The 55,608-nt window shown below is 48.3% G+C and carries 61 protein-coding genes (2 of these 61 running past the window's edge); 46 read left to right on the forward strand and 15 right to left on the reverse strand.

Annotated features, from left to right (window positions below; genetic code table 11):
* From thrS to H8D24_03955, 8 genes are all read left to right on the forward strand, one after another.
* A protein-coding gene (gene thrS / locus H8D24_03920) for a threonine--tRNA ligase (GenBank protein ID MBC8519538.1) crosses the window boundary here: on the forward strand, positions 1–1,905 show its 3' portion. 9 nt of this gene lie to the left of the window's left edge; the window shows 1,905 of its 1,914 coding nt (coding positions 10–1,914); its start codon lies off the left edge, out of view; its stop codon occupies positions 1,903–1,905.
* A gap of 84 nt (positions 1,906–1,989) precedes the next feature.
* A complete protein-coding gene (infC, locus tag H8D24_03925; GenBank protein MBC8519539.1) occupies positions 1,990–2,520 on the forward strand; it encodes a translation initiation factor IF-3 in 531 nt (176 codons plus the stop codon).
* 94 nt (positions 2,521–2,614) lie between these two features.
* Positions 2,615–2,812 carry a 50S ribosomal protein L35 gene (rpmI, locus tag H8D24_03930; GenBank protein MBC8519540.1) on the forward strand — a complete coding sequence of 66 codons (198 nt, stop codon included), beginning with the start codon at positions 2,615–2,617 and terminating at the stop codon, positions 2,810–2,812.
* Positions 2,813–2,827: 15 nt separating this feature from the next.
* On the forward strand, positions 2,828–3,181 hold the full coding sequence (gene rplT, locus H8D24_03935) for a 50S ribosomal protein L20 (protein ID MBC8519541.1): 354 nt from the start codon (positions 2,828–2,830) through the stop codon (positions 3,179–3,181).
* Between the two features lie 84 nt (positions 3,182–3,265).
* On the forward strand, positions 3,266–4,288 hold the full coding sequence (pheS, locus tag H8D24_03940; GenBank protein ID MBC8519542.1) for a phenylalanine--tRNA ligase subunit alpha: 1,023 nt from the start codon (positions 3,266–3,268) through the stop codon (positions 4,286–4,288).
* A 28-nt stretch (positions 4,289–4,316) separates the two neighbouring features.
* Positions 4,317–6,701, forward strand: coding sequence for a phenylalanine--tRNA ligase subunit beta (gene pheT, locus H8D24_03945; protein ID MBC8519543.1), 2,385 nt, complete (start codon positions 4,317–4,319; stop codon positions 6,699–6,701).
* Positions 6,702–6,920: 219 nt separating this feature from the next.
* Positions 6,921–7,223 carry an integration host factor subunit alpha gene (locus H8D24_03950; GenBank protein ID MBC8519544.1) on the forward strand — a complete coding sequence of 101 codons (303 nt, stop codon included), beginning with the start codon at positions 6,921–6,923 and terminating at the stop codon, positions 7,221–7,223.
* A 21-nt stretch (positions 7,224–7,244) separates the two neighbouring features.
* Positions 7,245–7,607 (forward strand): MerR family transcriptional regulator, encoded by a 363-nt coding sequence (locus H8D24_03955; protein ID MBC8519545.1) that lies wholly within the window; start codon positions 7,245–7,247, stop codon positions 7,605–7,607.
* Between the two features lie 2 nt (positions 7,608–7,609).
* On the opposite strand, the gene H8D24_03960 is transcribed toward H8D24_03955, so the two are convergent.
* Positions 7,610–8,020 carry an HIT family protein gene (locus H8D24_03960; GenBank protein ID MBC8519546.1) on the reverse strand — a complete coding sequence of 137 codons (411 nt, stop codon included), beginning with the start codon at positions 8,018–8,020 and terminating at the stop codon, positions 7,610–7,612.
* 292 nt (positions 8,021–8,312) lie between these two features.
* Here H8D24_03960 and H8D24_03965 point away from each other — a divergent pair, with 292 nt between their 5' ends.
* The 3 genes from H8D24_03965 to H8D24_03975 all read left to right on the forward strand — a co-directional run bounded on the left by H8D24_03965 (position 8,313) and on the right by H8D24_03975 (position 11,692).
* Complete coding sequence (locus H8D24_03965) at positions 8,313–9,530, forward strand: mechanosensitive ion channel (protein ID MBC8519547.1); 1,218 nt, start codon at positions 8,313–8,315, stop codon at positions 9,528–9,530.
* The gene (locus tag H8D24_03970) at positions 9,523–11,340 is read left to right on the forward strand and encodes an MFS transporter (protein MBC8519548.1); all 1,818 of its coding nucleotides are present in this window, start codon (positions 9,523–9,525) and stop codon (positions 11,338–11,340) included. Before H8D24_03965 ends, H8D24_03970 begins: the two co-directional genes overlap by 8 nt.
* Before the next feature lie 76 nt (positions 11,341–11,416).
* Positions 11,417–11,692: an HU family DNA-binding protein gene (locus H8D24_03975; protein MBC8519549.1), complete on the forward strand. Its 276-nt coding sequence runs from the start codon at positions 11,417–11,419 to the stop codon at positions 11,690–11,692.
* A gap of 45 nt (positions 11,693–11,737) precedes the next feature.
* Here the strand turns inward: H8D24_03975 and H8D24_03980 are convergent, their stop codons facing one another.
* Complete coding sequence (locus H8D24_03980; protein ID MBC8519550.1) at positions 11,738–13,450, reverse strand: proline--tRNA ligase; 1,713 nt, start codon at positions 13,448–13,450, stop codon at positions 11,738–11,740.
* Between the two features lie 11 nt (positions 13,451–13,461).
* Positions 13,462–13,806, reverse strand: coding sequence for a hypothetical protein (locus tag H8D24_03985; protein ID MBC8519551.1), 345 nt, complete (start codon positions 13,804–13,806; stop codon positions 13,462–13,464).
* 201 nt (positions 13,807–14,007) lie between these two features.
* Here H8D24_03985 and ilvB point away from each other — a divergent pair, with 201 nt between their 5' ends.
* The 7 genes from ilvB to rimI all read left to right on the forward strand — a co-directional run bounded on the left by ilvB (position 14,008) and on the right by rimI (position 20,796).
* Positions 14,008–15,696 (forward strand): biosynthetic-type acetolactate synthase large subunit, encoded by a 1,689-nt coding sequence (gene ilvB, locus H8D24_03990; protein ID MBC8519552.1) that lies wholly within the window; start codon positions 14,008–14,010, stop codon positions 15,694–15,696.
* Positions 15,697–15,709: 13 nt separating this feature from the next.
* Positions 15,710–16,204 carry an acetolactate synthase small subunit gene (ilvN, locus tag H8D24_03995; GenBank protein MBC8519553.1) on the forward strand — a complete coding sequence of 165 codons (495 nt, stop codon included), beginning with the start codon at positions 15,710–15,712 and terminating at the stop codon, positions 16,202–16,204.
* 103 nt (positions 16,205–16,307) lie between these two features.
* On the forward strand, positions 16,308–17,324 hold the full coding sequence (ilvC, locus tag H8D24_04000) for a ketol-acid reductoisomerase (GenBank protein MBC8519554.1): 1,017 nt from the start codon (positions 16,308–16,310) through the stop codon (positions 17,322–17,324).
* Positions 17,325–17,466: 142 nt separating this feature from the next.
* Positions 17,467–18,282 (forward strand): CDP-diacylglycerol--serine O-phosphatidyltransferase, encoded by an 816-nt coding sequence (gene pssA, locus H8D24_04005; protein MBC8519555.1) that lies wholly within the window; start codon positions 17,467–17,469, stop codon positions 18,280–18,282.
* Positions 18,272–19,813 (forward strand): 2-isopropylmalate synthase, encoded by a 1,542-nt coding sequence (locus H8D24_04010; protein MBC8519556.1) that lies wholly within the window; start codon positions 18,272–18,274, stop codon positions 19,811–19,813. The genes pssA and H8D24_04010 overlap by 11 nt, the downstream gene beginning before the upstream one ends.
* Positions 19,814–19,886: 73 nt before the next feature.
* Positions 19,887–20,345 (forward strand): DNA polymerase III subunit psi, encoded by a 459-nt coding sequence (locus tag H8D24_04015; GenBank protein ID MBC8519557.1) that lies wholly within the window; start codon positions 19,887–19,889, stop codon positions 20,343–20,345.
* Entirely contained in the window at positions 20,338–20,796 is a 459-nt protein-coding gene (gene rimI, locus H8D24_04020) for a ribosomal protein S18-alanine N-acetyltransferase (protein MBC8519558.1), read from the forward strand. The genes H8D24_04015 and rimI overlap by 8 nt, the downstream gene beginning before the upstream one ends.
* A 116-nt stretch (positions 20,797–20,912) precedes the next feature.
* Here the strand turns inward: rimI and H8D24_04025 are convergent, their stop codons facing one another.
* On the reverse strand, positions 20,913–21,710 hold the full coding sequence (locus tag H8D24_04025) for an inositol monophosphatase (protein ID MBC8519559.1): 798 nt from the start codon (positions 21,708–21,710) through the stop codon (positions 20,913–20,915).
* Positions 21,711–21,890: 180 nt separating this feature from the next.
* Between H8D24_04025 and H8D24_04030 the strand changes: the two genes are divergently transcribed.
* The 19 genes from H8D24_04030 (at position 21,891) to der (ending at position 38,722) form a co-directional block, all read left to right on the forward strand.
* Positions 21,891–22,634: an RNA methyltransferase gene (locus H8D24_04030; GenBank protein MBC8519560.1), complete on the forward strand. Its 744-nt coding sequence runs from the start codon at positions 21,891–21,893 to the stop codon at positions 22,632–22,634.
* A gap of 45 nt (positions 22,635–22,679) precedes the next feature.
* The gene (gene cysE, locus H8D24_04035) at positions 22,680–23,513 is read left to right on the forward strand and encodes a serine O-acetyltransferase (GenBank protein MBC8519561.1); all 834 of its coding nucleotides are present in this window, start codon (positions 22,680–22,682) and stop codon (positions 23,511–23,513) included.
* Positions 23,514–23,592: 79 nt separating this feature from the next.
* Positions 23,593–24,051, forward strand: coding sequence for an Rrf2 family transcriptional regulator (locus tag H8D24_04040; GenBank protein ID MBC8519562.1), 459 nt, complete (start codon positions 23,593–23,595; stop codon positions 24,049–24,051).
* 23 nt (positions 24,052–24,074) lie between these two features.
* The gene (locus H8D24_04045) at positions 24,075–25,241 is read left to right on the forward strand and encodes a cysteine desulfurase (protein MBC8519563.1); all 1,167 of its coding nucleotides are present in this window, start codon (positions 24,075–24,077) and stop codon (positions 25,239–25,241) included.
* 115 nt (positions 25,242–25,356) lie between these two features.
* Positions 25,357–26,595, forward strand: a complete 1,239-nt coding sequence (locus tag H8D24_04050) for an IscS subfamily cysteine desulfurase (protein ID MBC8519564.1) — start codon at positions 25,357–25,359, stop codon at positions 26,593–26,595.
* A 29-nt stretch (positions 26,596–26,624) separates the two neighbouring features.
* Positions 26,625–26,948: an iron-sulfur cluster assembly protein IscA gene (gene iscA / locus H8D24_04055; protein ID MBC8519565.1), complete on the forward strand. Its 324-nt coding sequence runs from the start codon at positions 26,625–26,627 to the stop codon at positions 26,946–26,948.
* Positions 26,945–27,475 (forward strand): Fe-S protein assembly co-chaperone HscB, encoded by a 531-nt coding sequence (gene hscB / locus H8D24_04060; GenBank protein ID MBC8519566.1) that lies wholly within the window; start codon positions 26,945–26,947, stop codon positions 27,473–27,475. Before iscA ends, hscB begins: the two co-directional genes overlap by 4 nt.
* Positions 27,476–27,484: 9 nt before the next feature.
* Positions 27,485–29,359 carry a Fe-S protein assembly chaperone HscA gene (gene hscA / locus H8D24_04065; GenBank protein ID MBC8519567.1) on the forward strand — a complete coding sequence of 625 codons (1,875 nt, stop codon included), beginning with the start codon at positions 27,485–27,487 and terminating at the stop codon, positions 29,357–29,359.
* Positions 29,356–29,694, forward strand: coding sequence for an ISC system 2Fe-2S type ferredoxin (gene fdx, locus H8D24_04070; protein ID MBC8519568.1), 339 nt, complete (start codon positions 29,356–29,358; stop codon positions 29,692–29,694). The genes hscA and fdx overlap by 4 nt, the downstream gene beginning before the upstream one ends.
* 110 nt (positions 29,695–29,804) lie before the next feature.
* Positions 29,805–30,005, forward strand: a complete 201-nt coding sequence (iscX, locus tag H8D24_04075) for a Fe-S cluster assembly protein IscX (protein ID MBC8519569.1) — start codon at positions 29,805–29,807, stop codon at positions 30,003–30,005.
* Between the two features lie 89 nt (positions 30,006–30,094).
* On the forward strand, positions 30,095–30,523 hold the full coding sequence (ndk, locus tag H8D24_04080) for a nucleoside-diphosphate kinase (GenBank protein MBC8519570.1): 429 nt from the start codon (positions 30,095–30,097) through the stop codon (positions 30,521–30,523).
* On the forward strand, positions 30,453–31,598 hold the full coding sequence (gene rlmN, locus H8D24_04085; GenBank protein ID MBC8519571.1) for a 23S rRNA (adenine(2503)-C(2))-methyltransferase RlmN: 1,146 nt from the start codon (positions 30,453–30,455) through the stop codon (positions 31,596–31,598). Before ndk ends, rlmN begins: the two co-directional genes overlap by 71 nt.
* A 95-nt stretch (positions 31,599–31,693) precedes the next feature.
* Entirely contained in the window at positions 31,694–32,164 is a 471-nt protein-coding gene (locus tag H8D24_04090; GenBank protein MBC8519572.1) for a tetratricopeptide repeat protein, read from the forward strand.
* Positions 32,161–33,024, forward strand: coding sequence for a helix-turn-helix domain-containing protein (locus tag H8D24_04095; GenBank protein ID MBC8519573.1), 864 nt, complete (start codon positions 32,161–32,163; stop codon positions 33,022–33,024). The genes H8D24_04090 and H8D24_04095 overlap by 4 nt, the downstream gene beginning before the upstream one ends.
* Positions 33,021–34,097 carry a flavodoxin-dependent (E)-4-hydroxy-3-methylbut-2-enyl-diphosphate synthase gene (gene ispG / locus H8D24_04100; protein ID MBC8519574.1) on the forward strand — a complete coding sequence of 359 codons (1,077 nt, stop codon included), beginning with the start codon at positions 33,021–33,023 and terminating at the stop codon, positions 34,095–34,097. Before H8D24_04095 ends, ispG begins: the two co-directional genes overlap by 4 nt.
* 14 nt (positions 34,098–34,111) lie before the next feature.
* Entirely contained in the window at positions 34,112–35,380 is a 1,269-nt protein-coding gene (gene hisS / locus H8D24_04105) for a histidine--tRNA ligase (GenBank protein MBC8519575.1), read from the forward strand.
* Positions 35,381–35,447: 67 nt separating this feature from the next.
* Entirely contained in the window at positions 35,448–36,077 is a 630-nt protein-coding gene (locus H8D24_04110; GenBank protein ID MBC8519576.1) for a tetratricopeptide repeat protein, read from the forward strand.
* Positions 36,077–37,261, forward strand: coding sequence for an outer membrane protein assembly factor BamB (bamB, locus tag H8D24_04115; GenBank protein MBC8519577.1), 1,185 nt, complete (start codon positions 36,077–36,079; stop codon positions 37,259–37,261). Before H8D24_04110 ends, bamB begins: the two co-directional genes overlap by 1 nt.
* Before the next feature lie 12 nt (positions 37,262–37,273).
* Positions 37,274–38,722, forward strand: coding sequence for a ribosome biogenesis GTPase Der (gene der / locus H8D24_04120; protein MBC8519578.1), 1,449 nt, complete (start codon positions 37,274–37,276; stop codon positions 38,720–38,722).
* Here der and epmB read toward each other — a convergent pair.
* Complete coding sequence (gene epmB, locus H8D24_04125) at positions 38,719–39,732, reverse strand: EF-P beta-lysylation protein EpmB (protein ID MBC8519579.1); 1,014 nt, start codon at positions 39,730–39,732, stop codon at positions 38,719–38,721. The two genes, der and epmB, sit on opposite strands and share 4 nt — an antisense overlap.
* Before the next feature lie 36 nt (positions 39,733–39,768).
* On the opposite strand from epmB, the gene efp reads away from it, so the two are divergent.
* A complete protein-coding gene (efp, locus tag H8D24_04130) occupies positions 39,769–40,338 on the forward strand; it encodes an elongation factor P (protein ID MBC8519580.1) in 570 nt (189 codons plus the stop codon).
* Positions 40,316–41,278 (forward strand): EF-P lysine aminoacylase GenX, encoded by a 963-nt coding sequence (genX, locus tag H8D24_04135; GenBank protein ID MBC8519581.1) that lies wholly within the window; start codon positions 40,316–40,318, stop codon positions 41,276–41,278. The genes efp and genX overlap by 23 nt, the downstream gene beginning before the upstream one ends.
* On the opposite strand, the gene psd is transcribed toward genX, so the two are convergent.
* Positions 41,266–42,156, reverse strand: coding sequence for a phosphatidylserine decarboxylase (psd, locus tag H8D24_04140; GenBank protein MBC8519582.1), 891 nt, complete (start codon positions 42,154–42,156; stop codon positions 41,266–41,268). The two genes, genX and psd, sit on opposite strands and share 13 nt — an antisense overlap.
* Positions 42,153–43,520, reverse strand: coding sequence for a transglycosylase SLT domain-containing protein (locus H8D24_04145; GenBank protein MBC8519583.1), 1,368 nt, complete (start codon positions 43,518–43,520; stop codon positions 42,153–42,155). The genes psd and H8D24_04145 overlap by 4 nt, the downstream gene beginning before the upstream one ends.
* A 205-nt stretch (positions 43,521–43,725) precedes the next feature.
* Here H8D24_04145 and H8D24_04150 point away from each other — a divergent pair, with 205 nt between their 5' ends.
* Genes H8D24_04150 through dnaQ form a run of 3 tightly spaced genes read left to right on the forward strand, consistent with a single transcriptional unit; the run spans position 43,726 to position 45,477 of the window.
* Positions 43,726–44,376, forward strand: coding sequence for a methyltransferase domain-containing protein (locus tag H8D24_04150; GenBank protein ID MBC8519584.1), 651 nt, complete (start codon positions 43,726–43,728; stop codon positions 44,374–44,376).
* Positions 44,369–44,803 (forward strand): ribonuclease HI, encoded by a 435-nt coding sequence (rnhA, locus tag H8D24_04155; protein MBC8519585.1) that lies wholly within the window; start codon positions 44,369–44,371, stop codon positions 44,801–44,803. The genes H8D24_04150 and rnhA overlap by 8 nt, the downstream gene beginning before the upstream one ends.
* A complete protein-coding gene (gene dnaQ, locus H8D24_04160; protein ID MBC8519586.1) occupies positions 44,800–45,477 on the forward strand; it encodes a DNA polymerase III subunit epsilon in 678 nt (225 codons plus the stop codon). The genes rnhA and dnaQ overlap by 4 nt, the downstream gene beginning before the upstream one ends.
* Before the next feature lie 11 nt (positions 45,478–45,488).
* On the opposite strand, the gene H8D24_04165 is transcribed toward dnaQ, so the two are convergent.
* Positions 45,489–46,067, reverse strand: coding sequence for a hypothetical protein (locus H8D24_04165; protein MBC8519587.1), 579 nt, complete (start codon positions 46,065–46,067; stop codon positions 45,489–45,491).
* Between the two features lie 170 nt (positions 46,068–46,237).
* Between H8D24_04165 and gltA the strand changes: the two genes are divergently transcribed.
* A complete protein-coding gene (gene gltA, locus H8D24_04170) occupies positions 46,238–47,500 on the forward strand; it encodes a citrate (Si)-synthase (GenBank protein MBC8519588.1) in 1,263 nt (420 codons plus the stop codon).
* Between the two features lie 45 nt (positions 47,501–47,545).
* Here the strand turns inward: gltA and H8D24_04175 are convergent, their stop codons facing one another.
* The 3 genes from H8D24_04175 to H8D24_04185 all read right to left on the reverse strand — a co-directional run bounded on the left by H8D24_04175 (position 47,546) and on the right by H8D24_04185 (position 49,780).
* Positions 47,546–47,872, reverse strand: a complete 327-nt coding sequence (locus H8D24_04175; protein MBC8519589.1) for an HU family DNA-binding protein — start codon at positions 47,870–47,872, stop codon at positions 47,546–47,548.
* Positions 47,873–48,136: 264 nt separating this feature from the next.
* The gene (locus H8D24_04180; GenBank protein ID MBC8519590.1) at positions 48,137–48,979 is read right to left on the reverse strand and encodes an alpha/beta fold hydrolase; all 843 of its coding nucleotides are present in this window, start codon (positions 48,977–48,979) and stop codon (positions 48,137–48,139) included.
* 39 nt (positions 48,980–49,018) lie between these two features.
* Positions 49,019–49,780 (reverse strand): TatD family hydrolase, encoded by a 762-nt coding sequence (locus tag H8D24_04185; GenBank protein MBC8519591.1) that lies wholly within the window; start codon positions 49,778–49,780, stop codon positions 49,019–49,021.
* A gap of 77 nt (positions 49,781–49,857) precedes the next feature.
* On the opposite strand from H8D24_04185, the gene H8D24_04190 reads away from it, so the two are divergent.
* From H8D24_04190 to H8D24_04200, 3 genes are read left to right on the forward strand one after another with little or no spacing between them, the layout of a single operon-like run.
* The gene (locus H8D24_04190; GenBank protein MBC8519592.1) at positions 49,858–50,295 is read left to right on the forward strand and encodes a hemerythrin domain-containing protein; all 438 of its coding nucleotides are present in this window, start codon (positions 49,858–49,860) and stop codon (positions 50,293–50,295) included.
* A 9-nt stretch (positions 50,296–50,304) separates the two neighbouring features.
* The gene (locus H8D24_04195; protein ID MBC8519593.1) at positions 50,305–50,571 is read left to right on the forward strand and encodes a DUF2249 domain-containing protein; all 267 of its coding nucleotides are present in this window, start codon (positions 50,305–50,307) and stop codon (positions 50,569–50,571) included.
* A gap of 5 nt (positions 50,572–50,576) precedes the next feature.
* Positions 50,577–51,872, forward strand: a complete 1,296-nt coding sequence (locus H8D24_04200; GenBank protein MBC8519594.1) for a hypothetical protein — start codon at positions 50,577–50,579, stop codon at positions 51,870–51,872.
* Positions 51,873–51,959: 87 nt separating this feature from the next.
* Here the strand turns inward: H8D24_04200 and H8D24_04205 are convergent, their stop codons facing one another.
* The 4 genes in view from H8D24_04205 to H8D24_04220 are tightly spaced (at most 25 nt apart) and all read right to left on the reverse strand, a layout consistent with a single transcriptional unit that may run on beyond the window.
* The gene (locus H8D24_04205; GenBank protein MBC8519595.1) at positions 51,960–52,958 is read right to left on the reverse strand and encodes a zinc-binding dehydrogenase; all 999 of its coding nucleotides are present in this window, start codon (positions 52,956–52,958) and stop codon (positions 51,960–51,962) included.
* 11 nt (positions 52,959–52,969) lie between these two features.
* Positions 52,970–54,913 (reverse strand): heme lyase CcmF/NrfE family subunit, encoded by a 1,944-nt coding sequence (locus H8D24_04210; protein MBC8519596.1) that lies wholly within the window; start codon positions 54,911–54,913, stop codon positions 52,970–52,972.
* Positions 54,910–55,383 carry a cytochrome c maturation protein CcmE gene (gene ccmE, locus H8D24_04215; protein ID MBC8519597.1) on the reverse strand — a complete coding sequence of 158 codons (474 nt, stop codon included), beginning with the start codon at positions 55,381–55,383 and terminating at the stop codon, positions 54,910–54,912. The genes H8D24_04210 and ccmE overlap by 4 nt, the downstream gene beginning before the upstream one ends.
* Before the next feature lie 25 nt (positions 55,384–55,408).
* Positions 55,409–55,608, reverse strand: partial view of a heme ABC transporter permease gene (locus H8D24_04220; GenBank protein ID MBC8519598.1) — the end only. Its footprint extends 1,018 nt past the window's final position; only the last 200 of its 1,218 coding nucleotides appear in the window; its start codon lies off the right edge, out of view — the gene reads right to left on this strand; its stop codon occupies positions 55,409–55,411.

A 55,608-nucleotide genomic window follows, 5' to 3' on the forward strand; every position in this document is an offset into this window, starting at 1 on the left:
ATTACCCTGCCCGACGGCTCCCAACGTAGTTTTGACCAAGCAGTTACTGTTTTTGATGTTGCCTCTGATATTGGCCCGGGCCTTGCAAAAGCCGCCCTGGCCGGAAAGATTGGGGATCAATTGGTCGATACCTCTTATCTTATTGAAGAGGATGTCTCTCTCTCCCTGATTACCAGTAGAGATGAGGAGGGGGTGGAGATTATTCGTCACTCCACAGCACATCTTCTGGCGCAGGCAGTTAAAGAGATTTTTCCAGAGACCCAGATCACTATTGGTCCAGTGGTAGAGAACGGCTTCTACTACGATTTTGCTCGTGATGAGAAGTTTACCCCGGATGATTTCAAGATCATCGAGAAGAAGATGGCTGAGCTGGCGAAGCAGAATATAAAGATAGAGCGTTCCGAGATGGGGCGTGATGAGGCGGTAGCTTTTTTTGAGGAGCAGGGGGAGGCCTACAAGGCTGAGATCATTCGGGATATCCCGGCTGATCAGACCCTCTCGCTCTACCGTCAGGGGGATTTTATCGACCTCTGTCGTGGTCCCCATGCCCCCTCTACTGGACATCTCAAGGGCGGCTTCAAGTTGATGAAGCTGGCCGGCGCCTACTGGCGTGGTGACTCCAGCAATGAGATGTTGCAGCGCATCTACGGTACCGCCTTTCCAGACAAGAAGCAGCTCAAGCAGTATCTGCATCGGCTGGAGGAGGCAGAGAAGCGTGATCACCGCAAGATTGGCAAGAAGCTCGATCTATTCCATAGCCAGGAGGAGGCGCCAGGGATGGTCTTCTGGCACAGCAAGGGGTGGTCGATCTATCGTGAGGTGGAGGAGTATGTGCGTGAGAAGCTGCGCCACCACGGGTATCAGGAGGTCCATACCCCGCAGGTGATTGATCGGGTGTTGTGGGAGAAGTCGGGCCACTGGGACAAGTTTGGTGACATGATCTTCACTACCCACTCCGAGAATCGTGACTATGCAATCAAGCCGATGAACTGTCCTGGCCATGTGCAGATCTACAATCAGGGGCTACGCAGTTATCGTGACCTGCCGTTGCGAATGGCAGAGTTTGGCTCCTGTCATCGCAATGAGCCATCAGGCACCCTGCATGGGTTGATGCGAGTTCGCAACTTTACCCAGGATGATGCCCATATCTTCTGTACAGAAGATCAGATTCAGTCTGAGGTGGCGGCCTTTATGGATCTGCTGTTTGAGGTCTATGAGGACTTTGGCTTCAAGGAGGTATTGATCAAGCTCTCCACCCGCCCAGAGAAGAGGGTTGGTAGTGATAAGGTGTGGGATCAGGCCGAGCAGGCACTAGAGACTGCGCTCAATACCAAGGGGCTGGATTGGGAACTGCAGCCAGGTGAGGGGGCATTCTACGGCCCAAAGATCGAATTTTCGCTCAAGGATTGTATTGGTAGGGTCTGGCAGTGCGGCACCATTCAGGTTGATTTCTCAATGCCTGGCCGACTGGATGCCACCTATATTGATGAGCATGGTGAGAAGAAGAGTCCGGTCATGTTGCACCGTGCAATCCTCGGTTCGCTCGAGCGTTTTGTTGGAATTTTGATTGAGGAGTACGCAGGCTCGATGCCGGTATGGTTATCCCCACTGCAGGCTGTTGTGGTCAATATTACGGATCATCAGCGCGAAACTGCGGAAAATGTGGCAAAACAGTTGAATAATGCAGGGTTTAGGGTCGAATCGGACTTGAGAAACGAGAAGATAGGACTTAAAATTCGCGAGCATTCCATGCAACGTCTCCCCTATATCTTGGTGATTGGGGATCGTGAGATGAAAGAGGGTGCTGTCGCAGTCCGTGCCAGAGGTGGTGAAGACCTCGGTACACTATCTATTGAGGCGTTTATTGAGCGTCTGAGAGAGGATGTGGAGAGACGCAAACAGTAGTTTTGTGTGCACAGCCCCATGGTTTTTATTTTTTGAACAGGAGAACTTGAGATCGCACTTCAGCCAAGAGGCCCTAGAGGCCGGATGCCAGAGAAGGTAAGAGAGCATCGAATCAACGAGGAGATTACAACATCCCAGTTGCGTGTATTTGGGGCAGACCAATCAGAGTCGGTTGTGGTTTCACGAAGTGAGGCGCTGGAGATGGCAGATGAGGCCGGACTGGATCTGGTTGAGATCTCACCAAAAGCGGAGCCGCCAGTCTGTCGAGTGATGGATTACGGCAAGTTCCTGTTTGAAGAGAGCAAGAAGAAGAACGCGGCCAAGAAGAAGCAGAAGAAGGTTCAGGTCAAGGAGATCAAGTTTCGCCCCGGTACTGGTGAAGGGGACTATCAGATTAAACTGAAAAATCTGATGAAGTTTCTAGGTCAGGGAAACAAGACAAAGATAACCATCCGTTATCGTGGTCGTGAGATGGCTCACCGTGAGCTTGGGATGGAGATGCTCAAGAGGATCGAAAAAGATCTGGAAGAGTATGGGAAGGTTGAGCAGTTTCCCAAGATGGAGGGGCGGCAGATGGTTATGGTGGTCGGCCCAATCTCCAAAAAGAAGAAGTAGATACAGTTTATTTGGTCTCAGTCTGGTCAATGGCACACCGGCTGAGAATTTGAAACGAGAGCCTGGCTCTCACTATTAAGCAAGAGGTGAAAAGATGCCAAAGATGAAGTCTAAGAGAGGCGCTTCCAAGCGCTTCAAGCGTACCGCGTCCGGCGGTTTCAAGCGTGGACAGGGTTTCCGTAGTCATATCCTGACAAAGAAATCGACCAAGCGTAAGCGTCAGCTACGTAGTCCATTAAGTGTTCATGAAAGCAATGCAGGTGCGGTAAAACGTATGCTGCCTTATAGCTAAGCCGGGAGCAGAATTATGCCAAGAGTAAAGAGAGGCGTTCAGGCACGTGCACGCCATAAGAAGGTTCTAAAGGAAGCGCGCGGTTATTATGGTGCCCGTAGTAGGGTCTACCGCGTTGCTAAGCAGGCGGTTACCAAGGCTGGGCAGTATGCCTACCGTGACCGTCGTCAGAAGAAGCGTCAGTTTCGTTCACTATGGATTGTTCGTATCAATGCGGAGGCTCGTAATAACGGGATCTCTTACAGTAATATGATCAATGGTCTCAGCAAGGCAGGGATCGAGGTCGACCGTAAGGTTTTGGCTGACCTGGCTGTTCATGACAAGGCAGCATTTGCGGCAATTGCGGAACAGGCAAAAGCTGCACTTTAAAAAACGGTGTTGAACACCATAAAAAGGGGTGACAGTCTTTTGCAGAAAAGATTGCCGCCCCTTTTTTATTTCTGAGATAAAGATATGACCACAGAATTGAGTACCCTGGTTACGGATGCAGAGTCTGCCATTGAGCAGGCTGTTGATCTGGCTGCACTTGACCAGGTCAGGGTTGGAGTGCTGGGCAAGAAGGGGGCGCTGACAGCCATCCTCAAGACTCTTGGCAGGATGGAGCCGGCAGAGCGCAAGGAGACAGGTGCGGCGGTTAATCGAGCCAAGCAGGCATTGCAGCAGAAGATTGAGGAGAAGAGAGCGAAACTGGAGAGCGCTGCCCTTAATGAGCAGCTATCAAAAGAGACTATTGATGTCACTCTTCCTGGACGTGATCGCCATAAGGGATCCATCCATCCAGTAACCCGTACCCTTGAGCGTATTGAGGAGCTGTTTCGTCGGGTTGGTTTTGATGTGGCAGAGGGGCCTGAGGTTGAGGATGATTATCACAACTTTGAGGCGCTCAATATACCTGAGCACCATCCGGCACGTGCAATGCATGATACCTTCTACTTTCCTGATGGCCGTGTACTGCGTACTCACACCTCGCCTGTTCAGGTAAGGGTGATGGAGAGTGAAGAGCCTCCACTGAGAATTATTGCCCCTGGGCGCGTCTATCGATGTGACTCTGATCTTACCCACACCCCGATGTTTCATCAGGTGGAGGGGTTGATTGTTGATGAGTCAGTCAGTTTTGCCGATCTCAAGGGGCTGATCCACGATTTCCTGCGTAGCTTTTTTGAGCAGGATGATCTTCAGCTTCGTTTTCGTCCCTCATATTTCCCTTTTACAGAGCCATCTGCCGAGGTTGATATAGAGTGTGTGATGTGTGGAGGAGATGGGTGTCGTGTCTGTAGTCACACTGGATGGCTTGAGGTTTTGGGTTGTGGCATGGTTCATCCAGAGGTGTTTCGTCACTCTGGAGTAGATACCGAGAAATACAGTGGTCTCGCCTTTGGGCTTGGGGTTGAGCGCCTGGCCATGCTTCGTTACGGTATTAATGATCTTCGTCTATTCTTCGAAAATGATCTGAGATTCCTTAAGAGTTTTAATTAAAAACATATAACAACATATTGTATAAATTATGAAATTTAGTGAATCATGGTTGCGTGAATGGGTTAATCCAGAGGTCTCTACCGAGACTTTGCTGGAGCAGTTGACGATGGCTGGACTTGAGGTTGATTCAGTCGAACCGGCAGCCCCTGCCTTTGAAAATGTTGTGATTGGCGAGATTATGGAGGTGGAGCCACACCCTGATGCAGACCGTCTGCGTATCACCAGGGTTGAGGCAGGCGAGAGTGAGCTGCTGACAATAGTTACCAATGTAGCTGATATTGCTGTGGGCGAGAAGATTGCTGTTGCCAAGGTTGGGTGCGTTCTTCCTGATGGCATGAAGATCAAGCGAGCAAAGTTGCGTGGCGTAGAATCATTCGGCATGTTCTGCTCCATGGGGACCTTGGGTCTTTTGGAGGAGAGTGATGCTCTTGAGCGTTTCTCTGCAGATACTGTTCCAGGCATTAATATTCGTGATCTTCTGGGGCTGGATGACCAGGTTATAGAGGTTGATCTGACCCCTAATCGTGGTGACTGTCTGAGTCTCTCCGGAGTTGCTCGCGAGGTGGGGGTTATTAACAAGAGTGGTGTAAAAGCGGTTGAGTTTGATTTGGCGGCTGTCGGTTCAGACAAGACCTTCCCCGTTGTTGTTGAAGACAGTAATGGGTGTCCCCGTTATCTGGGGCGGGTTGTTGATGGAGTTAATCCGGCAGCAGAGACACCGCTCTGGATGCAGGAGCGCCTGCGTCGCGGAGGTTTGCGTTCTCTGGGTCCTCTGGTTGATATTACCAATTATGTGATGCTGGAGATGGGGCAGCCTATGCATGCATTTGATCTCTCCAGGTTGAGTGGTGGAGTGGTTGTGCGCAGTGCCAGATCTGGCGAAACTATGACTCTGCTCGATGGCAAAGAGATTAAGCTGAATGAGGATACCCTGCTGATTGCAGATGATAATGGACCGCTTGCGCTTGCAGGAATCATGGGTGGGGAACAGAGCGGGGTTGCTGATGAGACCACCGATATCTTCCTGGAGTGCGCCTTCTTTGCGCCGCTTGCCATTGCCGGCAAGGCGAGAAGTTATGGGCTGCATACTGACTCGTCTCACCGTTTTGAGCGGGGGGTCGATTCACAGCTGCAACAACGTGCCATGGAGCGTGCAACCCAGCTTATAGTTGATATTGCCGGAGGTGTGGCAGGGGCTGTTCAGGAGGTGGTAGACAGTGCTGCTCTTCCTCAGACTGAGACAATTATTTTACGCAAGGATAGATTGCAACGCACCTTGGGGCTGACTTTGTCGACTGATGAGGTTACCGAGACTTTGACCGGTTTAGGGCTTGCGGTTGAGCTTCAGGAGGGTGGATGGAAAGTGGCCTCTCCTTCGTGGCGTTTTGATTTGTCTATTGAGGCAGATCTGATTGAAGAGGTGGGTAGAATTTATGGGTATGATCGGTTGCCTAGTACTCATCCAGAGCTTAGTGCAGAGATCAGAAAGAATCCTGAGTCAAAAATTGCACTACGAAATATCAGGGAGACCCTGGTTGATCATGGTTACCATGAGGTTATTACCTATAGTTTTGTGGATCCGGAGATGCAGAAGGTGCTTGATCCGGAGGTTGAGGCATTGGCACTGGCCAACCCAATATCAAATGATTTGTCTGTTATGCGAACTACCCTCTGGCCAGGACTGTTGCAGAGCCTTGGGTTTAATGCCAAGCGTCAACAGAGCCAGGTGCGTCTGTTTGAGACGGGGTTGAGTTTCGTCCCTTCTGAGGACGGTCTTCGGCAGAAGCGCAAGATTGCAGGGCTAATTTATGGTGAGTCATCCCCCGAGCAGTGGGGCACAAGCGGCGAGGCGGTTGACTTTTTTGACATGAAGGGAGATCTATCTCCGCTGCTCGATCCTCTTGACAGTGCAGAGCATCCATTGAGGTTCGTTGCTGCTGAGCACCCTGTTCTTCATCCTGGCAAGAGTGCCAGAGTAATGGTTGGTGATCGGGCTATTGGGTGGATGGGGGCTATTCATCCGGGGGTGGCTGTCAGGCTTTCATTATCAAAGGGTATTTTCCTGTTTGAGTTTGATCTGGACTCCTTGCAGGAGGGGAGTATTCCTGGTTTTGAACAGCTATCCAAATTCCCGATGATCAGGAGGGATATAGCACTACTGGTTGATCAGGATCTGTCGGCACAATCCTTGATGGATACGGTGGTGGAGTCTGTGTCCAGGGATCTGTTGAGTGAGCTGCGTCTCTTTGATCTGTATCAGGGCGATAATCTGGCGGCTGGTCAGAAGAGCCTGGCTATAGGAATTTTCCTTCAACACAGGGAGAAGACATTAACCGATGAGGATGTGGAGGAGGTTGTAGGCCTGGTTGTGGAGAGGCTGAAACTTGTCCACGGAGCAAAATTGAGGGATTAACTAAGAAACCTCTGAAAAAGCTTAATGGGATGTTGTAACATACTGAACCATAACCTCTCCCCCATAGGATAACTTGTGAGGGAGCTCTGATTTGGTCACGAGGTGACTTAATCAGAGGTTTCTTAACCGAATTCTGCATAATTTTTGTTGCCGAAAGGTTTTAAATTTTATATTGTTACGGCAATTAGTAGAACCAGATTAACCGAGGGAACTGACACAATGACTCTAACAAAAGCATCTCTTTGCGAGGCACTTAATAATGATCTTGGGCTGAACAATCGTGAATCCAAGGAGATGATTGAGCAGTTCTACGAGGAGATACGCTCTTCTTTGGAGGATGGAGAGAATGTTAAGTTGTCTGGTTTTGGGAATTTCGATCTGCGCGACAAGTCTCCCCGTCCTGGACGCAACCCCAAAACGGGTGAGGAGATTCCCATAACTGCGCGGCGTGTGGTGACATTCAAGGCGGGGCTAAAGTTGAAAGAGAGTGTTGCTGGATACAGCAGTTCAGTTCTCTCCTGACTAAACTCTTCTCTATAGATAATGAGCCACGATCCGGAGTCAACAGAGGTAAAGGTTAGCGAGCTTCCTCCGATACCGTCAAAGCGTTACTTTACGATTGGAGAGGTTTCGACTCTCTGTGTGGTAAAACCTCATGTGCTGCGTTATTGGGAACAGGAGTTTGCCCAGCTTAAGCCGGTTACCAGAAGGGGTAATCGTCGCTACTATCAGCAACATGATATAAAGTTGATTCGAAAAATTCGTGGTCTTCTCTATGAGGAAGGGTTCACAATAAGCGGCGCACGCCACAGACTTGGAAAGAAAGGGCAGGGCGTAAGTGCCAAGGCAGATATCTCTGAGGTCCGTAGAGAACTTGAGACTCTTCTCAAAGCGATATCAAAATAACCTTACTGTTCAGTAAGTTCTATACTATTTTTAATTAAGTTTATAGTTTTTTCCAGCTTCTTTATAGAGTATGGGATGGCAGGGCTGTGTCCCCATACAGGCCCCGGCCATGCAGGATCACCACTCTCTCTTGCAATATGGTGAAGATGTAGCTGGGGAACAATGTTGCCCAGTGCCCCCAGATTCAGTTTGTCTGGATGGAACAGATCAACTATCAACTGCTGTATCAGACAGGATTCATTCATTAACAGAACGCTTTGCTCTTCTGTCAGCTGGTAGATCTCCTCTGCATCATCCACATCGGGTACCAGAATAATCCATGGATAGCGGGAATCATTCATCAGCAGGCAGTGGCTGAGTTCGAGTTTTCCCAGGTATTTTGTATCTTCTATTAGTTTGGGGTGAATGTTCATGAGGGGTATACTAGGGAAACTCTGAAAAAGCGTAATGGGATGGGGGTTTGGGGGAAGGGCTCAACAGTTGTTATTGTAACATGCTGAACTATAATCCTTCCTCCATAGGATAACTTGAGAGGGAGCTCTGATTGAGTCACGAAGTGACTTAATCGGAGCTTCCCTAACGAAAAACCGGGATAACAGTTACATAAGCTAGGGGGAGAGATTGGAACAGCTACAACTATTGGCATTTGATGAGCTTCTTGTTCGTCTGCAACCCACACTGTTAATTAGTGAACTGGTGATATTGATGCTGGCGGTAGCGACAGCATTCTGGACCCAGAAGAATATTACCAATTACCTGCAACTGGTTGCCGATGGTAACTACCAATCTTTAAGACGTTTCACCCGCCACTCCCTGAAGAGGATCATCTTTCCACTCAGTATGATGTTTGTGGTACTGGTTGGCAGAGTGATTGTGGAGCGTATCTTCACATCTGCAATACTCCTAAATGTGGCGGTTCCACTGCTGTTTTCTCTGGCTCTTATCAGACTTATGGTCTACCTGTTGAGAAGGGCATTCAAGCCCGGGCCACTGGTCAAGGCATGGGAACACCTGATTAGTACATCTATCTGGATAATTGTTGCGCTACATCTATTGGGGTGGCTACCAGAAGTGGTGCGTGCGATGGATGTAGTCGGTGTCAGTGTTGGGGATGTCCGTATTTCTCTCAGAACTGTGGTCAAGCTGTTTGTGGTGGTTGGAGCCCTGCTGGCATTGGCAGCATGGATCTCACGGATGATAGAGAACACTCTGCGCCACTCAAGACATCTGACTGCAGCAGCCAAGGTAGGGATTGGCAAGAGCAGCAAGTTTGCGCTTTATATACTTGCAGTATTGATTGCGCTCAACTCGGTTGGTATTGATCTGACAGCGCTTGCAGTCTTTGGTGGTGCGCTCGGTGTTGGGCTTGGATTTGGTCTGCAGCGTATTGCCAGCAATTTTATCTCTGGTTTTATCCTTATTTTTGATCGCTCAATTCGACCTGGTGATGTAATCAGTATCAATGATAAATTTGGATGGGTTCAGGAGTTGCGAGCCCGTTATGTGGTGGTGCGTGATCGTGACGGGGTGGAAACACTGGTGCCAAATGAGAACCTGATTACTACAGAGGTGATTAACTGGAGTTACAGCGATCACCAGGTTCGTCTTAAACTACCTGTACAGATTAGTTACAAGGATGACCCAGAGCAAGCAATGAAGATTCTTGTTAATGCGGCAAAGGCGTGTAAGAGGGCGCTTGATGACCCTGCTCCTGTGGCACGTCTTATGGAGTTTGGAGATAACGGTATTGAGCTGGAGTTGCGGGTCTGGATTATGGATCCCAATAATGGGGTTGGTAGTGTACGCTCCGATATTAACCTGGTTATCTGGAGAGAGTTTAAGAAGGCCGGCATTACCATCCCTTATCCACAGAGAGATATTCGTCTTGTTGATGGAGCTTCCCTAGAAGCTGTAGATGGGTAAGTTAACCCCATACCTGTGGGTGCTGTTTCTGAATGCGTTTGTTGATCTTGGCCACAAGATCACAATTCAGAACAGTGTCTTCAAGGTTTATGATGGGGAGATGCAGATTGTCCTTACTGCACTGGTTAATGCACTTATTCTGATTCCGTTCATCCTGCTGGTAACTCCTGCCGGCATTATCTCTGACCGACTTCCCAAGGTGGAGGTTATGAGAAGATCTGCTGGAGTGGCCGTGATTATCGCGTTGCTCATCACCCTTAGCTACTATCAGGGATGGTTTGAGGCAGCATTTTTCATGACCCTGTTGCTTGCTATCCAGAGTGCATTTTTCTCACCAGCAAAATATGGGTACATCAGGGAGCATGTTGGCATGAGAGGATTAACCAGTGCCAATGGTGTGGTACAGGCAGTTACCATCATTGCGATTCTCCTCGGAATGTTCTTCTTCTCTTTTCTGTTCGAGTTGATGTTGACCAACTCTTCACCGGATGGCGGTTCTGCCTACCTACAGACCATTGCACCACTTGGTTGGTTATTGGTTGCGCTCTCTCTGGTCGAGTGGCGCATTGCACGTTATCTGCCTGAGGGGGAGTATAAGGTGGTGCCAGAGATTCACGGCGGCCATACTTTAGGGTTGATTCGAGAGCACTCTGTTATCTGGTACTCCATTCTGGGGCTCTCTCTATTTTGGGGAATATCACAGGTTTCTATTGCAGCTTTTCCTGCTTTTGCAAAAGAGACACTTCAGGTGACAAATACCCTGGTGATTCAGGGAGTGTTGGCCTCTGCAGGTGGAGGTATTCTGCTGGGCTCTTTGATGGTTACATGGTTATCCAGAGGGTATATAGAGACAGGACTGATTCCTGTTGGTGCTGTAGGAGTTGCTATTGCCTTGAGTGCAGTTCCTGGTGCCGAGTCGCTTCACTCATTAACTCTTCTATTTTTTCTTATGGGAGTCTCTGGAGGGTTGTTGATTGTGCCTCTTAATGCACTGATTCAGTTTTACGCCAAGAGCTCCCGTCTGGGGAGGATTCTGGCGGGAAACAACTGGGTGCAAAATATAGTCATGCTACTGTTTCTTGGGGTGACAATGGGTGTGGCACTGCTAAGTTTTGAGACTACAGTTAATCCTGCAACCCTTTTCTGGGGTATTGCCATGGTTGCATGGGCAGCAATTGGGGTGGCTTTTATCAGAAGACCCCGTGAGACGATCACCTCTCTGATTCGTATGTTGGTAAGGGTGCTGTTCAGATGCAGGTACAGAATTGATGCTGTAGGGGTAACCAACATTCCCTCTCAGAAAGGAGCTCTACTGCTGGGGAATCACATCAGCTGGCTGGATTGGGCTATGTTACAGGCTGTTTCGCCACGTCCGATCCGTTTTGTAATGGAGTATTCCATTTATCAGAAGCCATCACTAAAGTGGTTTCTTGATCTTTTTGAGGTGATACCGATATCGGCAGAGAGGAGCAGGCAACCACTGGAAGAGGCTAAACGGTGCCTGCAGTCTGGTGATCTGGTCTGTCTATTCCCGGAAGGGGCAATTAGCCATGATGGTTGTCTCGGGAAGTTTAGGCGTGGTTTTGAGATGATTGTCGATGATAGTGGCGCAGTTATTGTTCCATTCTATATAGAGGGGTTGTGGGGGAGCAGATTTTCCCGTGCGGATATGGATGAGCGCTCTCTTTATGCAACTGGATGGCGGCGTAGAGAAGTTCAGGTGCTCTTTGGAGAGCCGGTTTCCAGTACCGTAAAAGCGGATGAATTAAGGCTGTTGGTGGCTGCTCTCTCATCCCGGGATTGCGACTAAAAAGATTGTTGCAGACAGCCCTATTGGTGCTATCCTATGGCCTCTTTTAACGGCTAACCATGATAAGGGAGAAGGTATGAATAAAGGGGAATTGGTTACACTGCTATCAGCTAAAACCGGAGTTTCCAAAAGTGGTTCCAAGGATGTTCTGGATGCATTGGTAGAGATTATTGGTGACAGTCTACAAAGTGGAAACAATGTACAGATTGCAGGGTTTGGTACGTTTAAGGTAACTGACCGAGCTGCCAGAATGGGCAGAAATCCAAAGACTGGAGAGGCGCTACAGATAAAGGCATCTCGCTCTCCATCCTTTAAGGCAGGAAAGGGTCTTAAGGAGAAGGTAAACGGATAGCAACCCAGTAGAAACTGATAGTTGTACACACTAAAAGCGGCACCATTATGGTGCCGCTTTTTTTATGATCCAGGAGACTACATCATCCAGAGGGATCTCCTGGCTATCCTGATCACTACGTCCCTTGTACTCAATAACCCCCTTATCCAGACTACGATCACCCAGTACCAGACGGTGAGGGATACCGATAAGTTCCATATCGGCAAACATTATTCCAGCCCGCTCCTTGCGATCATCAAGCAATACATCGATTCCTGCGTCGAGTAGATCCTGATATATCTTTTCAACAGCCTCGCGCAGACGATGTGATTTGTGCATGTTCATCGGCAACAGGGCAACAGAGAATGGAGCTATTGCCTCTGGCCAGATAATTCCACGATCATCGTGGTTCTGCTCAATTGCTGCAGCAACCACACGGGTTACCCCGATACCATAACATCCCATGGTCATGGTACGAGCCTTGCCACCTTCGTCCAGCACATTGGCTTTCATCGCCTCACTGTATTTGGTTCCAAGCTGGAAGATGTGCCCAACCTCGATCCCGCGCGCAATACGAATGGTCCCAGAGCCATCAGGGCTAGGGTCTCCATCAGTTACATTTCTAAGATCTGCGATGTTGGATGGATCCGGAAGATCACGTCCCCAGTTGACTCCGGTGAGGTGGTAGCCATCCTCATTTGCACCACAGACAAAATCAGCAACCTGGGCGGCCGATCTATCTACAATCAGCTTGAGCTCCAGACCAACAGGTCCCAGAGATCCGGCGTCAGCCCCTGCAGCCGAGCGGATATCTTCATGCTCAATAAGTTGTAGTGGTGACTCCACGCCATCAAGTTTTTCTGCTTTTAACTCATTTAGCTCATGATCTCCTCGCAGTAGCAGTGCAACGACAGACTCATTTGTGCCACGAACCAAAAGAGTTTTAACTGTCTGTTGGGGATCAACTTCAAGAGTATTGCAAACCTCCTCGATGGTCTTGCTGTTTGGAGTTGCCACTTTTTCCATTATGGCGGTTGCTTCACTGCGTTCGGTAGTCGGGGCAACTGCCTCTGCCAGTTCAACATTGGCAGCAAACTCACTCTGATCCGAGAAGGCGATGGCATCCTCACCTGAGTCAGCCAGTACATGGAACTCATGTGAGGTGCTGCCGCCAATTGATCCGGTGTCGGCATCAACAGGACGGAAGTGAAGACCCATGCGCTCAAATATTCTTGAGTAGGTGGCATACATTACCTGGTAGGTCTCCTGCAGTGAGTCCTGATCCATATGAAAGGAGTAGGCATCTTTCATGATGAATTCACGTGAACGCATTATCCCGAAGCGAGGGCGGATCTCATCACGGAACTTGGTCTGAATCTGGTAGAGATTAAGTGGCAGCTGCTTGTAGCTGCGGATCTCCCTGCGGGCAATCTCGGTAATTACCTCCTCATGGGTTGGTCCAAGCAGAAAATCTCTCTGGTGACGATCCTGAATCCGTAACAGTTCAGGGCCATACTGTTCCCAGCGTCCAGACTCCTCCCACAGTTCTGCTGGTTGTACTACTGGCATCAAGAGCTCTTGTGCACCGGACCTGTTCATCTCTTCACGAATAATGTTTTCGACCTTTCTGAGAGTTCTGAGTCCTGTTGGTAGCCAGGAGTATAATCCAGAGGCTAGCTTGCGAACCATGCCGGAACGAATCATTAGCTGGTGGCTGATAATCTCTGCTTCAGCTGGGGTCTCCTTGATGGTGGAGAGGAGAAATTGAGATGTGCGCATGGGTAAATTCCTTAAAAAGTTCCACCATTCCAGCCCCACATATGTCTTGCGGGCGCAGAAAATTCAATATATATACGGTTACTGTGAATACCTGTTCTGGCACCAAGCAGTTTTGTTATAGCATCTGAAAAAAACTGGGTAGATGATTCTGGCAACCCAAGGCTCTTGAATTCAAGATAGGCGCATGGGTCTGTAGTTCCACCAAACATCAGATTGGCATCGGTACGGATAGATATCATTACATATCCCTCTGGTTTTTGGAGCAGGTCGGCAAGCAGTTTTGAGCTGTCCGCCATCAGTCGCTCTTTTTCATCATGGTCGAGCGACACATTGGTCTCGATATTAAGGTATGGCATTTAAATAACCTGATGTTATGTATGGCAAATATATTTTTAAATTGATAAAAAAACGTCTTTTTGATCTTGTTTCAGTTTATTGAAACAGGCAATATAAGCAGTTCGTGAATTTGAATTATAACTTATGAGCGAGACTGCAGATCAAAGCAGTGTAGATCATACGTAAAGCAGATAGATTATTGTAGATTGAGAGGCAAAAAAGTGGAGTTATCGGGCGCAGAGGTCATTACACATTTTCTCAGGGATGAGGGCGTAGAGTATATCTTTGGCTACCCTGGTGGTGCTGTACTTCATATCTACGATGCAATCTATCGACAGGATGATGTAAAGCATGTTTTGACCCGTCATGAGCAGGGTGCGGTACATGCAGCAGATGGTTATGCTCGATCCAGCGGCAAGCCTGGAGTGGTGCTGGTTACCTCCGGCCCAGGCGCAACCAATGCAGTTACTGGTATTGCCACAGCATATATGGACTCCATTCCGCTGGTAGTTATTACCGGACAGGTTCCAACCCCACTGATTGGAAATGATGCCTTTCAGGAGGTGGATACAGTTGGCATTACTCGCTCCTGTGTTAAACATAATTTCCTGGTTACCAATGTTGATGATCTGGCCATTACACTGAAGAAGGCGTTTACCATTGCAACTACCGGGCGCCCCGGTCCTGTAGTTATTGATGTACCCAAGGATGTATCTGGTTTCAAGACAGAGTACAGCTATCCTGAAAGTGTAGAGATTCGCTCATACCAGACATCCATTGATCTACCAGATGAAAAGATCAAACAGGCTGTAGAGATGATGGTTGAGGCTGAGAAGCCTGTGCTCTATACCGGTGGAGGAGTGATTCTTGGTAATGCATCAGATGAGCTTAAAGAGGTTGCGCAGCGTCTGCGGGCTCCAGTGACTAATACCACAATGGGGCTTGGTGGTTACCCGGCAACCGACCCACAATTTATCGGTATGTTGGGGATGCATGGAAACTATGAAGCCAATATGGCTATGCACAATACCGATCTTTTGATTGCTGTTGGTGCCCGTTTTGATGATCGCGTAACCGGCAATATAGAGAAGTTCTGCCCTCAGGCAAAAATTATCCATATCGATGTTGACCCGTCATCTATCTCCAAAAATGTACAGGTTGATATGCCTATTGTAGGAGATGTAAAGAAGGTGCTCAGTGAGATAGTGACAATTCTGCAGCAGCAGCCTGAGAAGAAACTGGCTTCATGGTGGGGTGAGATCAATGAGTGGCGCAAGGAGGATTGTCTTGCCTTTGACAACTCTGGTGGAGTAATCCATCCACAGTTTGTGTTGCAAACCCTCTATGAGGTGACTCATGGGGATGCCTACGTGGTATCGGATGTTGGTCAGCACCAGATGTTTGCTGCACAGTACTACAAGTTTGACAAACCGCGTCACTGGATCAACTCTGGTGGCCTTGGAACAATGGGTTTCGGTCTTCCGGCAGCCATGGGAGCCCAGTTTGCCCACCCTGATGCTACTGTATGCACGGTAACTGGTGATGGCAGTATCCAGATGAATATTCAGGAGCTGGCAACCTGTCAGGAATTCTCGTTGCCACTAAAGATTATCAATCTCAATAACGGTTATCTGGGTATGGTGCGTCAGTGGCAGGAGTTTTTCTATGAGAGGCGCTACTCCGAGGTCACGCTGGAACGTAACCATCAGCCTGACTTTGTAAAGCTGGCAGAGAGTTATGGTCATGTTGGAATGCAGATCAGGAATCCTGATGATGTGCGTGGTGCACTCGAAGAGGCTTTGGCAATGAGGGACCGTCTGGTCTTTATGGATTTCATAACCAACCCTGAAGAGAATGTATATCCGATGGTGCCGGCTGGGGCAGGTCTTAACGAGATGATCCTGATATAGAGAACGTATTACGATGAGAAGACACATTATTTCACTGCTGATGGAGAATGAGGCCGGCGCACTGTCACGGGTTGCAGGACTCTTCTCTGCTCGTGGTTACAACATCGAGACCCTGACAGTTGCTCCCACCAATGATCCAACCCTCTCCAGAATGACTATTGTTACATCTGGAACCGAAGCGGTTATTGAGCAGATCAACAAGCAACTGAACAAACTTATTGATGTGGTTACCCTTGTCGACCTGACGGAGGGAGTACACATTGAGAGGGAGTTGGTCATGGTCAAGGTGATGGCGTCTGAGGCTGATTGTAATACTGTTCGTCAGGTGGTTGCAGAGCATCATGCCGATGTTGTTGACGAGACTGACCATGCATGTGTTATCGAGTTGCTTGGAAATAGCGAGAAGATCAATGCATTTATATCTGCGCTGGAGCCATTCTCGATACTGGAGGTTGTTCGTTCCGGGGTCTCCGGAATTGCCCGTGGTGAGGATGCCCTCAGAATCTGATTGATTGTCCGCAGTCGCTTTTTAGTGGATAATTCGCCGCTCTGTTTTGTAACACCATTATATTTAAAAATTTTTGTAATCTAGGGAAAGAAGAAAGATGAGTATTAACGTTTATTATGACAAAGATGCAGACCTCTCCATTATCAAGGGGATGAAGGTTGCTATTATCGGCTATGGTTCCCAGGGGAATGCGCATGCCAACAACCTGAAGGATTCTGGTGTAGACGTTATAGTTGCTCTTCGCCCCGGATCATCTTCTGCAGCCAAGGCTGAGGCCTCTGGACTGGCAGTAAAGAGTGTGCCTGAGGCTGTTGCCGAGGCAGATCTGGTGATGATTCTGACTCCAGATGAGTTTCAGTCCCAGCTCTACAAGAATGAGGTTGAGCCATCGCTCAAGCAGGGCGCAACATTGGCCTTCGCGCACGGTTTCGCAATCCACTACAACCAGGTCATGCCTCGTGCCGATCTCAATGTGATTATGGTTGCGCCAAAGGCTCCTGGACACACGGTTCGCAGTGAGTTTGTAAAAGGCGGCGGTATTCCTGATCTTATCGCTATTCAACAAGATGCCAGTGGTAATGCAAAAGAGATTGCGCTCTCATATGCATCTGCAATTGGTGGTGGTCGTAGTGGAATCATCGAGACAACTTTCAAGGATGAGACTGAGACAGATCTGTTTGGTGAGCAGGCAGTACTGTGTGGTGGTGCGGTTGAGTTGGTGAAGGCTGGATTTGAGACTCTGGTTGAGGGAGGCTATGCACCAGAGATGGCATACTTTGAGTGCCTGCATGAGCTCAAGCTGATTGTCGATCTGATGTATGAGGGCGGTATCGCCAACATGAACTACTCGATTTCCAATAATGCGGAGTATGGCGAGTATGTAACTGGTCCTGAGGTGATCAATGAGGAGAGTCGCTGGGCCATGAAGGAGGCTCTGAAGAATATTCAGAATGGTGAATATGCAAAGCGCTTTATCCTTGAGGGACAGGCCAACTATCCTGAGATGACAGCGCATCGTCGCAACAATGCAGCGCACCAGATCGAGGTGGTGGGTGAGCAGCTGCGCTCCATGATGCCATTCCTTAGTGAGAACAAGATCGTCGACAAGACAAAAAACTAGGAAAGTTCTGATTAAGTCACTTCGTGACCTAATCAGATCTCCCTCACAAGGATTCATATAAGAAACGCCTGTACTGAATAAAAATCGGTACAGGCGTTTTTTTATTTGTGACAGTGTGCCTCTATCAGCGATAATAGGAGGAATGAATACAACTGTAGAAAAACAGCGCAGAAGAGGGATCTATCTACTCCCAAATCTGTTTACCACCGCAGCCCTGTTTGCTGGTTTTTTTGCCATTATCTCGGCAATAAAAGGGAGCTATGAGGCGGCCGCTATCGCCATTTTTATTGCCATGGTTCTGGATGGACTGGATGGACGTGTTGCTCGCATGACCAACACCCAGACTGAATTTGGCGCCGAGTATGACAGCCTCTCTGATATGGTTTCGTTTGGAGTGGCACCCGCGCTGGTGGTATATCTTTGGGGGTTGTCAGCCATGGGTAAATTGGGGTGGCTGGCTGCATTTATATATACTGCAGGCGCAGCACTTCGTCTGGCCCGTTTTAATACTCAGGTAAGCAGTGCAGACAAAAGGTATTTTCAGGGGTTGCCAAGTCCTGCATCAGCGGCGGTGGTGGCAGGCATGGTCTGGGTTGCAGTTGATTACGGTTTTTACGGTGAGGGTGTTCCGCTAGAGCTGAGTTATATCGCGGCTCTGATTACGGCCTTGTCCGGATTGTTGATGGTCAGCAATATACGCTATCACAGTTTCAAGGAGCTTAATCTCAAAGATCGTATCCCTTTTGTTGCCATGATTCTGATGGTGGCGTTGATAGTATTGATATCGGCAGATCCACCACAGGTTCTGTTTGGAGGGTTCTTGATTTATGCGATTTGGGGGCCAGTCTCCAACTTGCTGGAGCTTAGAAAGAAGCGTGCGGAGCGTGCAGCTTCGGGTTCCGTGGTAGAACAATCCACAGATAAATTTTCAACTGACAAGGCAGATAGTGATGAGTAAGGATCAGTTAATAATATTTGATACCACTCTGCGTGATGGTGAGCAGAGTCCTGGTGCATCCATGAATATGGATGAGAAGTTAAGAATTGCACGTGCCCTGGAGAAGATGAGAGTTGATGTTATTGAGGCAGGTTTTCCGATCGCAAGCCCGGGAGACTTCGAGTCGGTTAGAGCAGTTGCTGGAGCGATCAGTGAGAGTACGGTCTGTGGTCTGGCGCGTGCTCTGAAGAAGGATATCGAGACAGCCGGTCGAGCTCTGGAACCTGCGGCCAAGGGAAGAATCCATACCTTTATTGCAACCTCACCAATTCATATGGAGAAAAAACTTAGAATGTCTCCAGATCAGGTGGTGGAGCAGGCGGTGCAAGCCGTCAAGTGGGCACGAGAATATACCGATGATGTTGAGTTCTCTCCTGAGGATGCAGGGCGTTCAGAGCCTGATTTTCTCTGCAGAATTCTGGAGGCAGTTATCGATGCAGGGGCAACCACTCTTAATATTCCAGATACGGTTGGTTATAATCTGCCGCACCAGTTTGGTGGGTTGATCAGCGACCTTATTGAACGTGTTCCAAATTCGGACAAGGCTATTTTCTCGGTTCACTGCCATAATGATCTTGGGCTGGCGGTTGGCAACTCACTCTCGGCTGTTCTTAATGGGGCTCGTCAGGTTGAGTGTACGATCAATGGTCTTGGTGAGCGCGCAGGTAATGCATCACTGGAAGAGGTGGTTATGGCCGTGCGAACCAGGCAGGATCTGTTTAGCTGTGATACTCGTCTTGATACCACACAAATTGTTCCATGTTCTAAAATGGTTTCCGGTATCACCGGATTCCCGGTGCAGCCCAACAAGGCAGTGGTGGGGGCCAACGCATTTGCTCATGAGTCTGGAATTCACCAGGACGGTGTACTAAAACAGCGTGAAACTTACGAGATCATGCGTGCTGAGGATGTCGGTTGGTCGGCAAACCGTATGGTACTGGGTAAACACTCCGGACGTAATGCATTCAAGACCAGGCTGAGTGATCTTGGAGTTGAGTTTGGTTCTCAGGAAGAGCTGAACGAGGCCTTCGCCCGCTTCAAGGATCTGGCCGACAAGAAGCATGAGATTTATGATGAAGATCTACAGGCGCTGGCGACAGACTCAGTGCAGTGGTGTGCTGACGAGTGTTACCGATTGATCTCGCTTCATGTCTGCTCCGAGACAGGTGAAATCCCCAATGCTGAGGTTACTGTACTTGTTGATGGAGAGGAGAAGACGGCCAAGGCAACGGGTGCGGGTCCGGTTGATGCCGTGTTTGGTGCTATTGAGTCTCTGGTGGAGAGTCATGCAAAGCTTGACCTCTACTCGGTCAACAGCATAACCGAGGGTACCGATGCTCAGGGTGAGGTTACTGTACGGCTCGAAAAGAATGGCGGTTTCATCAATGGCCAGGGGGCAGATACCGACATTGTAATCGCTTCTGCCAAAGCCTATATCCACGCACTGAACCGTGTTGCAGAACCAAAAGGACGTGAACATCCTCAATTATGATTTTTGCTGCGTTTGAATTGTTGCTGATTTTTGCGCTGGTTGGCTGGGTGGTATGGATGATAAGAAAGTAAATATGCAGTCACCATATTTGAATATAATGGGTATTCAGCAGTGGGTACGCAGAGATAGTACTGAAAACAGTACCACCAATAGCGACGACAATGAATTTTCCAGATATGTTGAAGAGAGCAAAGTAGCAACATCACCGCTACTTGTCATAACCACCTCGCTTGACGGAGAGGAGAGAATCCTTCTCGACAACATGCTGCAGGCTATAGAAATTAGTGGTGCAGAGGTTCAGCAGATAACTATCCTCAAACCGGAGCTGCTCTCTCAACAGGAGTTCCAGCAATATCTTGTGGGGCGTATCAGAGAATCATCGGCGCAAGCGGTAATCCAGTTGGGTGGTGACGTCATCAACCATACCCTGGTTGAGTACACCTTTCACCCATCCCACCTGATGCAGCATAAAAGTGACAAGCGGCACGCATGGGAGGCCTTGAAGCGAGTAAAGAAGAGGATTGATGGCTGACCTCAATATTCGTCAGATGGGGGAGGCAGATCTTGAGGGTGTGTTGGAGATCGAACAACAGGTCTACCCATTTCCATGGTCCAGACAGATATTCATCGACTCAATCGAGGCTGGATCACTTCTGGTAGTGATGGAACAGCGCAACAAGATTGTTGGATATGGTGTGCTTTCCAGTGGTGGTGGAGAGTCTCAGCTGCTCAATATCGCCATTGATCCGGAGTCACAGAAAAAAGGGATGGGAGAGATTCTGTTGAGCTGGCTGATAGAGCGGGCGCGAAGCAAAGGTTCTGAGATGCTTTTTCTGGAGGTGAGACTATCCAATATCTCTGCTCAGAACCTATATCTCAAGCTTGGATTTAACGAGATTGGTGTACGTGATAACTACTATCGCGTGGCTGGCGGAAAGCGCGAGGATGCGTTGATATATGCGCTACAGTTTTTACCAAAATAATCACAGCCTCACCCATGCAACACGCTCAAGCACATCCCTGTGTCGCTCGCCTGTGGTCGTCCAGGCCACAGACGGTTACCCGTGTGAGGCTGCGATCACTTTCGCAAGGATTTATACTATCGTTTCAGATTGTTAGGTAGTAGCGGGGCAATCGTCTTTTGGATGGCACCATGCACCTCCAGCCCACCAGCAATAACATTTCCTGTCTTCAGAAAATCGGCGCCACCGGAAAAATCACTACACACACCACCAGCCTCGGAGACCAGTAGCGCACCGGCAGCTATATCCCATGGGTTGAGCCCAATCTCCCAAAAGCCATCCAGCCTGCCAGCGGCCACATAGGCTAGATCAATCGCGGCCGATCCGGCACGACGTATTCCTGCACTGTCAGGAAATAGTGCCTTGAAAGTCTCCATATATACCTCAAGATGCTGCTGGTCCTTGAATGGAAACCCTGTGCCCAGCAGAGACCCGCTAATCCCTTTTCGGTTGGTGGTGCGAATACGACGATTGTTGAGCATGGCGCCATCGCCCTTGGAGGCAGTAAAAAGCTCATCCCTCAACGGATCATAGACAACGGCGTGAAGGAGGTTGTCACCAAATGCCAGGGCGATAGAGACTGAGAAAACCGGAAATCCATGCAGGTAATTCGTGGTGCCATCCAGAGGATCAATAATCCATTTGTACTCATTGCCCTCAAAGGAGCCATTCTCTTCGGCCAGAATAGAGTGGTCTGGATAGGCTTGGTGAAGGATTTTTATTATTTCAGCCTCTGCCTTGCGATCAACCTCGGAGACAAAGTCATTCTTTCCCTTGGATTCAATGTTAAGTGCATCCAGTCTGTCAATGGAGCGCAGAATTACAGAGCCTGCACGACGCGCTGCCTTGACGGCTGTATTGAGCATTGGGTTCATAACAAGATCCTGAGAAGTGATATAGGGAGAAGGATTTTACTCTACTGGTATACTATCGGCCACTCAAAACAGTAAAGTATGGTTAGGGAACCACCATAAGATAACTTGTGGGGGAGATCTGATAGAGTTACGAAGTGACTTAATCAGAGCGTTCTTGGCATTGATAATGGATATTCTGATATGAATCACCTGAGGGTAAGGTTTGTGCTGGTAGAGACTTCCCATCCGGGAAATATTGGAGGCGCTGCGCGTGCCATGAAGAATATGTCTCTTGACCAGCTGGTGTTGGTTAATCCAAAACAGTTTCCATGTGCTGAGGCGACCTCGCGGGCATCAGGGGCAGATGATATTTTGATGAACGCCTCTGTTGTCAAAACGGTAGATGAGGCGCTGAATGGGTGCTCTCTGGTTATCGGAACTACCGCACGTCCCAGAAACCTGTATCTGCCTGAGCTTGATCCAAGGGAGTGTGCCGAGAGAGTTATGGATGAGTCTCTCAAGGGGGAGGTTGCGGTACTGTTTGGTCGAGAAGATTCCGGGCTTAGTAATGAGGAGCTGGATCGCTGTAATCTGTTGATGAGGATCCCAACCAGTCAGGATTACTCTTCACTGAATCTTGGGGCTGCAGTGCAGGTTCTTGCTTATGAGTTGATGATGCAGAGAGGTACACAATTAAAGCGACCTGTTGGAGAGGTTGTGCGTCAATATCCATTGGCAACAGCGGATGAGATGGAGGGCCTTTTTGGGCATATTGAGAAGGTAATTATCGAGACCGGTTTTCTTGATCCAGAAAACCCCAGACAGGTAATGCGTCGTCTGCGTAGACTGTTTAACAGGGCAGAGGTGGATCACAATGAGATTAATATTCTTAGGGGTATTCTTACCTCTATCAATTCCAATATGGGCCGTTCCAGAAATGTATAATCTTGCAATAATAATTTGATTGGGATTTTGGAAAGTTGACGAGCAATGTTTAAGCGTATAAAAGAAGATATTCAGTGCGTATTCGAAAGAGACCCCTCGGCAAGAAATTCTGTTGAGGTTTTGATCTCATACCCAGGTGTGTTTGCGGTATTGATGCACCGTTTTAACCACAAGATATGGAATGTTGGATTGCGAGGGGTTGCACGCTGGTTGTCCACCATTGTTCGCTGGATAACCGGAATCGAGATTCACCCTGCCGCAACCATTGGCCGACGTTTTTTCATTGATCACGGTATGGGGGTGGTGATTGGTGAGACTACGATGATTGGCGATGATTGTACTCTATATCATGGCGTTACTCTGGGTGGAACCAGTTGGGACAAGGGTAAACGTCACCCTACACTTGAGAATAATGTGGTGGTTGGAGCAGGGGCAAAGATTCTTGGTCCAATCGTGCTTGGTGAGGGTGCACGGGTAGGATCCAATTCTGTTGTGGTCAAGGATGTACCCAATGGGGCCACGGTTGTTGGTATTCCTGCACGTATTATTCAGCGCAAGAAACCAATTAATCCTCATGTTGAGGAGTTTGCCAAGAAGATTGGTTTCGATGCCTATGGCGCCTCCAGCGAAATGCCGGATCCCGTTGCTAATGCCATAAACTGTATTCTGGACCATGTGCACGCTATGGATTCACAGATGGAGCAGATGTGCGATGCCATCAAGCAGATTGGTGGTGAGGTTGAGGGGGTTGATCTTCCCGCAATAAACGTATCCTGTTCAATCCGCAAGCAGTCCTGTGATGTTGATTGTGATAGTGACGCATGTTCTGTAACAGTTGATAGTAGTGGTCTAACAGGCAGTTCAGAAGCCGCAAAATAAACTTGACCTTTTTAGTCAGTTAAAGCAATATAACCACAGTAATTTTCTGGGTTATTATTATTTAAGCTGAGGAGACCTTATGCGTCTGACAACAAAAGGAAGGTATGCGGTTACTGCCATGCTGGATCTGGCAATTAACGAAGGCTGTGGGCCAATTACACTCTCTGAAATTTCTGGACGACAGGGGATATCACTCTCCTATCTCGAACAACTTTTTGCCAAGTTGAGGAAAAAGGGGTTGGTCAAAAGCTCACGTGGACCTGGGGGTGGTTACCGCTTGGCGCAGAGAGCCAATGATATTGCTATCTCGGAGATTATTCTTGCAGTGGATGAGGCTATTGATGTTAGAAAGTGCAAGGGTGATGGAAATTGTCAGGGGGACCACAGTTGTCTGACTCATGATCTGTGGACTGATCTTAGTGACCAGATTCAGGATTTTCTCTCTTCTATCTCATTGGGTGCACTTACAAAGAACAAGAGCATCCATGAGTTGAATCGTTGCCATGGTAACGCATTGCAAGAAGAGGCAGCAGCCTGACAGTTACTTTTTGTAATGTACCGATGGCTCTCTATCTTGACTGCAATGCAACGACACCACTTGCCTCAAAGGTTTTTGAGGCAATGCGACCATTCTGGTCCGAGAACATGGGTAACCCATCATCACGCCACCGTTATGGTCGGATCGCCAGAAATGCGATAGAGAAGGCCAGGGCGCAGGTTGCCGAATTGCTGAATGTTTCGGTTGACCAAATTATTTTTACAGGAAGTGGAACAGAGGCAAATCATCTTGCAATTCATGGTATTGCCAAATCATTATCATCTAAAAACTTAACTAATAAGGTGGTTGCGGTTGGCTCGACAGAGCATGCAAGCATTCTCTCTGCTGCCAATAGTATGGAGCATAGTGGTTGGGATGTTGTTCAGCTTCAGGTAGATCATAATGGGTTGTTTGGGGATGAGGCTCTGAAGCAGATTAGGGCAAATTATCCCTCAATCGTCTCTGTAATGTTGGCCAATAATGAGACTGGAGTGATCCAGAATATTGCACCAGTAGTTGAGCAGGCTCACAAGATTGGTGCAGTTGTCCATGTCGATGCAAGTCAGGCAGCAGGAAAAATTCCACTGAACTTTACCGAACTGAATGTAGATTGCATGACTGTTTCAGCCCACAAGATGTATGGACCAAAGGGGGTGGCAGCATTGATATTGGCGCCATCCCTGGAACTGAGCCCGATTATTAATGGTGGAGGCCAGGAGATGGGGCTGCGTTCAGGCACCGAAAATGTCCCTGCAATAGTAGGATTTGGTGCTGCAGCACTGTTGTCAGTCAATAATCTGAAAGATAGTGGTGCCAGCTTGTTGGAGACAAGAAGATATCTTGAGGCCGGACTTAAGAATATAGATGGAATAGAGATTGTGGCTGAGACGGCAGATAGATTACCCAATACGGTAATGATGATCATCACCGCGGTTGAGGGTGAGACCATGTTGATGCAGCTTGACCAGCGTGGTTTTTGTCTCTCGAGTGGATCAGCCTGTCAGGCTGGAAAAACAGACCCGAGCCATGTTTTGATGGCTATGGGCATTTCCGGGCAACAGGCAAAGAGTGCAGTGAGAGTAAGCCTCTGCAGAGGAGTTACCAGAGATGAAATAGATCTGTTTCTGGATGCATTGTCAGAGATTGCATTATCGCAGTCGTCAGCCGTTAGTATGACAGCCTGGGGTTAAGTGAAGTAGATCAAAATGGTACAATATCAGCAATCAACGAAAGAGAAGTATGGCTCTTGTGAAGAGCATGGTGGGAGCTTGCTTCTTGATATGGAAATTTACGAGTAGATAAATGATGACACAATCAAATAACCAATCCAGCAGTCGCCCCATATATCTGGATAACTCAGCAACTACCCCGGTTGATCCGCGTGTTGCTGAGGTGATGGTGCAGTACCTTACAGCTGATACCAAGTTTGGTAACCCGGCCTCCAAATCTCATGTCTATGGGTGGGAGGCAGAGGATGCGGTCGAGAGCGCTAGAGAGGATGTTGCTCAACTGATTGGGGCAGATCCCAAAGAGATTATCTGGACATCGGGCGCTACAGAATCGGATAACCTTGCCATCAAGGGGATTGCCCACTTTTATCACAAGAAGGGTAAACATATTGTCACCAGCTCAATTGAGCATAAAGCGGTTCTTGATAGCTGTCGCCAACTGGAGCGTGAGGGTTATGAGATTACCTATCTGCAGCCGGAGTCTGACGGACTTATAGATATATCCAGGCTGGAGGCAGCTCTGCGTGATGACACAATTCTGGTCTCCATTATGCACGTTAATAACGAGATTGGGGTGGTGCAGGACCTGGAGGCAATTGGAAAGTTAACGCGCGAACGCAAAATTTTCTTCCATTCAGATGCGGCACAGAGTGCTGGCAAGGTGGAGATTGATGTAAACAGAATGAATATTGACCTGATGTCATTCTCGGCACATAAGGTTTATGGCCCCAAGGGTGTTGGTGCTCTCTATGTTAGACGCAAGCCGCGTGTAAGGCTGGAGGCACAGATGCATGGCGGTGGTCATGAGCGTGGCATGCGCTCCGGAACGCTTGCTGTACATCAGATTGCAGGAATGGGCGAGGCCTTCCGTATCGCAAAAGAGGAGATGGCAGAGGAGTCAGTTCGTCTGGAGGCTCTGCGTGACCGTTTCCTTGATGGCATCAAGGAGATGGAAGAGGTCTATGTCAACGGAGATCTCAAGAACCGTGTTCCTGGAAACATAAATGTCAGTTTCAATTTTGTAGAGGGTGAATCATTGATGATGGCACTAAACAGGCTGGCAGTATCCTCCGGATCTGCCTGTACCTCAGCCAGCCTTGAACCATCTTATGTGCTGCGCGCAATCGGGAGAAATGATGAGTTGGCGCATAGCTCTATCCGTTTTACCTTCGGCCGTTTTACTACCGAGGATGAGGTTGATGAAGCAGTCTCTCTGGCTGTTCATCATGTAAATAAACTGCGCGAGCTATCACCATTATGGGATATGTACAAGGATGGTATCGACCTTAGTACAGTACAGTGGGCGGCACACTGAATACACTCCACAGAGACTAGGAATTAGAGATGGCAATTACAATGACATCTGCAGCAGCAGAACGGGTTAAGAGTTTTCTGGATAATCGTGGCCAGGGTGTTGGCCTGCGCCTTGGAGTAAAAACATCTGGATGTTCCGGTATGGCCTATGTGCTCGAGTTTGTCGATGAGGTTGAGGATGATGACCAGATATTTGAGCTGGATGGTGTCAAGATAATCGTTGACCCAAAGAGTATGGTATATCTGGATGGTACAGAGCTGGATTACGGGAAAGAGGGGCTGAACGAGGGCTTTCAGTTCAATAACCCTAATGTAAAAAACAGCTGTGGGTGTGGTGAGAGCTTTAATGTTTGAGCCTTATGGATCTTACAACCAACTACTTCGAACTGTTTGGGATTCCTGTCAGCTACTCAGTTGACAAGGGAAGGCTTGCGGAAAGTTATCGTGAGCTACAACAGTTGTTTCATCCTGATCGCTTTGCCAGCTCTTCAGCACAAGAGCGCAGACTTTCGCTGCAGATGGCCTCGAGGATCAATGAAGGAAACCGTGTGTTACGCGACCCGATTGAGCGGGCACGTTATCTCTTGGAGCTGAATGAAGTCGATCTGGGTACAGATGGAGAGACTCTTCGTGACAACCAGTTTCTGCTGGAGCAGATGGAGCTGCGTGAGGAGCTGGATGAGATCCAGCACGGCAGTGATCCAGGGAGTGCTCTTGACCGCTTTGTAATGCAGATGGATGAGCGCATCAGAGAACAGGGTGAACAATTTACCCGGCAATGGGAGAGCTCGCATGAAGAGGCACGTCAAACTATCCAGAGAATGCAATTCTTCAGCCGTCTCTACCATCAGGCAGAAACCATGCTGGATGATTTAATTTAAGAGGTCTCCATGGCACTGTTACAGATTTCCGAACCTGGACAATCGTCCGCACCACATCAGCATCATCTTGCAGCAGGGATTGATTTGGGCACAACCAATTCATTGGTTGCCTCTGTGCGTAGTGGATCTGCCGAAACCCTGCCAGATGATAATGGAGAGCATATGCTTCCATCTGTAGTTAGATATCATGCAGGGTCGAAAGCCCCAACCGTTGGATATTTAGCGCGTGAATCTGCTGTAGATGACCCAATTAATACACTAGTGTCAATCAAGCGCATCATGGGCAAGAGTGTTGAAGAGCTTAAAGACGTATCAAGGCAGTATCCATACTCGTTTATTGAGACCCAATCATCAGTCCCAAGAATCAAGACAGCTGCAGGTGCGGTTAGCCCTATTGAGGTTTCGGCAGAGATCCTCTCTGTTCTCAACAGACGTGCAGAAAGTACTCTGGGTAGTGATCTGGAGGGGGTTGTTATTACAGTTCCTGCATACTTTGATGATGCGCAGCGTCAGGCAACCAAGGATGCTGCAAAATTGGCAGGATTGAATGTGTTGCGCCTGCTTAACGAGCCAACTGCAGCAGCAGTTGCATATGGCCTGGATTCACAGCCAGAGGGGATCCATGCCGTTTATGATTTTGGTGGAGGCACCTTTGATATCTCAATTCTGCGCCTGACCCGTGGGGTTTTTGAGGTGCTCTCAACTGGTGGTGATGCGGTGTTGGGCGGAGATGACATGGATCATCTGGTTGCGGAGTGGATGAGTAGAGAGGCAGGAGATGAGACCTTGTCTCTTCAGTATCTGTTGACAGAGGCCCGCAATGCAAAGGAGGCATTGACCAAATCTGAAGAGGTTGAATTGACTCTGCAACATGGTAATTCAGCGGTGTGGCAGGGGGTGCTTACAAGAGAGCAATTTGATGAGCTGGTTGCGCCAGTTGTTAAGAAGACCATGAGAATTGTGCGACGCGCAATACGTGATGCCGGTGTAGAGAGAGATGAGATTAACGAGATAGTGTTGGTTGGAGGTTCTACAAGAGTTCCTCTGGTTAGAAAAGAGATGGAGACGTTTTTTGAGCAGACTCCACTGCAGGGAATCGATCCCGAACGTGTGGTAGCTCTAGGTGCCGCCATTCAGGCTGATATTCTGGTTGGCAACAAAAAGGATGGTGAGCTGTTGCTGCTTGATGTGACACCACTCTCTCTTGGTCTGGAGATTATGGGTGGAATGACAGAGGTGGTAATCCCCAGAAATACCACAATACCGGTTGCCAGAGCGCAGGAGTTCACCACTTTCAAGGATGGACAGACAGCAATGTCGATCCATGTTGTTCAGGGTGAGCGTGAGATGGTTGAGGATAACCGTTCGTTGGCCCGTTTTGAGTTGAGAGGCATTCCACCAATGGTGGCTGGGGCGGCCAGGATACGGGTAACTTTTCAGGTTGATGCAGACGGCTTGCTCTCTGTCTCTGCACGAGAAGAGAATAGCGGGGTGGAGGCGGAGATTGAGGTAAAACCATCCTATGGACTAAGCGATGGTGAAGTAGAAGGTATGCTAAAGGATTCTTACCGTTTTGCCGAGGCTGACCGTGATATGAGAATGTTGCGAGAGCAACAGGTGGAAGCTGACAGAACCATTGTCGCATTAGAGGCAGCACTCCAGCAGGATGGTGACTCCTTATTGAGTGGTGATGAGAGGGCCCGACTTGAAGAGTTGATTGCCAGACTGCGTGAAATCTCCTTGGGTGACAATAGAGATGAGATAGAAAAGGCCATTGAGAAAACCAATAGAGAGAGCGAATTTTATGCGGCTCGAAGAATGGATCGCTCAGTTCATGATGCCTTATCTGGAAAAAGTGTGGATGAGATAGGAGAGGGGAAATGACGCAGATAATTGTATTGCCACACGAAGAGCTCTGTCCTGAGGGGGCTGTTATTGAGGCGGAGATTGGAACAACCATACTTGATGCGCTGTTGGAGAATGATGTAGAGCTTGAACATGCTTGTGAAAAAAGCTGTGCCTGTACCACCTGTCACTGTTACGTTCGAGAGGGTGGGGACTCTCTGAATGAGAATGAGGAGGCTGAGGATGATATGCTTGACAAGGCTTGGGGGCTTGACCTTGATTCCAGGTTGAGTTGTCAGGCGGTGGTTGCAGATGAGGATCTGGTGGTTGAGATACCTAAATATACTATTAACATGGTTTCTGAAAACAATTAAGTAGTCGTCTCCAGGTAATCAGCCCGCCTCGTGCCTCGGTTACTTCGTCTCCTGCCTGCGCGGGGATGACCTGATAAGAGCTTCCTGAGCTATTAAATGAGAGTTTTAAGATGAATTTAAGATGGACAGATGTACATGATATTGCCATTGAATTGGATGAGGCCTATCCGGATATGGATCCGATGACGATTAACTTCGTTGATCTGCACCGTTTTGTGTTGGAGCTGGAAGGGTTTTCCGACAACCCTGACCATGGTGGGGAAAAAGTGCTGGAGGCGATTCAGATGTCGTGGATCGAAGAGCGTGATTAGTGGTAAAATCTGCGCTCGGATTTTGAGCTGAATTTTTATGACTGAGGCCCGCATTGATGCGGGTCGATTTTTTATGGAGAAAAGAACCCATGGCGATTGAACGCACTTTTTCGATTATCAAACCAGATGCTGTAGCCAAGAATGTAATTGGCAAGATCTATTCCCGTTTTGAGTCTAACGGTCTGCGTATCGTTGCCTCGAAAATGGTGCATATGACCAAAGAGCAGGCTGGTGGCTTCTATGCTGTGCACAAGGAGCGTCCTTTCTACAATGACCTGGTTGAGTTCATGACTTCTGGCCCTGTAATGGTTCAGGTTCTGGAGGGGGAGGGTGCGATCACCAAGAATCGTGAGATTATGGGGGCTACCAATCCACAGGAGGCGGCTGAAGGCACTATCCGTGCAGACTTTGCCGATACCCTGGACGAGAATGCCGTACATGGTTCCGATGCTCCTGAGACTGCAGCACAGGAGATCGAATATTTCTTCCCAGAGGGAGTCTGTGAACGCACCCGTTAATTTACTGGGGTTAAACCGTACACAACTGGAGGCCTTCTTTGCCGAGCATGGTGAGAAGGCCTTTCGTGCTTCTCAGGTGCTGAAATGGATCCATCAGCAGGGGGTTGCAGATTTTGCTCAAATGACAAATCTGAGCAAAACTCTGCGTGAGAAGCTAACGGATATATCTGTTGTTCAGATTCCAGAGGTTATTGCCGACCGCATCTCTACTGATGGTACTCGCAAGTGGCTACTTGAACTGGAGGACGGGAATTCGGTAGAGACCGTTTTCATCCCGGAGAAGGGGCGTGGTACCTTGTGCATCTCTTCTCAGGTTGGGTGCTCACTTAACTGTACATTCTGTAATACAGCACAACATGGTTACAGCCGTAACCTCTCTTCTGCAGAGATTATTGCGCAACTGTGGGTGGCAGACAGGCTGCTAGGGCGTGAGGGCCCAGGGTCACATCAGCGAGTTATCACCAATGTAGTGTTGATGGGAATGGGGGAGCCGTTGCTGAATTTCGACTCCGTGGTCTCCGCCATGGAGTTGATGAAGGAGGATTTCGCCTATGGACTCTCTCGCAGAAGAATAACCCTTAGCACCTCTGGAGTGGTTCCAATGATGGATCGTCTCAAGGAGACGTGTCATGTCAGTCTTGCAGTCTCGCTCCATGCTACAAATAATAAGCTGAGGGATCAACTTGTCCCCATCAACCGGAAATATCCGTTAGAGGAGTTGATGGATGCATGTAGACGTTATGTCGATGGTTCTCCGAGAAGTCGGGTTACTATCGAGTATATTTTGTTGGGCGGCATTAATGACAGTAGAGAGGATGCAGCGGCACTGGTTTCGCTGTTACGTACAGTGCCTTCCAAGGTTAATCTGATCCCATACAATCCATATCCTGGTGGGCAGTATGAACGTCCATCATCAGAGGCTATTGACAGGTTCCGTTCTGTTCTGATTCAGGCTGGCATTACAACAGTCACCAGAAAAACCAGAGGGGAGGATATTGAGGCGGCATGTGGCCAGTTGGCTGGACAGTTCAAGGATCGAACCAGAAGGTCTGATAATCCTGAACTCCACAGTTGACCGCTACAAATTGTCGCAAGCTAATGACATTAAATATAAATAACAGTATGTGGTTGTTCGCTCCCATCAAGCTTTTTCAGAGGTTCCTCAGGATAATGCAGGCTAAAGTATCTCTGGTTTTGAGGCTGGTTTTTGTCATAATGGTAGCGACTGTTTTATCTTCTTGTGCAACAACCATAAAATCCCAAAAAAAGTCGGCAAAGGTGGCACAATTACAGCTGGAATTGGGGGTTGCTTATATGGAGCAGGGGTATATGGATATGGCTCTGGTTAACCTGGAAAAGGCGCAATCAATCAAGCCGGATGATCCTGAGATACAGTATGCATTGGCACTGTTGTATCTGAAAAAGGGGAGTGAGGAGAGAGCCGAACAGCACTTTATGCGGGCAATGAGAGAGGACAAGCCATATCCGGAGGCACAGAATGGATATGGTGTGTTGCTGTGTCGTCAGGGGCGTCACCGGGAGGCGGCCATCTACTTCGGTATGGCGATCAATAATCCTGACTACAAAACCCCGGATGTTGCTACCAGGAATAGTGAAATTTGTGGAGATGAGATGAAATGAGCGAGAAAAACAAAAATGGTGTGGTTGATCAGGGTGAGTTGTTCGAGAAGCCATTGGGGGAGCGCCTGCGTGAGGCCAGATTGGAGCAGGGGGTCGAGCTGGCTGATGTTTCTCACCAGCTCAAGGTGGAAGAGTCGGTTCTTGTGGCCATTGAAGAGGGAAGAAAGCCACCAAGAGCTCTTCCAGATGTATTTTTCAAAGGATTTATCAGAAACTATGCGCGTTACCTAAAGGTTGAGACAGGTGCAAAAGAGACAAGTGTTAATGTCTCCTCACTAGGTACCACCCCCCCCAGAGAGATTGGCGGAGATAAAGCCGAGAGACCATCTTTTGATCTCGCCTCCAGGCTGGGATCAATTGTTGAGTCGGCAGGTAATTGGGGCAGAAGTTTTGTAAAAGATCCGGTTAATGAAGTAAAAGAGAATCCATTGCCACCCGTTGTCATACTATTGTCATTGGTTCTGGTTTTCTGGCTGTTGTCAGGAGGTGATCCCGCGGATGAGCAGCCTGTAGTGGTTGAATCGGTATCGACAGAAAATATTGAGAGCGGTGGTCCGGAGGCAACGGAAACAGAGGCCGCCAAACCTGTGAAACCAACCAAACCAGCTGTTAATGATGGAGTTGTGACTATTCAGTATATAGATAGTGCATGGACCAGAATTACCGACGGTCTTGGACGGGTATTGGTAAAGAGAAGTCTGGATGCAGGCACTATCAAGGATTTCAAGGGGCCACTGCCTTTGAAGGTTGATTTGGGAGCCAGCAGGGTTGATATTAAATTCAATGGCAAGCCATTCGATTTTCTTAACTACATCAATGATGATGGTACAGTCCAGTTTGTTCTGGAGAGCAATGAGTGACATCGCTCTCTCCTGTGTCACGTAGAGTCTCTCGCAAGATCCACGTGGGTGGAGTTGCGGTTGGTGGTGATGCCCCAATCTCTGTACAGAGCATGACCAACACCAATACATTAGATGTGGAGTCAACGGTTGCCCAGATAGAGGCGTTACAACAGGTGGGGGCTGATATTGTAAGAGTCTCTGTGCCGGATATGGATGCGGCTGAGGCTTTTGGAGTAATAAAACAGAGGGTATCAGTTCCTCTGGTTGCAGATATCCACTTTGATCACAAGATTGCATTGCGTGTTGCTGAACTTGGGGTGGACTGTCTGAGGATTAATCCAGGCAATATAGGCAAGGAGGAGAGGGTACGAGAGGTGGTTGCCTCTGCACGTGATCATGATATTCCGATTCGAATCGGTGTTAATGCCGGTTCCCTGGAAAAAGATCTGCAGAAAAAGTATCGGGAGCCAACTCCGGAGGCAATGGTGGAGTCTGCGTTTCGTCATATAGAGTACCTTGATAAGCTCGATTTCCAGGACTTCAAGATAAGTCTGAAGGCCTCGGATGTTTTTATGACTGTGTCAGCATACCGATTGCTGGCAGATCAGATTACACAACCGCTCCACCTCGGAATTACAGAAGCGGGTGGTTTGCGTAGTGGGGCAGTCAAGTCCTCGATAGGGCTTGGATTACTGCTGTCCGAGGGTATTGGAGACACAATTAGGGTCTCCCTGGCGGCGGATCCGGTTGAAGAGATAAAGGTAGGTTTTGATATTTTGAAGAGCCTTCATCTGCGTAGCAAAGGGGTAAACCTTATTGCCTGCCCATCATGTTCACGGCAAAATTTTGATGTCATTGATACTGTAAACAGGCTGGAGGAGCGTCTGGAGGATGTGATTGAGCCGATCAATGTGGCAGTAATAGGATGTGTAGTTAATGGGCCCGGTGAGGCCAAAGAGGTACAGGTTGCAGTAACCGGAGGTGATCCAAATCTGATCTACCTGAATGGTATTCCTGACCATAAGGCTGGTAACGAGGAGCTGGTTGATGTGTTGGAGCGTCAAATCCGGGAACAACTTGGTAACAATTAGGTGAGTAGTAACCGATGAGCAATAAAATACAGTCTATTCGAGGGATGAACGATCTGTTGCCCGAGAACTCTCCACTTTGGCAGTTTGTAGAAGGGGTGATGCGTAGTACGCTAAAAGAGTATGGCTACCAGGAGATTCGTATGCCAATTGTTGAAAAGACGGAACTTTTCAAGCGTTCAATTGGTGAGGTTACTGATATTGTGGAAAAGGAGATGTACACTTTTGAAGATCGCAATGGTGACAGCCTTACCTTGAGGCCTGAAGGAACTGCAGGGTGTGTACGTGCGGTAATAGAGAATAGTCTGCTCAGGGGGCAGGCACAGCGTCTCTGGTATATGGGCCCAATGTTTCGTCATGAACGCCCTCAGCGTGGACGTTATCGTCAGTTTCATCAGATGGGGGTAGAGGTATTTGGCCTTGAAGGGCCAGATGTGGATGCTGAACTGATCGCGATCTCAGCACGAATCTGGCAACAGTTGGGGATAGATAGCGTAACCTTGCAGGTCAACTCATTGGGGTCCGCACACTCCCGTGAGCGCTACAGGAATATCCTGGTTGAATACTTCAAAGGGCATCAGGATAAACTTGATAAAGATAGTCTGCGCAGGCTGGAGAGTAATCCACTGCGTATTCTAGATAGTAAAAATCCGGAAATGCAGAGTGTTATTGAACAGGCTCCGGTACTTGAGGATTCTCTGGACGAGGAGGATCTTCTCCATTTTGAACAACTAAAAACAACACTGGACAGCATGAATATCGGTTATGAGGTTAATCCACGGCTGGTGCGAGGGTTGGATTATTACGGTAGAACAGTTTTTGAGTGGGTTACAGACCTACTTGGTGCTCAGGGGACAATCTGTGCAGGTGGTCGTTATGATGGGTTGGTGGAACAGATTGGAGGCAAGGCAACAACAGCAGTAGGCTTTGCGATAGGTCTGGAGCGTCTGGTTGAGTTGATGAGGGAGCAGTCACTATCTTTTGGCGAAGAGAAACCGCATGCATATCTGGTCCTGGCCGGGGAGCAGGCAACATCAGTCGGGCTGGGTGTTGCAGAGATGATCAGAAGTGCAGTCCCGGGTTTGAGATTGATAACCAACCTTGGTGGAGGAAGTTTCAAGACCCAGTTTAAGCGCGCAGATCGATCTGGTGCTCGTCTCGCACTGGTTATTGGTGATGATGAGGCAGCTAGCGGAATGGTCACAATTAAGGATCTGCATGGCAAAAGTGAGCAACAAACAGTTTCAGTAGATGATGTGGCAAACATATTGTCACGTTATAATTAGGTGCCAGTGTGGTTTTCGTGAAAACGGAAATTCAGAGTAGGCGATAGATGAGATAGAGAGGATAGAGATGGAATTCAATACAGCGGACCAGGAAGAGATTGAGGTTCTGAAAAAGTGGTGGAAGGAGAACGGAACTTCTACGGTTGCCGGAGTTGTTATCGGCCTCGCCTTGTTGTTTGGTTGGCAGGGGTATAGTGGGTATGTAGATAGTCAGGGGATGGCGGCATCACAATATTTTGAGCAGATGCAGAGCGCACTTATTCAAAAAGAGAGCGAGCAGGCAGAGAGTTTTGGTAACCAGTTGATGGATCAATATCCAGGAACAATTTATGCGGCTAATGGTGCATTGGGGCTGGCTGCACTGCAGGTTGAGAGAGGAGACGGTGCTGCGGCAAGAGTTCACTTTCAGTGGGTATTGGAAAATAGTAATTTTGAATCTCCGCGTCAGTTGGCTCAGCTTGGAATGGCCAGGTTGTACCTTGCTGAGGGTGATGTAGAGAGCGCACTGAAGCGACTCTCTGATGAGGAGCATGGTATTTATGCGTCTCACTTTAGCGAGATTAAAGGTGATGCATTGAGTCGTAAGGGAGATCACGTAGCTGCTCAGAGTGCTTATGTTGAGGCAATTCAATTGGCAGATTCTACAGATCAGCGTCGAGCACTTCTTGAGATGAAGCTCTCCGAGGTGACTCAGTAATGCAGCTTCGCTGGATCAGATGGTTATCCCTGTTTCTGGCTGGTGTTGTACTGGCGGGATGCTCAACAATCAACTCAGTAGGAGACAAGGTTGGTGGGTGGATAGGTGATGACGATCCCGACGCCCCGGCATCTCTGGAAGATATTGTTGAAAAGGTGAATCCGAAAATCTCCTGGAACAAATCTATGGGGTCTGGAACCGATGGATTGTGGGTAGATCTAAAGCACAAGATATCTGGAGAGATGGTTTATGCGGCGTCTGTCGATGGTACAGTCAGCGCAGTAAAGCTGTCATCTGGTAGCACTGTGTGGGAGCGGGAGCTTGATGAGGTGGTTATGACCGGAGTGGCCACAGGAGAAGGTAATGTTTATGTTGGAACCGAGTCAGGTAATCTGGTTGCTCTGGATAGAATTGGTGGTCAAGATCGGTGGTCCATTTCGCTGTTAAGCGAGATCCTCTCCCCTCCAGCGGTCGCTGCCGGTGTTGTTGTGGTTCGTACTGTGGATGGAAAACTGGTCGGAGTTAATGCAGAAGATGGTCTGGAGATATGGCGATACCAGCGTGAGGTACCAGTTCTCACTCTGAGAGGAACCAGCTCTCCAGTAATAGTTGGTGACATAGTGTATGCCGGTCTTGATGGAGGTGAGGTGGTTGCACTTGGTTTGCAGGACGGGCGTGAACTCTGGGTCAAGAGTGTTACCTCTCCAAGGGGGCGTACGGAAATTGAACGCATGGTCGATATTGATGCAGACCCAGCTGTTGCTGATGGGGTTGTATATGTAATTAGTTACCAAGGGGATCTTGCTGCTATAAATGGGGAGCAGGGTGATCTGGTCTGGAAGAGAAAGCTGAGTGGAGTGACTGCTCCGACAGTTTATGGGCCGTACCTGTTTCTCTCTGATGCAGAAGGAAATGTATGGGCGTTTGATCGCAAGGATGGGAGCGCACTGTGGAAACAGGATGGATTGAAGAATCGCAACCTGACATCTCCTCTGGTCTCTGGAACAAATCTTGTGGTTGGTGATGCTGAGGGTTATCTGCACTGGATCTCTGGTGAAGACGGCCATTTTGCAGGCAGAGTAAAGACCGATTCTGACGGGGTCTCCGCTACACCGCTCCCATTTCGGAATCAGGTTATCAGTTACGGCAATGGCGGAAAGCTCTCTGCAGTAACTCAGGACTAGAGGCTAGCTTAAATGTCTGACTGTCCGCAGGATGAGGAAGTATCCGTTCGCACCTCAATTCCGGTTATTGCTCTGGTGGGGCGCCCTAACGTTGGTAAATCTACCCTTTTCAACCGCTTGACAGGAACCCGTGATGCGCTGGTGGCCGATCTTCCAGGATTGACTCGGGACCGCCAATACGGGATTGCTCTCATTGATGGAGATGATGGCCAGTCTCGTCGTTATATGGTGGTTGATACCGGTGGCCTGAGTGATGATCCAGAAGGGATAGAGTCTCTGATGGAGGACCAGGTATGGATTGCTGTAGAGGAGGCAGATGCAGTTCTCTTTTTAGTGGATGGTCGTGGTGGGCTGACAGCTGCTGATGAGGCAATTGGTCGTCAACTGCGTCAGTTGGGAAAGCCGGTCCACCTGGTTGTGAACAAGACAGAAGGGCTGGATGAGAATATTGCTGGAGCAGAATTTCATGCGCTGGCGCTAGGTCAGCCTTACGCAATATCTGCAGCACATAACCATCGTATATTCAGTCTGGTAGAGAATGTTCTTAAACCATTTTCTCATACTGTAGATAGTGATCAGGAGGATCAGTCAAACATCAGAGTTGCTGTTGTGGGGCGTCCAAATGTTGGTAAATCAACCTTGATAAACCGTTTAATAGGTGAGGATAGATTGCTCGCATATGATATGCCGGGTACAACCAGGGATAGTATTGAAGTTCCGTTTGAAGAGGATGGGAAAGAGTATCTTTTGATCGATACGGCTGGAGTCAGAAGGCGCGGCAAGATTCATGAAGCTATCGAGAAGTTCAGCGTCATTAAGGCCTTTCAGGCTATTGAACGTTCCAATGTTGTCATTATGGTAATGGATGCCAGAGAGGGAATGACAGATCAGGATGCCACTCTGCTGGGTATGATTATCGATTCAGGCCGCGCCCTGGTTATTGCATTCAATAAATGGGATGGCATGGATCCATCAGATCGTGAGCGCAACAGGGATGAGCTGGAGCGTCGTCTTCACTTCCTGGATTATGCAACCATCCACACCATCTCCGCGCTACATGGTAGTGGAATCAGGGATCTTTTTGATAGTGTAAATGATGCCTATCGCTCAGCCACGCAAGAGATGAAGACTCCAGAGTTGACCAGAATACTTGAACAGAGCGTTACCGCACATCCGCCACCGCTGGTTCATGGTCATCGCATAAAGATGCGTTATGCTCATCAGGGCGGGCAGAATCCTCCAAGGATAGTGATTCATGGAAATCAGCTGAGTTCTGTTCCCAATGCATACCGTCGTTATCTGATGAATCAGTTTCGCAAGGCATTCAGGCTTGATGGCACCCCGGTTCGGCTTGAGTTCAGAACCTCAAGCAACCCTTATGCGGGAAGGAAAAACAAGCTTACTGATCGTCAGGTTCGTAAACGTCAACGATTGAAGGATTTCACCAAAAAAAGACGTTAAACGGGGGTTTTTCTGGGCTCTCCCTCAATCTCACGTACAAGTTTGGGTACAAGATAGCCAGGAAGAAGGCTGCCAAGTTCTTCCAGGAGAAGAGATGCGGTACTCTCCGGAACCTCGAAATGGTGACTACCCTGAACACGATCCAACATGTGCAGGTAGTATGGAAGAACCCCACACTCGAATAGTCTGTGGCTTAGTGATTCAAGTGTCGATACCCGATCATTCACCCCCTTGAGCAGCACGGACTGATTCAATAGAGTGACTCTTGAATCACCAATGGCTCTCAATGATGATTCAACATCCCTGTCCAGTTCATTTGGATGGTTGCTATGGATGACCATGACCACCTTTAGTCTCGTCTCCTTGAGTAACGTGAGCAGGGAGCTGTCAATCCTGCTCGGTAGAATGACTGCCATTCTGCTGTGGATTCTGAGGGTCTGCAGGTGAGGAATCGTCTCCAGTTTTGATATTAGTTTATTAAGCCGGTTGTTGCTGAGCATAAGAGGATCTCCTCCGCTCAGGATAACCTCATGGATGGTATGGTCTGACCTTATCTGGTCAATGGCATCCATGGCGTTTGAGGCAGACAGCGTGTGATCTCGATATGGGTAGTGACGACGAAAGCAGTAGCGACAGTGGATGCCGCAGGCTGAGGTTGTAATAAGCAGAACCCTGCCATGGTATTTCTGTAAAACCCCGTTGCCACATATTGCTCCACTATCACCAACCGGGTCGGTTCCGTATCCATCCACAATATCCAGCTCATCGACTGAGGGCATTATCTGTTTAAGTAGTGGATCGTCAGAGTTGCCCTTCTCTATGCGGTGTATATAGCTTGTAGTTGCCCTTATGGGGAACTGCTGTTCTCCATCTGCAACTGTTGAAAAGTTGTCTGTTGATAGTTCGAGCATCTCTACAAGCTCTTTTTTTGTGCGCAGTGATTGAGCGATCTCCTTCTGCCACGAAGAGGTTGAATCGGACTGCACAATAACTTGGGAAGCGGGTATCATAGTCGGCTATTTTCCAATAATTACAGGTTTGATGCTATGGCAACAGTAAGTACAAGTGAATTCAGGAATGGGCTCAAGGTTATGATTGATGGGGCACCATGCTCCATTATTGAGAACGAGATTGTAAAACCTGGGAAGGGACAGGCATTTAATCGGGTAAAACTGAAATCACTTATTGCCGGAAAGGTATTGGAGCGTACCTTTAAGTCAGGAGAGTCCCTGGAGCGTGCTGATGTACATGAGGAGGAGTATCAGTACTCATACACAGATGGGGATCTGTTCTATTTTATGCATCCTGATAGTTTTGAACAGATTGCAGCAGACCATGCAGCTATGGGTGATACTGAAAAGTGGTTGAAGGGGCAGGAGATGTGTCTGGTTACATTGTGGAACGGCAACCCCATCTCCATTACTCCTCCAAATTTTGTGGAGTTGCAGATTACCGAGACAGATCCTGGTCTGCGCGGAGATACATCAGGTGGTGGTGGCAAACCAGCCACATTGGAGAGTGGTGCTGTAGTAAGGGTTCCACTATTTGTTGCAGAGAATGAGGTGATCAGAGTTGATACAAGAACTGGGGAGTATGTCGCTCGTGTCAAAGAGTGATGATGATAATTCTGTAGGGTTGCTGCGAGAGCGTGCAACCTTTATTGGTGCAATACGCACATTTTTCTCCGAGCGTAATGTGCTGGAGGTAGAGACCCCGATCCTCTCTACTGCTGCGACAACGGATCCACATATTGACTCCTTCTCTACCGAGACAGCAATAGGGATACCGCTATACCTTCAGGCCTCACCCGAGCTATTCATGAAGAGGTTGTTGTCTGCAGGGACAGGTCCGATATTTCAATTGGCTCCAGTGTTTCGATCGGAAGAGGCAAGCCCGCATCATAACCCAGAGTTTATGATGCTTGAGTGGTATCGACCTGACTTCACCATGGAGCAGTTGATGGATGAGGTAGAAGAGCTGGTGAGCAACTTTGTTGATCTACCCTCCATTGAGCGGTTTACTGTTGCAGAGGCATTTCAGCAGGTGGTGGGAATTGATGATCTTCTCTCTACAACAGCAGAACAACTTAAGGATGTAGCTGTTGCAATGGGGTTGCCATCAGCTGGAGAGATGGAGCTGGAGTGGGACGGCTGGATTGACTACTTTCTTGTTCTGGCAGTAATCCCGCGCCTTTCGCATGCCGCTTTTTTCCTTACGCACTATCCATCATCACAGGCTGCTTTGGCACGAATAAGTCCGGATGACCCAAGGGTGGCAGAACGTTTTGAGTTAATGCTGAATGGCATAGAGATTGCGAATGGTTTCCGTGAGTTGACAGATGCGGCAGAGCAGCGCAAACGTTTTGAGAGAGAACTTGGGATGCGTGCTGAGGATGGCATGGATATAGTGCCAATAGATATGAAATTTCTTGCGGCCATGGAGGATGGGTTGCCGGAGTGTTCTGGGGTTGCTGTGGGAGTCGAGCGCCTAATGATGGTATCAATGGGAAAAGAGCATATAAGTGAGGTAATGCCATTTCCTTATCAATCAGTCTGATCAAACCCTCCTATACTCTCTCCCATCTTTAGGGGGAGACCGCTTTGGAATTCGTCTGCAAAATTGATTGCCTCTTTTCCAAAGAGAAGAATAACTGTGGATCCCATATTGAAGCGTCCCATCTCTTCACCTTTTTTCAGGGTTATGGATTCTGCGCCATCCCCATCATATTTCCATGTATGAACAAATTTCGTTCCCGGTGGGGTAATCTCTCCAGCCCATACAGTTTCAATGCTTCCTACAAAGAGTGCACCAACCAATACCATCGCCATTGGTCCCGCAGCCGTATCAAATAGAGTGGCTACCCGTTCGTTTCTGGCAAACAGGCCCGGTACGGTACGAGTAGATGGGTTATTCACCGGGTAGAGGCGACCAGGGATATAGATCATCTCCCGTAGAGTGCCATCTGTTGGCATATGAATACGGTGGTAGTTTCTAGGGGAGAGGTAGATGGTAGAGAATTTTCCATCCATGAACGGTGTCGCACGTTCCGAGATGCCTCCAAGCAAGGTTGTAAGGTTGAAACTGTGTCCCTTTGCCTGAAATATGGCCTGCTGGCAGATCTCCCCCTGCTGACTGACAGTTCCATCCACAGGGCTGATTAGTGTTGTTGCGTCCCCGGAAAATGGTCTGGATGTTGGATTGAGCTCCCTGGTAAAAAACGAGTTGAATGAGCGGTAGCTTTTTATCTCAGGGTTGGCAGCAATGGACAGATCAATCTTGTAGAGATTGCAGGCGAGTCGAATCAGTGTTTGTGATAGTAGCCGGTTTTCTGATCTGGTAATTGCATGAACAATACGTGAAAGCAGATGGTGAGGAAGAGCTGCCACTATTAGCAGGAAGAGGGTATCTGTCAGTTTCTGTAGCAGCTTGTTCATGGTCTGGTTGGTGAGGTCTCGGTAACATTGATTGTTATGGCAAGCACTGTTCCTGCTTTGAGGATGTCGCCATCATTGATGCCATTCTGTCGCATCAGCTCCTTTGTGGATATATAAAACTGTTCTGCAATCTCACTCAAGGTGTCATCTGGTTTGACTTTATAGGTGATGGTTTGGGTGGCCATTTTGGCAATAAAGTATGGCTGTTCTGATGGGTGTTTGGATATGTCGTCCATCAGTTTTCTGGTGGATGGGTCCATTGGTGAAGGGATAAAAAGAGCATCTCCAGTAAGTATGGTGTGGCCATCAATCTTGTTGCGTTGCTGAATGGCGATAATATTTGAATTGTACTGTTCGGCAATCTCACTCAGTGACTCCCCGGCAGCCACAATGTGCCGATCCCATTTTGTGAACATCTTGCGATCTATCTTTTGGAGGTTGTCGTTGAATAGAACGGCATTAGTGTGTGGAAGGAGTAATTGGTGAGGACCATTAGGTGGTGTTGCCCATCTGTTGAGTCCTGCATTGAGTTGATAGATATCCTGCTGCGGGAGTTCCGCAAGTTTTGCAGCAAGCGAGATGTCAATCTGCTGTTTTGTCTCTACAGCGATGGTTAGAGGATGGTCTGGTATTGCTGGCAATGTATATCCATACTTGTCAGACTCTTCTATGAAACGAGCCAGTGCCAATAGACGTGGAACATACCCCCTGGTCTCTCTGGGTAGTTTTAGTTCCCAGAAATCAACGTGGGTATTGGCAACTTGTCCTCTCTCCTTGTTATAGGCGCGCATCGCCTTGCGAACATTTCCGGCACCAGTATTGTATGCCGCTAGTGCCAGTAGCCAGTCTCCATTAAACTCTCTGGCCATATCCTGCAGAAAGTAGAAGGCAGCTTCTGTGGACTCCAGCGGAGAGCGCCTCTCGTCAATCCACCAGTTCTGTTTGAGGCCGTAGCTCTTGCCGGTTGATGGAATAAATTGCCAAAGACCAGAGGCATTTCCCGGTGAGTATGCATAAACCCGGAATGCACTCTCTATTGCCGGTAACAGTACAAGCTCCAGCGGGAGTTTTCTCTTCTTTGCTCTCTTTACAATATGATAGAGATACGGAGTGGCCCGGTTCAGTACCCTGGTCAGATATTCCGGATTATTCTTGAACCAGAGAATATGCTGAATCAGGCGTGGATCCTTTCTCTCTTTCAGAGTAAAGCCACTACGCACCTCATCCCACAGTGAGCTGCTTGATGGTGCAGCAGAGGCGCTGTTGAGTGTGGAGAAGAGAGATAGAAGCACAAACAGGATAAGGGGTAGTGAGATTATCCCTCTACCAATAATGCGCTGTTTTTCCTTTATGAACTGTGTCATGGCTCTGGTATTATATCCAAAGCTTAGAGCACCTCTGAAAAAGATTAATGGGATGGGGGGTTGGGGGAAGGGCTCTACAGGTGTTATTGTAACATACTGAACCATAACCCTTCCCCCATAGGATAACTTGTGCGGGAGATCTGATTGGGTCACGAAGTGATTTAATCAGAGCTTCCTTATACAGATCAGATTCCATATATTTGCCTTGAGAAGATTAAATTCCAGTCATCAGTTTGAGCAGTGGTTTACCTCTGAGGCAGGCAATTTTTTGCTGCAACAAGAGAGGGAGTGGAATAGGGATGCATTAACGAATGTATATGGAATGCATCTGATGCAGTTGGGGGTGGCAAAGGAGAATTTTGCAAGGCAAGCGAAAGAGGTTCACCACTCTTTTGTAATGGCGACAGCCATCTACGAGGAGCAGAGCTGGGCTGTTGTGGAGGGTGAAAGTGAGGCGTTGCCAATTGCAACAGAGTCACTTACTGCCGTCATCCTGCCCCATGTTCTGGAGTATTCTGCCAATCCGCATCAGGTATTGCGTGAGGTAACCAGAGTGCTTGACGAAGATGGAGAGCTCCTGATTTATGGGTTCTCACCATGGAGTATTCAGGGGTTGCTTGGTATTGGTAAAGAGACAACCTGCCTCTCCAGAAGAAAGATCATGGATTGGTTGGCTCTTTTGGGGTATGAGGTGAGAGAGCAACGGATATTGCCGATTTTGACCCTCTCATGGCGAAGGTCAAGATTAAATACAGGGGCCTACCAGCTAGTGGCCAAGAGAAGGGTTACCCCATTAAGCAGAATTCATTCACGGTGGAGACAACGTGCCACAGTGGCATCAAGAAATTATGGTTGAGATATTTACAGATGGTGGCTGTAGAGGAAACCCTGGAGTTGGAGGGTGGGGAGCTCTTCTGCGTTACGGTGAGGTGGAAAAGGAGCTGTGGGGTGGAGAATCCAATACCACCAATAATCGTATGGAGCTGTCAGCCGTGATTCATGCACTGGAGGCAGTTAAACGTTCAGTTCCACTACGGATTACAACAGACTCAAAATACGTCAAAAGCGGCATCACCGAATGGATTCACAACTGGAAGAAAAATGGTTGGAAAACTGCGGCCAGGAAACCTGTAAAGAATGTTGATCTGTGGCAACAACTGGACAGTCTGGTGCAGATGCATCAGGTGGAGTGGGCCTGGGTAAAGGGGCATAGTGGCCACCGTGAAAACGAAATTGCAGATGAGCTTGCGAACAGGGGAATGGATGAGGCGAATAACTTATGAGACAGGTAGTACTGGATACGGAGACAACCGGTCTGGAGCCGTCACAGGGGCACCGTATTATCGAGATCGGTTGTATTGAGATGGTCAACCGTAGACTTACTGACAACCACTACCATCAGTATATTCAGCCGGATCGTGAGGTTGATGCAGGAGCCATGGAGGTGCACGGTATTAGCAATGAGTTCCTTGAAGACAAGCCAAGGTTTGAGAATGTAGTAAATGACTTTATTCAGTATGTGAAGGGTGCAGAGCTCATTATTCACAATGCCCCATTTGATGTCGGTTTTATAAACCATGAACTGAAGTTGTGGGATCCGTCTCATCCAGCTCTGGAAGAGATATGTACGATTACTGACAGTTTACAGATGGCACGTAAACAGTATCCAGGGCAGAAAAACAGTCTTGATGCGCTCTGCAGGCGTCTGGATATTGATAACTCGCAACGTACCTTGCATGGTGCGCTGCTGGATTCGGAGATTCTGGCCGAGGTCTATCTCTCCATGACTGGAGGGCAGACCGGGCTTGACCTTGATGGACTGGCAGAATTTGGCGGGGTGGAGCCCATTCGTCCCATCTCCAGTGATCGTCCCCACTTGCGGGTTATCAAGCCATCAGCTGATGAGCTGGCCGCACACCATGATTATCTAAAAAAGATCGGTAGTGAAATCTGGTAATGAGATTAAGACTATAGCCTGCGTTCGGAGTTTCTGGACATCTTCATTACCATCTCAAGAATCTCGCTTGCCAGGTATCCTGCAACCAGTAGCATAAAACCGAGTAGTGCCCCTGTTCCTATAATCCATGCCAGGCTGCTCTGCTCGAGCAGAGGGGCAAGAACCTTATGTAGTTCCGGTAGCAGAATCCCGGTCTGAAGCCCCATTGTCTGTAGCGCAGTGATCATGGTAACTGTCAGGGTAATGACAAATAGCAGCTCACCAGTAAGTCTTGCCAGTACGGTAACGATCTCTGATAGTGCATAACGTGGATCATAAAGAGAGCGAATCTCTGCTGCACGCAACAGCATAAGGTGAACCATCATGTATCCTGCAACAAAAAGGATAATCTGGACAATTACAGGAAGAAGTATCCCCGCTGATTGATTGTCTGCAGATAGTAGTTTCTGCCAGGTCTCAATGGCATCACCAATCAGATAGATCGTAAGTGCGATTGCGCTTAATCTGAGAAGGCTGGAGAACCCTGTCCTGAAGAAGCGTCCTTCAGTCAGTGAGCTGAGCCAGCTATAGACAAATAGAAACCTTTCCATTCTGCTTGATCCAAGAGTAAAAAAACTGTCGTAATAAATTGTGTCATTCTGATTATGGAGTAATCTACACTGTGGGGAGAGATAATGATAGAGGAGAGATATTGATGACGAACAAGAAGATATGTCTGAATCGTAATGTGGAGTCAGGAGACCATCATGATCATCATAAAATGGATGATGTGGTCGTGCTTCCGGTTATCGAAGGAAGTTACGGGCCGGATGTAATAGATGTTCAGCAGCTCTATAACGAAACCGGCATGTTCACCTATGACCCCGGTTACCTCTCTACCGCCAGTTGTCGTAGTAGCATCACCTATATTGATGGTGACAAGGGGGAGCTTTTCTATCGTGGATATGCCATTGAGGAGTTAGCAGACAACAGCAGTTATCTGGAGACCTGTTACCTGCTGCTTGATGGTGAGCTACCAACCGGACAACAGCTTGAAAAGTTTGAGAAAACTATCAAGGAGCATACGATGGTTAACGAAGCGATCAGACGCTTCTATGAAGGGATGCACTATGATGCACACCCCATGGCCATTACTCTTGGTGTAGTTGGAGCACTCTCTGCCTTTTACCATGACTCTATTGATATCAGGAACCCCAAACATCGCGAGATCTCTGCCCACAGACTGATTGCAAAGATGCCAACAATAGCAGCCTACAGTTACAAGTATTCGGTAGGGCAGCCATTCATCTATCCTGATAACAGTCTCGGATACGCTGAAAATTTCCTCCACATGATGTTTGCAACCCCTGCGGTTGACTACAAGGTGAATCCAGTTGCAGCTAAAGCTATGGATCTAATTTTCATCCTCCATGCAGATCATGAACAGAATGCCAGCACATCTACAGTACGTTTGGCTGGAAGTTCAGGCACAAATCCATTTGCCTCAATTGCAGCCGGTATCGCCTCACTCTGGGGGCCAGCCCATGGTGGTGCAAATGAGGCAGTGATCCACATGCTGGAGGAGATCGGGACAAAGTCTGCTATACCTTCTTATGTAGAGCGAGCCAAATCAAAGGATGACAAGTTCAGGCTGATGGGGTTTGGACATAGGGTGTATAAGCATTATGATCCACGAGCCCGTATCATTCGTGAAGCCTGCCATAATGTGCTGGATGAGCTTGACCAGAAGGATACCCCACTGTTTGAGGCTGCTCTGGAGCTTGAGCGCATTGCACTAGAAGATGAGTACTTTGTAGAGAGAAAGCTCTACCCTAATGTGGATTTCTATTCAGGACTTATTCTCAAGGCACTTGGGATCCCGCTTAATATGTTTACAGTTATCTTTGCCATGGCTCGTACTGCGGGCTGGATAGCACAGTGGAGTGAGATGCTGGATGATCCATCCCAGCGTATTGGACGTCCACGCCAGCTTTATAGTGGAGCTACTCCACGTCCCTACAAAAAGGTTGAAGAACGGACATAAAAAAACCCGCTACTGCGGGTTTTTTTATCAAGGTGATGCAGTACCTTACACGATATCTTTCAGCGCTTTTGCTGGAGTTATCTTGAGCGCATTATGCGCTGGCTTTGCAGCAATAGTCAGAGACTCACCAGTTTGTGGGTTACGACCTTCACGAGCCTTGGTAGCCTTCTTCTTGTAACGTTTGATAGTCATGATTCCTGGAAGAGCAAAGCGACCAGCAGAACGTGGTTTAACATGACGCTCAATGATTGTTCCCAGACTAGCCAGAACATCAGATACAGCCTTCTTGGAAAGACCAGTATCGTCTGCAATAGTAGCGATAGTTTGAGCCTTGGTGAATGCGTCTTTTACAGCAGTAGTTTTAGGTGCCATTACAGCGTTTCTCCTTCTTTCGTTTGAAAATTGTCCGGTAAATTTTCAACAGGATATTGTGATGAATCTACAGGAGCATGCATTGTGTCCTCTCCGTTATGAAAAGGGAAGTGATTTTTTCGTTATTTTAAAAAAAAACTCATCTAACCCTGTTCAATATCAGTTTACAGCGATCATGGGTGGTGAGCATCGGCAAAAACAGGGGTAGCATCAGGAGACAGCTATCAACTGCAATGAGAGTGTGAAGATAACATGATCTTCATCCTATTTTTTTGTGACTAGCCGGTTAAGTAGACCACCCAGCAGGTAACCATCATCCATGATTATACGGTGTGGTGCAAAAGTTGGAATGGCTGCCGAGCGCCCACGCAGTTTTGGTATGTTGTTCATATCCTGGCTCCAGAAAGGGACCAGCGCATCATTAACCTCTGATGGGGGTTGTCTGCGGATTATGGAGAAATAGTTGATATCAGGATGGGGCTGTTGATTTAACCAGTGCAGTAGCGTTCCAGGACGTGCCAGAGTCAAACCCTTTATCATGGGACGAGACCTTCTCAGTACCTGGTACTTGTCGTGAGCCATCAGTTTGGGTAACAGGCTTAAGGGGAATGGCAGGGTTGCAAGGTCATAGGCAAAGTTTGCGTATGGGGATCCCTGATGGGGCGAGGCAATAGTGATTAGTGAGTTGATGTTTGGCACTCTGTTTCTTACTACAACCATACGTGCGACAACTCCGCCTGCAGAGTGTCCAATCAGATATATTGGTTCATCAGGGTGGTTGTTGGATATGGTGGTCAGCATCTGTTCCAGTAGCTCGCTCTGTTGTTCAAGCGGAATCAGTGTGGGGATATCTGCAAGGTAGAGGATTCGATTGCCACGATTTTTTAGCGGTGGACGTGAAATCAGTACCCCTGTAGGACCTCCTGCCTGGGCTCTCCCGGCCCGCTCCCACCCCATCTGCTGGAGTGCATCAATGGCACCACTGCGTTCCCATGATGAGCTATTGTTGAGTAGGCCATGCAACAGGACAGCAACCTCAGCCTCTGCCGGTACACTTGCAAGTAACGACAGCCAGAGTGGCAGCAAACTGAATAGCTTTATTTTCATGGCCTGATGATTATATGTTTACTCTGTTAAGTCAATCATTTAGGAAAGCTCTAAAACGTTGACTATGTTTTTTGTGCTCTCTTCAGCTACTCTGTCTAGCGACTCTCCTCGAATATCTGCAATGGCCTGCGCAATTGCTGGAAGCTGTTCGGGAGAGTTTCTCTCACCTCTTGCCCAGACAGGGGGGAGATCAGGCGCATCGGTCTCCAGGGCTATTGAGTGCAGAGAAACCTCACGCACTGTTCGATGGAGTTTGGCTGCATTGGGTCGTGTTACCACACCACCTACACCAATCAGAAACCCCATCTCTATATACTGTTGAGCCTGTTCCAGGCTTCCACTGAAAGCGTGGACAACTCCTCCGTAGTGGTTGTGCTCATGCAGTATTTGAACTGCCTCCTGATGTGCCTTGCGCACATGAAGTAGAAGAGGGCGCTTGTGTTCTCTTGCTATATCCAGTTGTCGGATAAAAAGTTCCCTCTGTCCTTGACGATCACTATCTGGCAGATAGTAGTCCAGACCAATCTCACCTACCGCAACAATATCGCTATTGGATGAGAGCACGGTATCCAGAGCAGTCAAATCTTCCGTCGTATGCTGAGCAAGAAAGAGGGGGTGTAGCCCAATGGCCACCCTTAGGCAGCTCTGTTTTTTACGGAGCTGTAGTGCCTTGTCCCACTGCAGGCTACTGACCCCGGGGATGATTATCTGATCTACTCCAAGCGCAATACAGTTGCTAATCACCTTGTCACGATCTCTGTCAAAGTCAGGAAAGTCGAGGTGGCAATGTGAGTCAATCATTGATGAATATCAAATACCAAAGGTATTGTATAGTGAGATAATGTTAGCTGAAATCACAAAAATCATGAGTATATAGTATGGACGCGATATCAGACATTATGACACACCACCACCGTGCGTGTGATGAGCTCTTCTCAAATATGGAGAACGCTGTATCTTCTGGGGATTGGGACTCTGCAGATAGTGCATGGAAGGAGTTTCAGGGGAACATATTGAACCACTTCGCCAGTGAGGAGGAGACGCTGTTTCCTGCCTTCGAGGATGTGACAGGAAATAGCCAGGGACCGACCATGGTGATGAAGATGGAGCATGAGCAGATGAGGTCACTGCTTGATGGGTTGAAGCAGGCAATGGAAGAGAGACATGCCGAGCAGGTGCTTGGGGTTGCGGATACCTTGATGATGATGATTCAACAGCACAACATGAAAGAGGAGCAGATTCTCTATCCAATGATTGATCAGGCACTCTCCCCGGCTGAACCCATTATTGATAAATTGACTCTCTCTGCTGAATAGGGCGTGGACATGGTTGAGGGTGAGATCATCTGTGATGTTCAGAATTTACCGGCACCGGAGCCGATGCAGAAGATCATGGATGCTGTAGCAAAACTTGGTGAAGGTGAATATGTGCGCATGTTGCACCGTATGGAGCCTTATCCTCTCTACTCTGTGCTTGATGATATGGAGTTTGACCACCTTCTCTATCTTGATGGCGAAGCCCCATACGAGATCATGATCTATGGCAGGAATGACCAACTGGCCAAAGAGCGGGTGAATGGGCAGTATGGTTAGAGCAGATGATTAACACTGCAAATATCTCGATAGAGAATGCACCACCAATCCATATTCCCTTTCGTTTTATCCTGACCGCTCCACTGTTCGGGCTTGTTTTTTCACTACTGTTACTCTTCTCTGGGGCTGAACTAATCTCCAGCAGATGGAATCCTGGAATGATCGGTGCGCTACATCTCGTCAATATAGGGATGTTGATGATGGTTGTAATTGGTGTTCTGTTTCAGATTCTTCCAGTACTGGGGGGCGTCCATTTTAAATGGCAGGGGACCATATCTAGAGTAATCTATCTCTCGTTAACGGTTGGGGTGCTGTTCTACTCTGTTGGGTTTTTCTTCTCCGAATCCAGTCTTCTCTTCATCTCCTTCATTGTGCTAACTGTTGGGCTGTTGCCATATATACTACTGCTACTGTACGCTCTATTCATGGTTGATAATCCGCCTGAGACCATCTATCTGTTTCGTTATCCGGCCCTTTTCCTGCTGCTACTGGTTGTAGTTGGGGTGGTGCTATTGATAACCCCGGGAATTGGACGTGTAACCCTGTTTCCACTGACCGATATCCATGCAGTCTGGGCGTTTGGTGGGTGGTTCACCCTGCTTCTGATGGGGATCAGTTTTCAGATGATACCCATGTTTCAGGTAACACCAGACTTTCCTGGGTGGATCAAGAAGCTGGTGATTCCATTTGTGGCTGTGATGCTGCTGTTGTGGGGTGTAGTGAGGATGGCTGGGTTCTCTGGTCTGGAGGCAGATATTTTTCTTCTCCTTGCTGCTGGTGCCATGGTGGCCTTTGGTGTTTCCGGCTTACTGATTATCGCCAGGAGAAAACGCAAGATATTTGATGCGACAGTATATTTTTGGCAGTTTTCGTTTATATCCCTGATTATCGGGTCATCCATGCTGATCTACTCACTACTGTTTTCAGGAAAGATTCCAGGATGGTTGGCACTCTTCTGGATCTTCTGTTTTCTGTTGCCGATGGTGTCAGGAATGTTGATAAAAATTACCCCGTTTCTGGTTTTTCTCCATCTGCAGCAAAAGGTCATCAAGGATCCTCAGCAGATGAAAAACCTTGCCAATATCCCAAATATTTTTCAGATCCTCCCAACACAAAGCGCCCGGATACTGTTGATGCTATTCTCTCTATCCGTGGTCGCATGGGGTGGGGCACTGCTCTTCCCGGCTGCAATTCATATTGTAGGCCTGGTTCTGGCTATCTTCTTTGGGTGGATGTTCTGGACCGTCTTCAACTGTTACAAAACCTACTGGGTTAAATTAACCGAATTTGGTATTGCTTAGAGATCATGTAGTTATCAGATGTTTCTGATGTAGTTGCGATGGTATTCCGGACCTATCACATCAAGCTTTTTCAGAGGTAGGGGATATCTACCCTGTTGTTAGTACAATCTTGCCAGTCGTGGAGCCTTCCTCAACCATGCGGTGGGCATCGGCTGCCTGTTCCAGTGGCAATATATGGCTAAGGTGTACTTGAAGCTTTCCAGCCTCAAAGAGCCTGGTGCACTGTTCAAGGATCTCCGTCTGGTGTAGACGCATATCATGCAGAGCGGAGACCAGAGGTGTAAGCATAAGCTCCTGGGTGACCCGCAGGTTGCGACCACGGGCACTTTTCCAGTCAGCCTGCTCTGGAATCTGCAGTAGGGTTACAACCTCACCGTAGTTGCCTGCGGCGCGCAGAGAGTTGTTGAAGGTCTCACCTCCTACAGTATCAAAAACCATGTTGACCCCGTCTTTGCTGCTCCACTGCTGAACGGCCGCCACAAAATCATCCTCTTTATAGAGGATCGCAAGGTCGGCACCAAGTGATTTAACAAATTCAGCCTTCTCTTTGGAGCCTACAGTTGTAGCTATCCTGGCATCAACTGTAGACGCCAGCTGGATAGCCAGATGTCCCACACCACCAGCACCGGCGTGGATAAGAACCTCGTCTTCCGTATGCAGAGTGCCACGATCAAATAGTGATTCCCATGCGGTGATCAGGGCAAGCGGGGCGGCTGCAGCCTCCTCAAAACTCAGGTTTTCGGGCTTTCTGGCAACATAGTGCTCATCTACCACCGCCATCTCGGCATAGTTTCCTGTGGCACCACCCAGGCCGCCATTAAAGTAGTAGACCTCATCACCAGGTTTAAAGCGGGTGCACCCGTCTCCACTCTCTTTGACAACTCCGGCACCATCACAGCCCAGAACATGATGAGGAGCATCAGTGAAGTAGACCCCATTGGCTCGCAATTTGGTATCCACTGGATTAACTCCAGCAGCATTAACCTTAATCAACAACTCATCCGGAGAGCTGATTTCGGGTTCCGGTATCTCCTCATATTGAAGCTGTTCAGCTCCACCAGGAGATCTCATAACAACTGCTTTCATTGCGTTGGGTATTATCCGGCTTGGGCCTCACGAGCACGCTTTGCTATCCGTCTGTAACGTGGATCAGTTGCTGCCAAAATCCCGCCAAGAGACATCACCATAACCCCTAGCCATATCCACTGGATAAATGGCTTGTAGTAGACACGCATGGCCCAGGCATTACTGTTTTTGATCGGTTCACCCATTGCAACATAGAGATCACGGAAAAGCCCCTCATCAATAGAGGCCTCAGTCATAGGCATGCTCTGTACGGTATAGAATCGTTTTTCAGGATGGAGCACGGCAACCTCCTGCTGGTTTTCATCATATACGTACACTAGTCCCTCTGTCGTGGTGTAGTTTGGACCTTGACGCTCCACCATTCCATCCAGATGGAATGTATAGCCTCCAGCCTCAACCTTGCTGCCTGGTTCCATCCGTACATCCTTCTCAATACTGAATGCAGTAGTGAAACCAACTCCGATGATGAACAGTCCAAGTCCTGCATGAGCGACCAGCATTGCTAAATGGCTTCTGGATATTTTCTTGTTTCGGGATGACTTGTTCCAGAAATCCTGAAGCATGGTGATGATTATCCATACCGCAATAGCTGAACTTATACTCAACTGAATGGATGTTGTGTCGAATATCAGGAAGGGGAGAGAGAGGCCAATTATCAGCGACACAAGTAGCGCCGCCTTCTGCTCACCAATAACACGACCTGGCTTGTCAGCTTTCCAGCGAATAACCGCGCTCAATCCAATCAGGAATGACATCGGTAACATGATGGGGACAAATACGGCATCAAAGTATGGAGGGCCAACTGAGATCTTGCCCATCTCTAGTGTATCAAGAATAAGAGGGTAGAGAGTTCCAATAAGTACCGTCATGGTGGCAACCACCAGCAGGACATTGTTTACCAGTAGCAGAGTCTCTCTGGAGAACGTCTCAAATTTACCTCCACCACGAATCATTGGCGCGCGCCATGCATAGAGAGCCAGTGACCCTCCAATAACGATCGCCAAGAAGAAGAGAATAAATACACCTCGTGACGGGTCAGAAGCAAAGGCGTGAACCGATACCAGAACACCGGAACGTACCAGGAAGGTTCCCAGCAGACTTAGGGAGAAGGTGAAAATTGCCAACAGAACAGTCCATACTTTGAAGGCGCCACGTTTTTCAGTCACAGCCAGAGAGTGCAGCAGTGCTGTTCCCATAAGCCATGGCATGAACGATGCGTTCTCTACCGGATCCCAGAACCACCATCCACCCCAGCCAAGCTCATAGTAGGCCCACCAGCTGCCGAGTCCAATTCCCAGAGTCAGGAAGACCCACGCAATTGCTGTCCAGGGGCGAGACCAGCGTGCCCATGTAGCATCCAGATGTCCACCAATCAGTGCAGCAATGACAAATGCAAAAGGCACTGCGAAGCCAACATATCCCATATAGAGGAGTGGAGGATGGATAATCAGCCCCGGATCCTGTAGCAGCGGATTCAGATCACGACCATCAGCAGCAGCAGGGATAAGGCGGTCAAATGGGTTTGAGGTGAAGAGAAGAAATAGTAGGAAACCGATACTAACCAGCCCCATAACTGCAAGCGCACGAGATGTCAGGGTAAATGGAAGACTCTTGCTAAACCAGGTAACTGCAGCACCCCACAGACTCATAAGAAAGGCCCAAAGCAGCAGAGAGCCCTCATGGCCACCCCAGATCGCGCTCACCTTGTAGATCATGGGAAGTTGAGAATTTGAGTTTGTGGCTATATAGCGGACAGAGAAGTCGTCTTGTGCAAAGCCGATCCCAAGCAGAATTATTGCCAACAACAGAAAGAGGAACTGTCCTTGGGCGGCAGGACGTGCCAGAGCCATCCAGTTTGAGATCCCTTTATGTGCTCCAACCAGAGGGATAATCCCCTGAATGATAGCAATTGAGAGGGCAATCATCAGGGCAAAGTTGCCTAGCTCAGGAATCATTGTTTACTCTCCAGCATTCTTCTCTTCCCCTCTTCATGGCCAGCCTCTAGCGCCTCGGCAACCTCTGGTGGCATGTAGTTCTCATCATGCTTGGCCAAGACCTCTTCAGCCACAAAGATTCCATCATTGCCAAGCTTTCCAAGTGCCACAATGCCCTGTCCCTCACGGAAGAGATCAGGAAGGATTCCGGTATAGGCAACAGTCACAGTGTCTGCTTCATCAGTAACATCAAAATTAACAGTTAATCCACCATCACTGTTTTCCGTATCTCTAATCAGGCTGCCATCTGCAACCAATCCACCGAGACGGAAGGTGTGCCCTTGTGGGGCCTCGCCGGCAACTACCTGAGTTGGGCTGTAGAAGAGGTTGATGTTCTCGTTGAGGGCTTTCATCATCAGGGTTGCTGCACCAGCAACAGTCGCGATGATTAGCAGAATCAGAAGGAGTCTTTTTTTTCTTTTAGGTGTCATGGGAAGGTTATTGTCTTTAGGTTAATTAATTATTCTCTTGCCTGATCCGTCTGGCAATGCTCAGTTTAGCCTCACGAGTTGTCCTTAGTGCTCCAAGCAGGTTAAGCAGAAAGACCACAAAGGCAATTGAATATCCTGCTATTACGTAACTGGAGTGGTCACGGATATTAAGTGCAGCGATTGAGTTTGCGTTGACGCTTGCTGCCCCGGAATCGGATTGAAGTT

Origin of the sequence: Candidatus Thiopontia autotrophica, assembly GCA_014384675.1 — a bacterium.
In the GTDB taxonomy this organism is placed as follows: Bacteria; Pseudomonadota; Gammaproteobacteria.

What these genes read in the sequence shown, in the direction of transcription:
- infC (MBC8519539.1), top strand. Translation starts at nt 1,990, where the DNA reads ATGCCAGAGAAGGTAAGAGAGCATCGAATCAACGAGGAGATTACAACA.
- rpmI (MBC8519540.1), top strand. Translation starts at nt 2,615, where the DNA reads ATGCCAAAGATGAAGTCTAAGAGAGGCGCTTCCAAGCGCTTCAAGCGT.
- rplT (MBC8519541.1), top strand. Translation starts at nt 2,828, where the DNA reads ATGCCAAGAGTAAAGAGAGGCGTTCAGGCACGTGCACGCCATAAGAAG.
- pheS (MBC8519542.1), top strand. Translation starts at nt 3,266, where the DNA reads ATGACCACAGAATTGAGTACCCTGGTTACGGATGCAGAGTCTGCCATT.
- pheT (MBC8519543.1), top strand. Translation starts at nt 4,317, where the DNA reads ATGAAATTTAGTGAATCATGGTTGCGTGAATGGGTTAATCCAGAGGTC.
- H8D24_03950 (MBC8519544.1), top strand. Translation starts at nt 6,921, where the DNA reads ATGACTCTAACAAAAGCATCTCTTTGCGAGGCACTTAATAATGATCTT.
- H8D24_03955 (MBC8519545.1), top strand. Translation starts at nt 7,245, where the DNA reads ATGAGCCACGATCCGGAGTCAACAGAGGTAAAGGTTAGCGAGCTTCCT.
- H8D24_03960 (MBC8519546.1), bottom strand. Translation starts at nt 8,020, where the DNA reads ATGAACATTCACCCCAAACTAATAGAAGATACAAAATACCTGGGAAAA.
- H8D24_03965 (MBC8519547.1), top strand. Translation starts at nt 8,313, where the DNA reads ATGCTGGCGGTAGCGACAGCATTCTGGACCCAGAAGAATATTACCAAT.
- H8D24_03970 (MBC8519548.1), top strand. Translation starts at nt 9,523, where the DNA reads ATGGGTAAGTTAACCCCATACCTGTGGGTGCTGTTTCTGAATGCGTTT.
- H8D24_03975 (MBC8519549.1), top strand. Translation starts at nt 11,417, where the DNA reads ATGAATAAAGGGGAATTGGTTACACTGCTATCAGCTAAAACCGGAGTT.
- H8D24_03980 (MBC8519550.1), bottom strand. Translation starts at nt 13,450, where the DNA reads ATGCGCACATCTCAATTTCTCCTCTCCACCATCAAGGAGACCCCAGCT.
- H8D24_03985 (MBC8519551.1), bottom strand. Translation starts at nt 13,806, where the DNA reads ATGCCATACCTTAATATCGAGACCAATGTGTCGCTCGACCATGATGAA.
- ilvN (MBC8519553.1), top strand. Translation starts at nt 15,710, where the DNA reads ATGAGAAGACACATTATTTCACTGCTGATGGAGAATGAGGCCGGCGCA.
- pssA (MBC8519555.1), top strand. Translation starts at nt 17,467, where the DNA reads ATGAATACAACTGTAGAAAAACAGCGCAGAAGAGGGATCTATCTACTC.
- H8D24_04015 (MBC8519557.1), top strand. Translation starts at nt 19,887, where the DNA reads ATGCAGTCACCATATTTGAATATAATGGGTATTCAGCAGTGGGTACGC.
- rimI (MBC8519558.1), top strand. Translation starts at nt 20,338, where the DNA reads ATGGCTGACCTCAATATTCGTCAGATGGGGGAGGCAGATCTTGAGGGT.
- H8D24_04025 (MBC8519559.1), bottom strand. Translation starts at nt 21,710, where the DNA reads ATGAACCCAATGCTCAATACAGCCGTCAAGGCAGCGCGTCGTGCAGGC.
- H8D24_04030 (MBC8519560.1), top strand. Translation starts at nt 21,891, where the DNA reads ATGAATCACCTGAGGGTAAGGTTTGTGCTGGTAGAGACTTCCCATCCG.
- cysE (MBC8519561.1), top strand. Translation starts at nt 22,680, where the DNA reads ATGTTTAAGCGTATAAAAGAAGATATTCAGTGCGTATTCGAAAGAGAC.
- H8D24_04040 (MBC8519562.1), top strand. Translation starts at nt 23,593, where the DNA reads ATGCGTCTGACAACAAAAGGAAGGTATGCGGTTACTGCCATGCTGGAT.
- H8D24_04045 (MBC8519563.1), top strand. Translation starts at nt 24,075, where the DNA reads ATGGCTCTCTATCTTGACTGCAATGCAACGACACCACTTGCCTCAAAG.
- H8D24_04050 (MBC8519564.1), top strand. Translation starts at nt 25,357, where the DNA reads ATGACACAATCAAATAACCAATCCAGCAGTCGCCCCATATATCTGGAT.
- iscA (MBC8519565.1), top strand. Translation starts at nt 26,625, where the DNA reads ATGGCAATTACAATGACATCTGCAGCAGCAGAACGGGTTAAGAGTTTT.
- hscA (MBC8519567.1), top strand. Translation starts at nt 27,485, where the DNA reads ATGGCACTGTTACAGATTTCCGAACCTGGACAATCGTCCGCACCACAT.
- fdx (MBC8519568.1), top strand. Translation starts at nt 29,356, where the DNA reads ATGACGCAGATAATTGTATTGCCACACGAAGAGCTCTGTCCTGAGGGG.
- iscX (MBC8519569.1), top strand. Translation starts at nt 29,805, where the DNA reads ATGAATTTAAGATGGACAGATGTACATGATATTGCCATTGAATTGGAT.
- ndk (MBC8519570.1), top strand. Translation starts at nt 30,095, where the DNA reads ATGGCGATTGAACGCACTTTTTCGATTATCAAACCAGATGCTGTAGCC.
- rlmN (MBC8519571.1), top strand. Translation starts at nt 30,453, where the DNA reads ATGCTCCTGAGACTGCAGCACAGGAGATCGAATATTTCTTCCCAGAGG.
- H8D24_04090 (MBC8519572.1), top strand. Translation starts at nt 31,694, where the DNA reads ATGCAGGCTAAAGTATCTCTGGTTTTGAGGCTGGTTTTTGTCATAATG.
- H8D24_04095 (MBC8519573.1), top strand. Translation starts at nt 32,161, where the DNA reads ATGAGCGAGAAAAACAAAAATGGTGTGGTTGATCAGGGTGAGTTGTTC.
- hisS (MBC8519575.1), top strand. Translation starts at nt 34,112, where the DNA reads ATGAGCAATAAAATACAGTCTATTCGAGGGATGAACGATCTGTTGCCC.
- H8D24_04110 (MBC8519576.1), top strand. Translation starts at nt 35,448, where the DNA reads ATGGAATTCAATACAGCGGACCAGGAAGAGATTGAGGTTCTGAAAAAG.
- bamB (MBC8519577.1), top strand. Translation starts at nt 36,077, where the DNA reads ATGCAGCTTCGCTGGATCAGATGGTTATCCCTGTTTCTGGCTGGTGTT.
- der (MBC8519578.1), top strand. Translation starts at nt 37,274, where the DNA reads ATGTCTGACTGTCCGCAGGATGAGGAAGTATCCGTTCGCACCTCAATT.
- epmB (MBC8519579.1), bottom strand. Translation starts at nt 39,732, where the DNA reads ATGATACCCGCTTCCCAAGTTATTGTGCAGTCCGATTCAACCTCTTCG.
- efp (MBC8519580.1), top strand. Translation starts at nt 39,769, where the DNA reads ATGGCAACAGTAAGTACAAGTGAATTCAGGAATGGGCTCAAGGTTATG.
- genX (MBC8519581.1), top strand. Translation starts at nt 40,316, where the DNA reads ATGTCGCTCGTGTCAAAGAGTGATGATGATAATTCTGTAGGGTTGCTG.
- psd (MBC8519582.1), bottom strand. Translation starts at nt 42,156, where the DNA reads ATGAACAAGCTGCTACAGAAACTGACAGATACCCTCTTCCTGCTAATA.
- H8D24_04145 (MBC8519583.1), bottom strand. Translation starts at nt 43,520, where the DNA reads ATGACACAGTTCATAAAGGAAAAACAGCGCATTATTGGTAGAGGGATA.
- rnhA (MBC8519585.1), top strand. Translation starts at nt 44,369, where the DNA reads ATGGTTGAGATATTTACAGATGGTGGCTGTAGAGGAAACCCTGGAGTT.
- dnaQ (MBC8519586.1), top strand. Translation starts at nt 44,800, where the DNA reads ATGAGACAGGTAGTACTGGATACGGAGACAACCGGTCTGGAGCCGTCA.
- H8D24_04165 (MBC8519587.1), bottom strand. Translation starts at nt 46,067, where the DNA reads ATGGAAAGGTTTCTATTTGTCTATAGCTGGCTCAGCTCACTGACTGAA.
- gltA (MBC8519588.1), top strand. Translation starts at nt 46,238, where the DNA reads ATGGATGATGTGGTCGTGCTTCCGGTTATCGAAGGAAGTTACGGGCCG.
- H8D24_04175 (MBC8519589.1), bottom strand. Translation starts at nt 47,872, where the DNA reads ATGGCACCTAAAACTACTGCTGTAAAAGACGCATTCACCAAGGCTCAA.
- H8D24_04180 (MBC8519590.1), bottom strand. Translation starts at nt 48,979, where the DNA reads ATGAAAATAAAGCTATTCAGTTTGCTGCCACTCTGGCTGTCGTTACTT.
- H8D24_04185 (MBC8519591.1), bottom strand. Translation starts at nt 49,780, where the DNA reads ATGATTGACTCACATTGCCACCTCGACTTTCCTGACTTTGACAGAGAT.
- H8D24_04190 (MBC8519592.1), top strand. Translation starts at nt 49,858, where the DNA reads ATGGACGCGATATCAGACATTATGACACACCACCACCGTGCGTGTGAT.
- H8D24_04195 (MBC8519593.1), top strand. Translation starts at nt 50,305, where the DNA reads ATGGTTGAGGGTGAGATCATCTGTGATGTTCAGAATTTACCGGCACCG.
- H8D24_04200 (MBC8519594.1), top strand. Translation starts at nt 50,577, where the DNA reads ATGATTAACACTGCAAATATCTCGATAGAGAATGCACCACCAATCCAT.
- H8D24_04205 (MBC8519595.1), bottom strand. Translation starts at nt 52,958, where the DNA reads ATGAAAGCAGTTGTTATGAGATCTCCTGGTGGAGCTGAACAGCTTCAA.
- H8D24_04210 (MBC8519596.1), bottom strand. Translation starts at nt 54,913, where the DNA reads ATGATTCCTGAGCTAGGCAACTTTGCCCTGATGATTGCCCTCTCAATT.
- ccmE (MBC8519597.1), bottom strand. Translation starts at nt 55,383, where the DNA reads ATGACACCTAAAAGAAAAAAAAGACTCCTTCTGATTCTGCTAATCATC.